Raw genomic sequence first — 55511 nt, forward strand, 5'->3', positions numbered from 1 at the left:
TGAACCGTTCGAACATCAGCGGTTCCCGCCTCTCCGGTTGTACTTCTGATGGACCGCCTGCTTGCTGACCTCGAGCGCTTCGGCGATGGCCTGCCAGGACCAGCCCTGTTCGCGGGCACTGGCGACCTGAATCGCTTCCAGACGCTCGAGCAGCCGACGCAGTGCGAGCACCGCGCGCAGCCCGACCCTGGGGTCGGGACTGCCGGCGGCGGCCGCCAGGTTGGTTGCTTCTGTCATGCCGTCAATTTTGATTGACGCCCGGGGCTCGTGTCAACAAAAATTGACGCTTGTTCGCCCAGGGAAAACACGAACACCCCCGCACTCGGGCGGGGGTGTTCGGGAAAAGTGCCGCTATTAGCCGGTCCAGGCGCCCGAGGCGTGGAACTGCTCCAGGATGGTGGTCGGCTCGGCCAGGCTCATCCCCTGCGCGGCAACCCAGGAATCGTCGAAGTAGGTGCCCGCGTAGCGATCTCCGCCGTCACAGATCAGCGTCACGATGCTGCCCGCGCGGCCCGCGGCGAGCATCTCACCGATCAGCGCCCACACACCCCACAGATTGGTGCCGGTGGACCCGCCGACCCGGCGACCGAGAGCGACGCTGGCATGCCGGGCAGCCGCGATGGAGGCGGCGTCGGGCACGTGGATCATCCGATCGACGACCTGCCCGATGAACGACGGCTCGACCCGCGGGCGGCCGATTCCCTCGATGCGCGAGGACATTCCGGTCTGGTAATCCACGTCGGCGGTCTCGTAGCCGCCGTAGAACGCGGAGTTCTCCGGATCCACCACGGCCAGCTTGGTGGCATGCCGGCGATAGCGGATGTAGCGGCCGATGGTGGCGCTGGTACCGCCCGTGCCCGCGCCGACCACGACCCACTCCGGGATCGGGCACGGCTCCAATTCCATTTGCTGGAAGATGGATTCGGCGATGTTGTTGTTGCCGCGCCAGTCGGTGGCGCGTTCGGCGTTGGTGAACTGGTCCATGTAGTGGCCGTCGCATTCGCGGGCCAGCCGCGCCGCCTCGGTGTACATCTCCGGCGGGCGCTGCACGAAATGGCAACGGCCACCCTGCGCTTCGATCAGCGCGATCTTCTGCGGCGAAGTGCTCGCGGGCATCACCGCGACGAAATCCAGGCCGAGCAGCTTCGCGAAATACGCCTCGCTGACGGCGGTCGACCCCGAGGACGCCTCCACCACGGTGGTGCCCTCGGTGACCCAGCCGTTGCAGATCGCGTACAGGAACAGCGAGCGCGCCAGGCGATGCTTCAAACTGCCTGTGATGTGGGTGGATTCGTCCTTCAGATACAGCTGGATGTTCCACTCCAGCGGCAGCGGATAGCGCAGCAGGTGGGTGTCGGCGCTGCGCTGGGTGTCGGCGTCGATGAGCCGGACCGCGTTGTCCACCCAGTCCCGCGGGGCGCTCTGATCACAGAACCTCACTTGCCGGTCTCCGTCTCACCCCGCAGCCGGGCATGCAACTGCGCCTTGTCCGCTCGGCGCTTGGCATCCACCACCGCGATGTCCTCGTTGACCCGGGTGCGCAGCTTCTTGAACAGCGTCAGCGACAGCGGCATCGCGATGATCAGGGCGAACAGCGCCGCCACCACAATCGGGATCTCGACCCGCACCAGCTTGGCCACCAGCACGATCACGGCCGCGATCACCACGACCAGGCCCAGCCTGGCCAGGGTGTACAGCGCCAGATTGCGGACCAGCCGCCTGTTCACCCGTTCGGGTTGCTGCGTGGATGCCGGATCTGACTGAGTTGCGTCGCTCACGTCAGCCAGCGTATGCGAAGCTGTTGCCCGCCCTCGGTCCCCACCCATCGCCGAGGTCGGGCGCTTATCCGTTTTGTCCATTACTTCGCCTTTACCAAACGTAGGTGGTTCGCGTACCTAGGGGTTGGAGTGCAACGATGGCGCCATCTGATGAGGGAACTGTCGAGAACGGAGAGGTTTGCTATGAGTGCGATCACCGTCGGCGGCCAGGACACCCTGCTGACACCGGGGCAAGTTGCTGCCATGTTCCACGTCGATCCCAAGACCGTCACCCGCTGGGCCCACGCCGGGCGCCTCGGCTCGCTGCGCACACCGGGCGGTCATCGCCGGTTCCGCGAGTCCGAGGTGCTGCAGCTACTGCGTTCGCTGACCACCGAGGCCTCGGTCCGCTGATTACCCGGGTGCCCGGGGCTGTCAATGCCCGCACCCGGCCTTATCCAACAATTTCGTGTCTGCGGTGGGCATCGGGCACGCCCGCGGCTAACCTTCTAACCAGGAGGTAAGCACGTGACGTACCTGTTGGCGCTCATCGCAGTCGTAGCAATCGCGGTGCTGTGCTGGAAAGCTTTCGGTCCGGAACGGATGGGCGAGCCGGCCCCGCGCACACCCAAGTCGAAGCGAATTCTCGGGCCGGACGATGACCCGGATTTCCTCTGGCGGTTGTCCAAGCAGCGGCGGGACGGGGACGGTTCCTCGGAGCGCTGATACACCCACCGATGTCCGGCTACCCACGTGCTCACGCACGCGCGTAGCCGGACATCGGCGTTTCTAGGCCAGTGCGCGGGTGATGTCCGGGCGCTCGGTCGGGTGCTCGAAGTAGTGGCGGACCAGGTGGTAGGCCAGCAGTGGATGGGTCGCCAGCTGTTTGTCGGTCACGGTGATGACCGCGGCGCCCTGCGAATTCCGAAGCACCCAGCGGGTCGTACGGCCGACCCGGGCGGGTAGCACCGCATCCGGGTCCCGCACCTCGATACCGAAATTGTTCGTCCACGAACCGTTGCCGATCGGATTTCCCGAGCCCGAATCGGCGAGATAAGGGCGGACCTGCACGATCTCGTCCCACGGAACCGCGAACTGCGGCCCGACGATCCGGGTCGGGGTGAGCCGCAGACCGGGCTCCGCGTCCCGCGGTTCCGCCAGCACCGCGTAGCCGAGAAACAGGAAGATCGCGGCGATCACCCCGAAGCAGAACGCGCCACCGACCGGCCCCCACTCCTGGTTGACGACCGCCACCACCCCGCCCGCACCCACCAGTCCCAAGCAAAGCGTGCCGATCAACACGAACAGCACACCCGCCCACCGTGACGTGCGCCGAAACGGCACCAGCAACCCGGACTCCACCACCCCGTCCGCTTCCACCTCGACAACCCGAATCCCACTGCTGCCCTTGGCCACATTGCTCCGCGTCCACTGCTCGTCCCGGCGCCACTCCCCCGGCCACGGCAGCAGATCCACGCGATGTCCCACCCCACTCACGCCCCGATCGTCGCACACCGCACCGGGTTTCGCGCCGCACGCAAACCGGCCCAGGCGAATCCGCCTGGGCCGGTCGTCGTTCGAAGCGTTAGTTGAGTCCGGCGTAGCTGTGCAGACCCGAGATCACCATGTTGATGATGAAGAGGTTGAAGAGCATGGCGACGAAGCCGGCGACGTTGATCCAGGCGGCTTTGGTGTCGCGCCAGCCGGAGGTGGCGCGGGCGTGCAGGTAGGCGGCGTAGAGGACCCAGGCGATGAAGGAGCAGGTTTCCTTGGGGTCCCAGCCCCAGAAGCGGCCCCAGGCGGCTTCGGCCCAGATGGCGCCGAGGATGACGCCGGCGCCGAAGAGGGGGAAGCCGAGGATGGTGGTTTTGTAGGCCAGGCGGTCCAGGGTGCGGGCGTCGGGGAGGCGGCGGGCGATGAGGCCGAGGAGGTTGCTGGATTCCTCGCCTTCGGGCTGGCGCAGACGGAAGAGGAACAGCAGGCTGGCGACGCCGGAGAGCAGGAAGATGCCGCTGCCGATGCTGACCACGGTGACGTGGATGGGAAGCCAGAACGATTGCAGGGCCGGGACGACGGGGGCGGCTTCGGCGTAGAGGACCTGGCCCGCGATGAACATCAGGACGAGGTTCGGCACCAGCAGGAAGACCCACATCGAACGGAACTTGCGCTCGTTCAGGAAGGCGACGCCGACGACCATCGCGGCGGCCGTGGCCATCACGACGAACTCGTACATGTTGCCGAGCGGGAAACGGTGGGTCGCGAAGCCGCGCAACACGATCGAACCGACGTGCAGCACGATGCCGACCATCAGCACCGAGAACGCCATATTGCCGAAGCGTTCCGGCCAGGCCGGCTTCGGCGCCTCCTCGATGCGACCGGGCGTGCCGGGTGCGAGCGAACCACCGCCCGCGGCGACCAGTTCGCGCTCGGACAGCTTCTTCTGCGCCGCCGAATACTGCACGATCAGTAGCGCGAGCACGAGCACATAGACAACCCACGCCGATTTGAAGGCGAGGTTGCTGTACCCGGCGAGCGTCTCGTCGATCGGCATGGTCACTCTCCCGAGGTCTTGGTGGGGTCAAGCAGACGCGCGCGCAGGCGATCGAATTCGCCACCCCAACCGGCTTGGTCGGTTCTGGCGAGCCCGCCCATCTCTACTACGGCGCGTCGTTGGTCAACGGTACCGGCATCATCGGCCGACGGGTAGACCCGCACCCAGATCCGCCGCCGCTTCACCAGCAGCGACACCAGCAACCCGGCCATCATGGCCAGCGCGCTCACCAGCACCCACTGCTGCGCCGGGTCGTGCGAGACCTGCAGGTTCACGAACTCCTTGGCACCGTCGAAAGTCACCTTGGTGCCGTTGGGCAGGGTCGCGGACTCACCGGGGCGCAGGTTGGTGCGCGCCTCCTTGGTGAGCCGGTTCTGCGCGATCATCTCCCGGTCCAGCGCGAACAGGGACTGCGGGCGGCCGGTGTCCAGGCCGGTGTCGCCGCGATAGATGTCGACGGCGACGGCCGGGTCGTCCATCCGCGGGAACGCGGAGGTGAGCAGGCTGCCGTGGAACAGGGCGGTCGGCGCGAACAGCCCGTCGATGGCGATCTGGTTCTTGCGGCGCTCTTCCTCGGTCGGATAGAGGTCGCCGGGCGGGTCGATGCGCAGCACGCCGCTGGACAGGAAGGTCTGGGCGTCGTCGGGCTTCCACTGGATGGTCTCGGTGCGGGTCTGCCCGTTCGGGAAGGTGACGGTGAACGTCGGCGCGAACCCGTGGCCCTGCAGGTACAGCCGGTCGCCCGCGACGCGCAGCGGATGGTTCACCTGGATCGCGGTGTCGCGCCAGGTGTTGGACTCCAGGTCCGCGCCGGCCTGGTACTGGATGTTCGAGGTGAACATCTCGGCCTGGCCGTTGTCCAGGTAGTCGGCCTTGAAATCCTTGACCCGCACGCAGATCGGCGTCATGCCGGTGCCGTCGTTGACGTTGCCGGCCTTGAACGAGTCGAACACCGCGGGCGAGGTGGTGCAGAAACCGGGGCCGTTGTCGGCGATCACGATGACGCTGCCCTCGTAGCCGAACAGCTTGCCGACCGCGATGGCGATGAGCAGCCCGACCAGCGCCAGGTGGAAGACGAGGTTGCCGAGTTCGCGGGTGTAACCCTTCTCCGCCGACAGCGTGATCTCGCCGTCGCGCTGTCCGGGCCGGATCTCGGTGCGCCAGCCGCGCAACTGCGCGCGCGCCTGCTCGATGACCTGCTCGGGCGTGCGCTGCACCGTCTCACTGTGGTGATGCGGCAGCCGGCCCAGATTGCGCGGCGCTTTCACCGGCGCGGTGCGCAGCGCCTTGTAGTGGTCGAAGCAGCGCGGCAGGATGCAGCCCACCAGCGAGAGGAACAGCAGCACATAGACCGCGGTGAACCAGAAGCTGGAGAACACGTCGAACAGTTCGAAGCGGTCCATCCACGGACCCAGCGTCGGACGGGCGGCGATGTACTCGGCGACCTTGCCCTCGTTCAGGTTCCGCTGCGGCAGCAGTGCGCCGGGGATCGCGGCCAGCGCCAGCAGGAACAGCAGCACCAGCGCGGTCCGCATGCTGGTCAGCCCGCGCCAGGCGTTGCGCACCAGCGCCCAGGCCCGGCCCGGCAGGGACTGCCGCGGCGGCTTCGGAGCGGCGGCCGTGGGGGTTTCGGTCATGGTCATATCGGCAGGGTCACCTCGGAGACGAACGCATCACGCACCCAGGCGACGAACTGGTCCCACGCCCCCGTGACCAGCGCGACGCCCACGGCGACGAGCAGCAGTCCCCCGATGATCTGAATGGTGCGCGAGTTGCGGCGCAACCAGCCCACTCCGCGCAGCGCGCTCGCCGACCCGAAAGCCAGGATCACGAACGGCAATCCGAGCCCAAGGCAGTAGGCGACGATGAGCGCCACGCCCCGGACCGCGGTCGTGCCGTCGGTGCCCGCGGACACCGCCATCACCCCGGACAGCGTCGGCCCGAGACACGGCGTCCAGCCCAGCGCGAACACCGCGCCCAGCAGCGGTGCGCCCGCGATGCTGGTCAGCCGGCGCGGCTCCATCCGGGTGTCGCGCTGCAGCGCGGGAATCAGCCCGATGAACGCCAGGCCCATCACGATCGTCACCACGCCGCCGATGCGCTGCAGCAGTTCACGATTCACGTTCAAGGTCTGGATGACACCGAAGACCGTCGCGGTGGCGAGCACGAAGACCACCGTGAACCCGGCCACGAAAAGCCCTGCGGCACCGGCGACCCGGATACGTCCCGCCCGCATCGCCTGCTTCGAGGTATCGACGGCGACCGAACCGGACTGCGCGCCGGCGCCTTTGGCCTGCGCCACGGTGACCGGCGGAGCCTCGGCCCCGACCAGCCCCGCCAGATACGACAGGTACCCCGGCACCAGCGGCACCACACACGGCGACGCGAACGACACCAGCCCCGCCAGCACGCACGCCCCGAGCGCGAGGAACAGCGGGCCGTCGGCGGCGGTCTGCTGGAAGGAGTCGCCGACGCTCGCGAGCACGGTCATCCGGTCACCCCCGCGAGCATTTTCGTGCATTTTTCGCCCGAAACCGCGCTCGGTACGCCGGATTCCGCGAAAAGTGCACGACTATGCCAGCCGATCACGCGTTCGCCTCCGCGGCGAGCTTGTCGACGACCGGCTGCAAGTCGTCGGCGGTGAGGGCGCGCAGGAACACCGCGGCGACGCGGTGCTGCTTGTCCAGGATCAGCGTGGTCGGGATGACGCTGGTCGGGAAGTTGCCGCCCAGGGCGAGCAGGGTGCGCATGGACGGGTCGTAGATCGACGGGTAGCCGACCTTGTTGGCCGTCATGAAGTCCTGCGCCTTGTCCTGCTGCGGGTCACGGACGTTGATGCCGAGGAAGGCGACGCCCTTGTCCTTGCTGGCCTCGTAGACCTTTTCGAGCGCGGGTACTTCGGCGCGGCACGGCCCGCACCACTGCCCCCAGAGGTTGATCACCACGACCTTGCCCGCGAAATCGCTGACGGACACCGGTTTCCCGGTCATCAGGTCGGGCCCGGAGAGGGCGCCGATGGTGCCGCGGGTGTCCGGCGGATCGTAGGCGATGGCGGTCTTGCCGCCGGGTGAGACGAATTCGAAGGTGCCGCCGGTTGCCACCGCGTCGGTGCCGGTCGAGCAACCGGCGAGCACGGCGATCACGGCCACACCCGCCAGCAACACCGATCCGGCCCGCCGCAGTGCGGTCATGCGCCGTGCACCGTGGGATCCGAGCCGCCCGCGGGCTCGGAGTAGACGATGTCGACCAGGGTGTCGCCCTGGTAGACCAGCGAGGTCAGCGAGGCCAGCGAGCACTGGCGCTGGCGCGGATCGTGCCAGAGGCGCTGGCCCTGCAGGAACCGGCGCAGCGTCCACACCGGCAGCTGGTGCGAGACCAGCACGGCCTCGTGCCCGGCCGCCTCGACGCGGGCCTTGTTGACCGCGGCCAGCATGCGGTGCGCGATCTGCAGGTACGGCTCGCCCCAGGAGGGCGTGAACGGGTCGCGCAGCTTCCACCAGTGCCGGGGCTTGCGCAGCGCGCCGTCGCCGACCGAGACCCGCAGGCCCTCGAAGGTGTTGCCCGCCTCGAGCAGGTTCTCGTCGGTGCGCACGATCAGTTTGTGTGCCGCGGCGATGGGCGCGGCGGTTTCCTGCGCGCGCTGCAGCGGGGAGGCGATGACCAGGGCGATGTCGTGGTCGGACAGCGAGCGCGCGACTGCGCCGGCCTGCGCGCGACCGGCCACCGACAGGGCGAAGCCGGGCAGGCGGCCGTAGAGGATGCCGCGCGGATTGTGCACCTCGCCGTGGCGCAGCACGTGCACGATGGTCTCGACGCTGTCGTCGACCGGCGCGAGGTCCTCGGCTTCCGGGGCGGTCGGCCGCGGGCGAGCGACAGTGCCGGACACCGGAGGGTGCACAGCCTGCGGCTCGACAGCGTTCTGCGGGCCGTCCGGCGCTTCGCCGGCCTGCGCGACCGCGTCCGCGACATCGACGCCCTCGATCAGCGCCACCGCGGCGGCCTCGGCGGAAACCCCCGTGACCGCCTCGGACACCGGGTCGGCCAGCGCGGCGACATCGTCCGCGCTGGAGCTGGCCTCGGCCTCGCTGAACGGTGCGTCCGGGCTCGGGGCGTCCCCGGTGGCGAACTCGGCGGCCGCCCGGGCTTCGTCGGCGACGGCCAGGTCCGCGGCGGCGGCGTACACGACCGCGGCGGCGACGGCTTCGGCCTCGACATCGGCGGCGGCCAGGCCGGCGTCCAGCGCGGCCGCGGCGGCCTGCACGGCAGCCGGGTCACCGCTGGAATCGATGATCGGTGCGGCGGACTCGGGGGCGAAGCTGGTTAGCTCGCGCTTGTCGGCGCCGGGCTGTTCGAGATCGGAACTCACGCGCGGAATCCTTCGGGGGTTGCGGCCGCGGCCGCGGAAGCGGCGGCGGGCAGAGCGGCGGCAATACGGTCGAATGCGTCCTCGTCGAGCGCCGCGGAGACGAACCAGGCTTCGAACGCGCTCGGCGGCGCGTACACGCCGCCGTCGAGCAGGGCGTGGAAGAAGGCGGGGAAACGCCAGGTCTGGCTGGCTTTGGCGGCGGCGTAGTCGGTCACCGGGCGATCGGCGAAGAACACGCTCACCATATTGCCCGCGAACTGCACCTGATGCTCGACGCCCGCCGTGGTCAGGGCTTTACCGAGCAGGCCGCCGAGGCGCTCGGCGTTGCGGTCGAGGGCGGCGTAGACCGCGTCGTCGGCCGCGCGCAGCGAGGCCATGCCCGCGGCGACGGCGACGGGATTACCGGACAGGGTGCCCGCCTGGTAGACCGGGCCGAGCGGGGCCAGGTGGTTCATGATCTCGGCGCGACCGCCGAACGCGGCGGCGGGCAGGCCACCGCTCATCACCTTGCCGAAGGTGTAGAGATCGCCCGCGACACCGTCGAGACCGAACCAGCCCGCGCGGCTGACCCGGAAACCGGTCATCACCTCGTCCATGACGAGCAGCGCGCCGTGCTCGCTGGTGAGCCGGCGCAGCCCCGCGTTGAAGCCGGGCACCGGCGCGACCGCGCCCATGTTGCCCGCGGCGGCCTCGGTGATCACACACGCGATCTCGCCTGGGTGCGCGGCGAACGCGGCGGCCACGGCCTCGAGATCGTTGTAGGGCAGCACCAGGGTGTCACCCGCCTGCGCGCCGGTGACGCCGGGCGAGGTGGGCAGGCCGAGCGTGGCGACGCCGGAACCGGCGTCGGCGAGCAGCGCGTCGACGTGGCCGTGGTAGCAGCCGGCGAACTTGATGATCTTGGAGCGACCGGTGTAACCGCGGGCCAGCCGCACCGCGCTCATCGTCGCCTCGGTGCCGGAGTTGACCAGCCGGACCCGCTCGACCGGCGCGACCCGCTCGGCGATCAGCTCGGCCAGCTCGATCTCACCCTCGGTCGGCGCGCCGAAGGACAGGCCGCCGACAGCCGCGCGTTGCACCGCTTCCACGACCGCCGGATGCGCGTGGCCCAGGATCATCGGACCCCAGGAGCAGACCAGGTCGACATAGTCGTTGCCATCGACGTCGGTCAGCGTGCAACCCTTGGCCGAGGCGATGAATCGGGGCGTGCCGCCCACGGATTTGAAGGCCCGCACGGGCGAGTTGACGCCGCCGGGAATGACCGAGCCAGCTCGTTCGAAAAGCTGAGCGGAAACCGGAACGGATGTCGGACTCACGCGCGGAGAAGAACTCACGGCCTCCAGTCTCTCAGCTGTCCCGCGACCGGTCGACGACAGGGTGTAGTCGAGGTGACGCACCCCACCCGGCGCCCGGCAACACGCCGATTCGGGTTTCCCCGGATATCGATCGCTGGCAGGTTGCTGATGCGTAACCTCGACCCGGTCGCATCATCCGCAATCGGTCGGGAGGGTTCTATGCGGGTCGCCATCACCAGGACAGTCGCCATTACCGCGCTCTGTGCCGCGGCCGTGGCTATCGGTAGCGGGACCGCCACCGCGATGGATCCGGTGCTGCAGCCCGATCAGAGCCGGGCCGGGGTGCGGCTGAGCCACGACGAGACCGTCGCGGTGGCCGCCGGGCCGATGCCGGCGCTGATCACCATGGTCGTGCCGCTGACCAAGATCGGGGCCGGGCTGCACCCGGAAACCGAGATCTATCGCGACCAGAACGGCGGGGTGTACGCCTCGCTGCGGCAGGTCATCGCCGAATCGGCCGAGCACCCCGACGGTTCGGTCACCTTGCTGGTGAACGCGCCGGGGAGCCGCGGCGGCCGGGTGCTGGACATCTACCAGCACTGGACCGGCTAGCTAGGTGTACATGCAGGGCACCGACGCGGAAATGGTGTGCAGAAAGCACATTCCGTTGTTGTAGATCCCGGCCGAACCGGTCTCCGGCACGAAAATCTCTTCCGCCTCGGCGGCCGGTTCCAGGGGAAGGCCTTGCGCGGAGGCGGGCGCGGCCGCCAGCCCCAGGGCGGCGGCGGCCACCAGCGCCACGCCGAATTTCGCAACCAGAGTATTCACGAACAACACCTTTCATCGAAAAGGCCTGGGCGACAGTCGATCACCCACGACCTGGAGCAAAACTACCGCCCCGGCGGGCGGTTGTATGCCCCTCATTTCGATGTCAGCGGCGGCGCGCGCGCCCGACCGCGTCGATGCCGACGAGACCGGCGACGAGCAGCAAGAACGTGGCCAGCAGCAGCCAGGGCGCGACATAGCGGGTGGCCTCGAAGCCGGGCAGGTCACCGGCGGCCGCGAACGAGGTGGTGGCCAGCCCGCGGGACCAGCTCGCCACCGCGCCCAGCACGCACAGCACCGCCAGCACCAGTTCGCCGATCGCGATACCCAGCTTCAACGATCCGCTCCGTTCTCTTCGGTCGGCAGCACCGCGGCGAGCGCGGCGCGCAACGCGCGGTGGTCCTTGGCCCAAGCCTGCACCACGCTACCGTCGTCCAGCCGCAGGCCGATGCCGGTGCGTCGCCGCGGCACCCCGCTCAATTCGCCGAGGGCGCGCGCCGATTCCCACTCTTCGTCGTACTTGGCGTCCGGACGCGGCGGCAGCAGATCGGCGATCCGGGACAGCGGCAGCACCTCGGTCCCCGACCGCAGCACGTCGCCGGTGAGTTCGACGCTGACGTGGCGGCGGGCCGCGAACACCTGCAGCGCGACGAAGCCGGCGATCAGCACGGCACAGAAGATCAGGGCGAACCAGTGCACGGCACTACCCGTGCCGAATTCGAGAAGCAGGACGGCGGCACACAGCACCGGCCCGTAGGCCACCGCACGCCAGTTCGCGCCCGGTTCGGCGAAGGACACCTGCTCGACGGGCTCGACAGTCACGCCGAGCCCCCTTGACGCCACACGGAGAAACTCAGCCGGCCATCCCGGGCAGCAGCAGCAGCGCGACGGTGACCAATCCCAGCAGGATCAGCAGGCTCAGCACGATCAAATCTCGTCGAATGCTTTGCGGCTGTTGGATCACCACTCGCATCGATGCCTCCGATCCCCCGGAACCAACGTCTCACCGCCGGATTCCGGTTCCCATGTCCACTGTGACAACCCTCACCATACATGCCCGTACCGGACGGTAGCTAAACCCCCCGGTCGGTAATCGGTTGGCAGCGTGCGCCGCTCACCGCCGGCGATGGGCCACGAAATAGGCGGTCGAATCCTTGCGGTGCATCAGGTAGATCGCGCCACCGCCGAGCACGCCCTGCACGATCGTCGCGGCGCCGGCCAGCAGCGCGGCCAGGCCGTCGATCGAGCCGATCGCGATCATCGTGCCCAGCGCGCTGAACACCAGCCAGGCGCCGACCACGGTCAGCACCGTGCGCGACCACAGCTTGCCCCGCGCCATGAAATGCGCGAACAGCAGCACCAGGCCCGCGATCGTCAGACCGAGCAGCACCGCGAACACCAGCGCCACCGGCACCAGCTTGTCGGCCTGCTCCTGGGTGAAGGCCGGATCGCTGGTCCGCGCCTGCTCGAGCAGATCCGTGGCGAGCTCGTGGCGCTGGCCCCACACCGAGGGGATCGACACGAACAGCAGCAGCACACCGAAAGCGGCCACGCCCCACCACAGTTGACGGGCGGTGCGAATGTCTTCGGGCATGGCCGGTAGGGGCTCCGGGCCCGGAGGCGGGCCCGGCATCGGGCCGGGTAGGTGATGGGTCACGACAACCAGTGTGCGGCTTCGGCAGCCCAGTAGGTGAGCACGATGTCGGCGCCCGCACGGCGGATGCCCGTCAGCGACTCCAGGACGGCGCCGCGACGGTCGATCCAGCCGCGTTCGGCGGCGGCGGTGATCATCGCGTACTCACCGGAGATCTGATACGCCGCGACCGGCACCGTGGAGCGGTCGGCGACGTCACGCAGGATGTCCAGATACGACATGGCCGGCTTCACCATGACGATGTCGGCGCCCTCGGCCAGATCGAGCTCCAGCTCCCGGATCGCCTCGCGGCGGTTCGCCGGGTCCTGCTGATAGCTGCGGCGGTCGCCCTCCAGCGAGGAGGACACGGCCTCCCGGAACGGGCCGTAGAACGCCGAGGCGTACTTCGCGGCGTAGGCCAGGATGCCGGTGTCGGTGCGCCCGACCGCGTCCAGCCCGCGCCGGATCGCGCCGACCTGGCCGTCCATCATGCCGCTGGTGCCCAGCAGATCGGCGCCCGCGTCGGCCTGCGACAACGCCATGTCGACATAGCGGTGCAGGGTGGCGTCGTTGTCCACCGAACCGTCGACGCCGAGCACACCGCAGTGGCCGTGATCGGTGAATTCGTCCAGACAGGTGTCGGCCATGATCACCGTGGAGCCGCCGACCTCGTCCGCGAGCGCCCGCAGGCCCCGGTTCAGGATCCCGTCCGGGTCGCTGGCGTGACTGCCGGTGGCGTCCTTGTCCTGGGAACGCGGCACCCCGAACAGCATGATGCCGCCGACGCCCGCGGTGACCGCCTCGACCGCCGCTTTCCGCAGCGAATCCATGGAATGCTGCTGGACACCCGGCATGGAGCTGATCTCCCGCGGTTCGTCCAGCCCGTCGGCCACGAACATCGGCAACACTAATTGCCTTGGCTCCAGGGTGGTTTCGGCGACGAGCCGGCGCATAGCGGGGGTGCGGCGCAACCGTCGCGGGCGGTCCATTCCGGTCATGACCTCAATATATGCCCGCTCATTCGCCGCCGGTCGGCCGGGTGAGGACGGAGGACGCCGAGCGGAAATCACGCCGTTTGAACTCGGTCGCGCCGCCGTTATCATGTCGAGAGGTGGGGGGACGATCCTTCATGAAATCTGTTCTCACCGTGGACAACTCCACGGCGGTCCGCCGGGCTGGGAGCAGTGCCGCGCAAGAGATACGGGGAGAAGCGATGGCGAAGTTCGGGGTGGGTGTGGTGGCGCGGGTTGTGGTGACGGCGGCGTTGGCCGCGGGGGTTTCGACGGTGGCGGCGGGGCCGGCTACCGCGAAGTCCGACGATTGGGGGGCGATCGCGTATTCGCCGTCGAGTGGGGAGACCGGGTGGGGGCGGAATTACAGCACGAAGAAGCGGGCCGAGCGGGCGGCGCTGGAGACGTGCAAGAAGTCCGATTGCAAGGTGCTGCTGAATTTCGTCAACAAGTGCGGGGCGGCGGCGCGGGCGAAGGACGGAAGCTGGTCGCTCGGGCGCGGGTCCACCAACGCGGAGGCGAACGCGAACGCGGTGCGGGCGGCGACGGGGCGCAACCCACAGATCAAGGAGTCGATCTGTAACGATTGAGCCTCACGCGAAAAGCATTGCTGCCAGGCGTTTTTGTCGGTGGGGAGGAGTAAAATCGGCAGTGTGTTCGAGGGGATCCACAAGGGTCCCCGATCGCGAGGGGAGAACGCAATTGCCCGCGAAGACAACGATTATCGAGGCCCCGTACATCCCGCTGGAGAAGCGGCCGCTGCCGGCGGGGCGCCCGCGTAAGTGGTACGTCCGGCACAACCGCAGGCTCAAGGCGATGCGGCTGACCATCGCGCTGCTGGATTCGGGCACCTATCTGCCCGATCAGGCGACCAACGAAAAGATCCGGCGCACGGCCGATCTCATCGGAATTCGTCCGCCATCGGACACTACTTGCCGGTTGGTGCGTACCCTGATGCGATACAGCCGCTGACCCCACAGGCTCGGACCGGTGCGACGCCCGGCCCGAGGGCGAAACGCTCACAGCGTAGTGAGCGTTTCGTTCCACGGTGGTAGCCGATCGCCGCGGCTATCGGCTGCTGCTGCGCCGGCTCTTCTTGCGCGGCGGCGGCAGCAGGCCCTCGGCGCGCAAGCGCGCGGCGTGTTCCGCCAAAGCCTCGACCAGCGGGCCGACCTGAGCCGTCTCCGGCTGCACATCCACGCGCAGGCCGAATTCGATGGCCGTCTCGGCGGTCTTCGGGCCGATGCAGGCGACGATGGTGCGGGCGTGCGGCTTACCCGCGATGCCGACCAGGTTGCGCACCGTCGAGGACGAGGTGAACAGGACCGCGTCGAAGCCGCCGGTCTTGATCATCTCGCGGGTCTCGGCGGGCGGCGGCGAGGCACGCACCGTGCGGTAGGCGGTGACGTCGTCGATCTCCCAGCCGCGGTCGCGCAGACCCTCGGCCAGGGTCTCGGTGGCGATGTCCGCACGCGGCAGCAGCACCCGGTTGACCGGGTCGAAAACGTCGTCGTAGGGCGGGAAATCGGCCAGCAGGCCCTCCGAGGACTGCTCACCCGAGGGCACCAGCTCCGGATTGATGCCGAAGGAACGCACCTTCTCCGCGGTGGCCTCCCCCACGCAGGCGATCTTCACGCCGCTGAAAGCGCGCGCGTCCAGACCGAACTCGGCGAACTTCTCCCACACCGCGCGCACCGCGTTGGTGGAGGTGAACACCACCCACTGGTAGCGGCCGTCGACCAGGCCCTTCACCGCACGTTCCATCTGGGCCGGGCTGCGCGGCGGCTCGACCGCGATGGTCGGCACCTCCATCGGAATGGCGCCGTGGGTGACGAGCCGTTCGCTCATCTCGGCGGCCTGATCCTTGGTGCGCGGCACCAGCACGGTCCAGCCGTACAGCGCACGCGATTCCCACCACGACATCTTGGAGCGGGCCGCGACGACCTTGCCGATGGTGACGATCAGCGGGCCGACCAGTTCCGAGGCGGCGCTGTTCAGCGTGGCCAGGGTGGCCTCGATGGTGCGCTGCTGGCGGGTGGTGCCGCGCACGGTGACCGCGACCGGGGTCTGGGAGGCCATGCCGTGTTCCACCAGGGCGCTGGCGGTCTCGGCCAGGTGGCCGGAGGTGGCGTGCAGCACCAGCGGGCCGGGGGCGGCGGCCAGCGCCGCCCAGTCGACCTCGCCGCGCACGTCGGCCTCGGTGTGCCCGGAGCCGAGCGCGATGCCGGCGTAGCTGGGCACGGCCGAGGCGTTGGGCAGGCCCGGCAGCACCTCGAACACCATGTGCGACCGGGTGACGGCGTTGACCTCGGTGATCACCGAGTCGGCGGTCAGCGGGTCGCCGGCCACCACGCGGACCACGTCGTGGCCGTTGCGGGCCTCGGCGATCAGCGTCTTGGCGACCTCGGCGGGCTCGCCGAGGGCGGGCCGCACGTCGACCGGGCGGGTGCCGTCCTCGTTCTCCTCGACCGCGCTGCCGATCAGGGCGAGCACGCCCTTGTCGACATCGGGGTCGGTGAAGGCCAGCGTCGCGCGCCCGAGCACCTCGCGCGCCCGCACGGTCAGCAACGCCGGGTCACCGGGCCCCGACCCCACGAAGAGGATCCGACCTGGTTGCTTCTTGGTAGCGCGGCTCATTGGCTGTTCTCCATTGGGCTCGGGTTGGCGAAGTCAGAGGAACCGGTTTCCGGTTCGGGTGTGCTGAGCAGCGCACGAGCGCCGAGCTCCAGCAATTCACGGGCAAGCTCACGGCCGAGTTCTTCGGCCTTCTCGGGCGAGCCGACGATCGAGGCCCGCAGCACATCGGATCCGTCGATGGCCGCCGCGCACGCGCGTAGCGACAGTTCGTCGTAGATCCGGCCGTCCTCGTCGATCGACTCGACGACCTCGGCGAGCGCGCCGATCGGGGCCGTGCACCCGGCCTCGAGTTCGGCCAGCAGGCTCCGCTCGGCGGTGATGGCCGCCCGGCTGGTGGCATCGTCGAGCCGGGACAGCGCCTCGACCAGCGCGGTGTCGTCGCTGCGGCATTCGACCGCGAGCGCGCCCTGGGCGGGCGCGGGCAGCATCTGCACCGGTTCCAGCGCCTCGGTGACCGCGTCGGTGCGCTGGATCCGGGCCAGGCCGGCGCGGGCGACGACGACCGCGTCCAGTTCGCCCTCGGCGACCTTGCGCAGCCGGGTGTCGAGATTGCCGCGCAGCGGCACGATGTTCAGGCCGAGGCCAAGGGCCCGCAACTGCGCGGCGCGGCGCGGCGCGGAGGTGCCGACCACGGAACCCGCGGGCAGTTCACCGAGCACCAGCCCGTCGCGGGCCACCAGCGCGTCGCGCGGATCCTCGCGGGGCGGGATCGCGGCGATGACGAAACGTGCGTCCGGCGCGGTCGGCAGATCCTTGTAGGAGTGCACGGCGATGTCGATGGTGCCGGCGGCGAGCTCGTCGCGCAGCGCGGAGGTGAAGACACCGACACCGATCTTGGCGACCGGGTCCGACGACAGATCGCCGGGTGTCTTCACCACGACGAGCTCGGCGTCGTGCCCGGCCGCGAGTAGCGCGTCGCGCACGGTGCCCGATTGGGTCAGCGCCAGCAGGCTGCCGCGGGTGCCGATACGCCAGGTGCCGCGAGCAGTCACGTTGTCCTCGATTGTCTGGGCTTGCGTCATGGGGTGGCCTCCTCGTCACCGAGGTGCCCCGCGGTGAAATCGTCGGCCAGGTTCGACTCCCCGACCCGCGCGGAAATCTCCATCGGCGCCGCAACCGCTTGTGCCGCGCCGGGTTTGAGCTCGAACAGTTCACGCAGCGCTTCGGCGTAGCTGTCGCCACCGGGGGTCGAGGCCAATTGCTTGACCCGCACCGTCGGCGCGTGCAGCAGCTTGTCGACGACGCGGCGCACGGTGCGCGCCACCTCGTCGCGTTCCGGATCGGCCAGCGAGGGCAGCCGGGAATCCAGCCGCAGCAGTTCGGCTTCCACCACCTCGGCCGCGCGCTGGCGCAGCGCCGCGACGGTCGGGGTGACCTCGGCCATCCGCTGGCCCGCGAGGTAGCGGGCGAGTTCGTCGGCCACGATGGTGCGCGCGGCGGCGGTGTCGTCGGCCGCGGCGCCCGCGGCCGGATCCCGCTGCAGCGTCTCGATATCGATGACCGCGACCCCGGGTAGCCCGGCCACCGCGTGCTCGACATCGCGGGGCAGGCCCAGGTCGCAGAACACCAGCGGGCGGGTGGAGGCGGCGGCGCGATCGCGATCGGCCAGCGCGCGATGGGTGTCGGCCAGCGTCACCACGGCGCCGACCGCGCCGGTACAGGTGATCACGACGTCGGCGGCGGACATGGCCTCGGTGAGCCGGGACAACTCCAGCGCGCTGGACTCGACGCCGTAGGTGCCCGCCGTCTCGGCCAGGCGCTTGGCCCGATCGATGGTGCGGTTGACGACGATGATCCGCCCGATGCCGGCCCGCGAAAGATGGGCGACCGCAAGGCTTCCCATCGCGCCCGCGCCCACCACGACCGCGGTGCGGCCGGCGATCGAACCCAGCACCTGCTGCGCCCGTTCCAGCGCCACCGACACCACGGAGGCGCCGGCGCGGTCGATCCCGGTCTCCGAGTGCACCCGCTTGCCGACCCGCAGCGCGTGCTGGGACAACTCGTGCAGCGTGCGGCCGACGGCCTGCTGCGCGTCGGCGGAGGCGTAGGCGCTGCGGATCTGGCTGAGCACCTGCTGCTCGCCGATCACCATCGAGTCCAGGCCGCTGGCCACCGCGAACAGGTGCTCGGCGGCGGCTTCGCTGTAGCGGACGTAGGCGTGCTTGGTCAGATCCGGCAGCGGCATGCCGGAGTGGCGGGTGAGCAGCTCACCGACCTCGGCGAGGCCACCGTGGAAGGCGTCGACCACCGCGTAGACCTCCACGCGGTTGCAGGTCGAGACGATCATCGCCTCCGACACGTGGCTGGACTCGAGCATTCGTTCGATCAGCTTGGGCCGGTCGGTATCGGTGATCGCGACCTTCTCGAGCACCGAAACCGGCGCACTGCGGTGCGAGATACCAACGAGAAGAACACTCATGCCTTCGCCTCGCTAGCGCTCAGCTGCGGCATGCGCGTTGCACGCTGGCACATGGTTCGTTCGCTGCGCTCACTCACGGGGTAACCACCGATCCCTTGCTGCTGCTTGGCTCCGTTGCCGGCTGATGCGAGGACTTCGTGTGCTCGAGGGCCCGGTGCGCGGCAGGCGGCACGCGGCGGGCGATGCGGCCCGATCCGGCGTGCGCCACGGGCAGCTGCTCGACAGGCTCGGTGTTGCGGGTGCGTTCGAAGGAGAGCATCTGCATCTCCACGGCGAGATCGACCCGGCGGACCTCCACCGTCTCCGGCGCCATCAGCACCGACGGGGAGAAGCTGAGAATGGACTGCAAACCGGCCGCGACCAGCAGATCGCAGACATCCTGGGCGGCGGCGTCGGGCACGGTGATGACCGCGATGGTCGGATCGAGCTGCGCGACGGCCCCGGCCAGTTCCGCGACGTCGCGGACCTTCAGCCCGGCCACGGGCAGCCCGACCACCGCGGGGTCGTGGTCGAAGACCCCGACCACGGTGAAGCCACGCCGCTTGAACCCGCCGTAGCCCACCAGGGCCCGGCCCAGGTTACCGGCGCCGACGAGCACTACGCGATGTCCTCCGGAGAGTCCGAGCACATCCTCGATCCTGGTGCGCAACTTCGCGACGTCATAGCCGACACCCCGTACGCCGTTGGGTCCGAGGAAGGAGAGATCCTTGCGCAACTTGGCGGAATTGACACCCGCCGCGACAGCGAGTTCCTCACTCGATACGATGAGTACTCCGTCGTCGGCCAGCATGGCGAGGACCCGGAGATAGGTAGCCAAGCGCGCCACGGTGGCCTGCGGGATGTCCTTGGTGGACGTCGGCTTCTGCAGAGCCCTGCCGGAGGCGCCACCCGGCGCCTCATGCTGCTCTGTCACGTGTTCGCACTCCTCGGTTCCGGACTGCTCGAGGTCCGGTTTCGCTCGGCCTATGGCCCGCAGGCGGGTGGTGCCATGGTCGAAGTGTCGGATTTCAGGGGGCGGTTCCGCAGCCTCGGCCAGCGGTTCGCGTGCTATCACCGTAACTGCTTGTGCAGCCCTTCACAAAGTCGGTGAAATTGGCCTCATTTTCCCTTACGACCAGGCAAGCGTCCGAAAAGGACACGAGCAGCTCCGGCTCAGCGCGTCAAATCGGCTCGCAGCCGGGTTTCGTCGACGTCGAAATAGCTGTGCTCGCGGCCGTCGAGCAACACCACGGGAAGCCGGTCGCCGTACTCCGCGCGCAGGCCAGGGTCGGTAGCGGCGGCCTCGTCGACGTCCACGGTCTGCGGTTCGATGCCGAATTCGGCGCAGACTCGGCGCAGCTGTTCGAGAGCCACGCCACACAGTCCGCAGCCGGCGCGGGTCAGCAATGTCACCGAATGTGTGGGATTGGTCATGGCGTTCATTAAATCCCCTGCGTACCTTCCTGTCGTTGTCGCCGTGGCCGGTTAGGGTGGACCTGTTCGTGCGACGGGCGGAGGTACTGGTGCCGGAACGTGAGAAGGTCGAAAAGGCCGGATTCATCGCGGGGCGCTTCGGCGAATTCCCGGTGAGATGGAATCAAGGTCGTCTCGGTCAGAGCCTGCACGATCAGCTCACCAGATTCCCGCGCAGCCCGTTCGGGCCGAGCGAGGAAGAGGTCCGGGCCAATCTGGCCGGTGAGGCCAGCGCCGACGCCGCCCTCTCGCTGCACGATGCCGAGCTCGAGGCGGACAGCACCGGTTTCGAGGTACCGCGCGATCTGACCGCAGCCGCGTTCTTCGACGTGGACAACACCATGGTGCAGGGCGCCTCCATCGTGCACTTCGCGCGCGGGCTGGCCGCTCGCAAATACTTCAAGACCTCCGACCTGGTCGACGTCGCCTGGAAGCAGGTGAAGTTCCGGGTCACCGGCAAGGAGAACAGCGCCGACATGGTCTCGGGGCGGGAGAAGGCGCTGGCGTTCATCGCGGGCCGCTCCACCGCCGAACTCGCCGCGCTCGGCGAGGAGATCTACGACGAGATCATCGCCGACAAGATCTGGCCGGGTACCCGGGCGCTGGCGCAGATGCACCTGGACGCGGGTCAGCAGGTCTGGCTGGTCACCGCGACGCCGGTGGAGCTGGCCCAGGTCATCGCCAAGCGGCTGGGCCTGACGGGCGCGCTGGGCACGGTCGCGGAAAGCGTCGACGGTAAGTTCACCGGCCGCCTGGTCGGCGACATCCTGCACGGCCTCGGCAAGGCGCACGCGGTACGCACCCTGGCGATCCGGGAGGGCCTGAACCTGAAGCGCTGCTCGGCCTACTCCGACAGCCACAACGACGTCCCGATGCTGTCGCTGGTCGGCACCGCCGTCGCGATCAACCCCGATTCCGACTTACGCGAGGTCGCCAAGAATCGCGGCTGGGAAATCCGCGACTTCCGCACCGGCCGCAAGGCCGCCAAGATCGGCGTGCCCACGGCGCTGGCACTGGGTGCGGCGGGCGGGGCGGTCGCCGCCGCCGTCACCCGCCGCCGCGACCACTAACCGGTGAACGGGTTGCGGCGCTTGGTGAGCAGCTTGTAAAGCGTGCCCTGGATGGTCTCGCGGACCTGGTCGGTGACCTCGAACATGGTCATCGGGTCGTCCGCGGCCTCCGCGTCGTAGCCCGTGGTGGGAATCGGCTCGCCGAATTCGATGTACCACTTGGACGGCAGCGGAATGGCGCCGAGCGGGCCCAGGTGCGGGAACAACGGCGTCACCGGGAAGTACGGCAGGCCGAGCAGGCGGGCCAGCGGCTTCAGATCGGCGATCTTCGGGTAGATCTCCTCCGAGCCGACGATCGAGACCGGGATGATCGGCGCGCCCGTGCGCACGGCCGCCGCGACGAAACCGCCGCGCCCGAAACGCTGCAGCTTGTAGCGGTCGCCGTAGTGCTTGCCGATGCCCTTGAAGCCCTCCGGGAAGACGCCGGTCAATTCCCCGGCGCGCAACAGCCTTTCGGCGTCTTCGCGGCAGGCCAGGGTGTGCCCGGCCTTGCGGGCCAGCACGCCGAGCATGGGCAGTTCGAAGATCAGGTCGGCGGCCAGCAGGCGCAGCGCCCGCTGCTTGACGTGATGATCGTGGATGGCCAATTGCAGCATCAGGCCGTCCAGCGGCACGGTGCCCGCGTGGTTGGCGACCAGCAGCGCGCCACCCACCTCGGGGATGTTCTCGATCCCGTTGACCTGCACCCGGAACCACAGATCCGACATCGGCCGCAGCGCCGGCAGGATCACCGATTCCAGCAGGTGCTCGTCGAAGCCGAACTCGTCGACCTGGTAATCGCCGGTCAGCCGGCGGCGCGCGAAGTCCGCGGTGCGGCTGATCCCGGTGCCGAGAGCGCCGCGCAGCAGATCCGAAAGCGACTGCGGCTCCGGCGGTTCCGCGGCGGCCAGCCGATCGGTCAGCGAAGTCACCTGGCTCGGCGCCGATGCTCCCGGTTCGGGCCAGCGCCGGGCCGTCGCGCGCGGGCGGGCCTCGACGTTCGAATCGTGGAGTGGGATGACTTTCGCTACGTGGTTCATGACTGTGCTCCCGTACCGGCCCCGAGCAGGCCGAGCAGTTTCTTTTCTGCGGCATCGATCCACGCGGGATCGAAGACGGGTCGCGACGCTGCGCCCCCAATGAAGTCGTCGAAGGCCTGCACCGTGGTCCAGCGCGGAACGAAATCCAATTCCGTCCGCATCCGGGTGGTGTCCAGGCCACAACCGAAATGGAAATAATCGAGCTGTTCACCGCTGAATTCCCGCATCACCGGGCCCATCAGCGCGCGCCCCGCGGTGCGGAACAGCACGAACGGCAGCGGCAGCTCCAGCCGGCCCGCCCGCCGTACCGCCTGCGACAGCGCGAGCGCGCCGTCACCAGCGATGTTGAAGGTGCCGCCGGGCGCCGACTTCGCCGCCTGCGCGAGCGCGGCGACGGCGTCTTCCTCGTGCAGCAACTGCATGCGGGCATCGCGCCCGAAAACCGTAGGCGCCACCGGCACCCGTAAATATTGCACCGCCCGCCCGGCCAGCCGCGGGCCGACAATCGGCGCGAAACGCAGAATCGAGGTGGAAATATCGGGGCGGCGGCGCGCGAGACCGCGCACGAATCCTTCGATTTCGATCACATCGTGAGCGAACCCACCCCGCGGCGGGGTACGCGCGCTCATTTCCTCGGTGAATTTCGCCGGGTCCTTGGCGCTGCAGCCATAGACCGCGGCGGTGGACCGCACCACCACCCGGCGCACCGAGGGCGCCTTCTGGCAGACGGCGAGCAGCTGCATGGCGCCGAGCACGTTGAGATCCTTCATCACCGCGCGGGTACCACCGGCCGGCGGCCGGGTCAGCATCGCGGCGTGCACCACGGTGTCCACCTCGTTGCCGTCGATCACCTTGCGGATCAACGGGTTTCGGATGTCGGCGCGAATCAGCTCGGCGCGGCCCATGCGGCGCTGCAACTCGCGGCTCGGCGTCATGGTGTCCACGGCGAGGATGCGTTCGATCGATGGATCCTGCGCGAGCTTGGCCACCACACTGCCGCCGAAGAAGCGACTGGCACCCGTCACGAGCACCACCTTGGGCGAATTGCCGTCTCGTACTTCAGATCCCACTGTGCCGGATCCCACCTACCAGGCCCCCCAGTTGAATTGTGTGCGGTTCCAGCGTAACCGCTGCCGTCCGAGACACCCATACGATTTACCTGCTGATAACGATGATTTCTGTCACCGATCACAAAGCAGAAGGCCCGTCACCGCGAGGGTGACGGGCCTTTCGCCTACAAGCGCTGGCAGAGGCGCCGAGCCGGGTGGATTAGACCCGGCGGTCGATCACTTGCCGAGTTTGCGCCGCTGAACACGCGTGCGGCGAAGCAGCTTGCGGTGCTTCTTCTTCGACATGCGCTTGCGGCGCTTCTTGATCACAGAACCCATAGGGTTTCCTCGCGTTCTCTTTAGTCTTCGGCGCGCACGTCTATGACGTACACCTTCTTCAGCGCCCGCGCCGCCAGCAGACACCGGACACCACGAAGCGGTGCCGCCGGCAGGCGAACACGAACCGACTGTTCATCCTACCGGGACACCCTCCCAGCTATGAAACCGCCTTCTACCTGGACACCGTCAACGGGAGAAACCCGCGTCAACCGGCGTCGAAGTAGGAGGTCTCCAAATAGTCGTGCACCGCCTTGGCGTGCACTCGGAAGGACCGGCCCACCCGCACCGCGGGTAGTTCACCCGAGTGCACCAGACGGTAGACCGTCATTTTCGAAACACGCATCAAGTTGGCCACCTCGGCGACCGTCAGGAACTGCGTGCCGCCACCGAGCAGGGGTTGCCCCGTGCTCGATCTGCTGCTCGAAGGACCTGACGAACCGGGCGACGAGCTCGAGCTGTTCGCAGATATCTTGTTAGACATCATTGCATCACTGACCTCCGGCACGTCCGCGCCACCGGCTTCCCCACCGGCGGAACAGACACGCACGTGCTCCTTGAAGCTTAACGGTGCCAGTGGGATTACTGCGACGGGTGTGAGAAATCAGCGTCACACGCTGGGGGTCCGCAGGACACCAAGTGGACGCGTGGCGTTAATTCGGGACGCTGCCGTCGCCTGATCCCTGCTCGGCCGAGCGATTCTTGGCCGCGTGCAGGGCCTCCAGGAAGGCCGAGCGGACGCCGCCGCGCTCCAGCTCACGCAGGGCGGCGGCGGTGGTACCGGCCGGGGAGGTGACCGCGGCCCGCAGCTCCTCCGCGCTCTGCCCGGATTCGTCGAGCAGCGCGGCCGAACCGATCATGGTCTGCACCACCAGCTGGGTGGCGACCGAGCGGGACAGGCCGAGGCCGACGCCGGCGTCCACCATGGCCTCCACGACCAGGAAGAAGTAGGCCGGGCCGGAACCCGAGACCGCGGTGACCGCGTCCATCTGCGACTCGGTGACGGTGGCGACCTTGCCGACCGAGGCCAGCACGTCGGTCACCAGCTCCAGCTGCTCGGCGCGCGCGTAGCGCCCCGGAGCCAGCACGCTCATGCCCTGGCCGACCAGCATCGGGGTATTGGGCATCACCCGCACCACGGGGAACCCGGCGGGCAGCTTGGCCTCCAGGCGTGCGGTCGGCACGCCCGCCGCCAGCGACACCAGCACCTGGTCGTTGTCGCCGTCGTTGAGATCGGCCTTGCCCAGCTGGGTCAGCACGCTGTCCACGTCACCCGGCTTGACGGCGATCACCAGCAGGTCCGCCCCGACCGCCGCGTCCGCCACCGAGTGCGTGACCCGCACGCCGAACCGGCTCGCGATCAGTTCGGCCCGATCCAGGTGCGTCTCCACGACCACCAGGTCCTTGCCGGCCCGTCCGGACTCGAGCAATCCGGCGATCAACGCCTCCCCGATCCGGCCTCCACCGATCACCGCAATGCGCATAGCCGCCTCTCCGCGTATTCAGTCCCGGGAACGGCTCGGTCAGCCCGTTCCCGTCGAGTTCGTACGGGAGCAGATGTTACGGAGCGCGGCGGCGGCCTGATACCGCGAGGTCGTCCAGCACGGTAGTCAGCGCGGCAGCGGCATCAGGGCGAGCTGGCGGCTCTGCGCGACCACGGCTCCGGTGGCGTCCAGGATCAGCTGATCCTCGTCGAACATGCGGCCGCCCACCTCGTGGCTGGAGGCGATGATGCGCAGCCAGCCGGGCGCAGGGCGGCGGCGCAGGTAGGTGGTCATCTGGACGGTCGGGGCCCAGCCGAAGTGGCCCAGGTTCATCGGCACCGGCGGGCTCATGTCGGCGGCCATCATGGCGAAGTACATCGAGACGTCCGGATCGGCCTGGTCGCCGTCGAACGGGCGCATCCACAGCCGCAGCCGCGGCTCGCCCTTTTCGCCGGCCAGGAAGCGCGCCCACTCGCGGTCGATGAAGACCTCCGCGCCCTGCCCGACGTGCACGATGCTGCCCATCGGGGATTCGGCGTCGTAGCCGATCGCGTCGGCCGGCGGGGCCGCGGGCATGTCGCTGTACTCGTAAGCGTAGAGCGGATCGATGTCGTCGAGGTGGCCGAAGGTGAACGCGGTGCGCACACAAGTGCGCCCGTTCTGGATCAGCTCGGCGTCGGCCAGGCAGATCTGGCGGCCGGTCTTGCGCAGCGACACCCGGTATTCGACCGCGCCCGGTTCCGGGGCGCCGAGGAAGTCCGAGCTGGCCGAGATCGGGGACATCTCGGCCAGGCCCGGGTCGGTGGCGCGCAGGAAACTCGTGGCCGCGGCGGCGCTGCCGGCGACCATGGTGCCGCCGTGCACCTTCTTGCCGATGGTCCAGGTGCGCTCGATGACGCCCGCGTAGTGGCCGGGCGTCTCGAGTTCGGTCAGGGCGCACACCCGGCTGAACGGGGCGTCCACGTCAGCGGTCAGCTCCGGCATCGTCACTCCTGTCGTCCGTCGGCCGCGGCACGAACCACGACCAGGCTTTCGTACAGCGTAGAACGAAGCGTCCCGGCGGCCGCATCCCGGATCGGCATAGGGCCTCAGATCAGGTCGGCGCGCGGTGTGGTGGCGGCGGCGGCCGGAGCCAGGCCGTTCAGGTGGACGCGGGCGAAGGCCAGGGTGCGGCGCAGCATCGCGGCGCGCTCGGCGGTGGTGCGGGCGTTCTGGGTGTTGATCTCGGCGACCGCGTGCCCGGCGAAGCCCGTACGCACCAGCTGCGCGCAGACCTCGGCGCAAGGTTGGGTGCCGTCACCGGGGACCAGGTGCTCGTCGTGCGCAGCGCCGCGGCCGTCGGCCAGGTGCAGATGGGCCAGCCCGGAACCCATCCGGGCGGCCAGCTCGAGCGGGTCGGCGCCCGCGGTGGCGGTGTGCGAGAGATCGAGGGTGTAGTGCCGGAAGCCGGTGTCGGTCGGATCGTAGGACGGGCTGAAAGCCGTTAGGCCCCAGCCGGGTCCGCCGCGGCGCTCCAGCCGCTCGGCGGCCTTCGCGCCCCGGCCGAACAGGGTGTCGGCCCGCATCGGGAACATGTTCTCCACCGCGACGATGACGGGGCTGTGCTCCTCCAGCTCGCCGACCTGCTCGGCGAAACCCTCGGCGTAGCGCCGCTGCCAGCGGAACGGTGGATGCACCACCACGCTGCTCGCACCCAGCGCCTCGGCGGTGTGCACGCTGCGCTCCAGCTTCGCGATCGGGTCCGCACCCCAAACCCGTTGCGAGATCAGCAGACACGGCGCGTGCACCGCCAGCACCGGCATGTCGTACTTGCGCACATAGGACTGCACCGTGGCCAGGCTCTGACTGGCAGGCTCGGCCCAGACCATCAATTCCACACCGTCGTAACCGATTTCGGCGGCGTACCGGAACGCCGCCTCGGTGTTCTGCGGGTACACCGAGGCCGTGGACAGGCCTACCTTGATGCCACGGCCCGGCGGCCCGTGCTCGCCCACCGACCCAGACCCCGACTGCTCGGTCTCGCGCGCGTCGCCCGGCACGTCGCTCGCTCTCGTGTCGTCCGCCTGTCCGATGTGCCCCACAGCGACTCCCTATTACTCAGTTCGTACTGAGGAGAAAGGCTAGCGGTCCCAATGTGACGAAGATGCCCACCACCACGGCGATCACCGTGCTGAGGATGTCGTCGGTCCGGCGCAGAATCCGCACCAGCGCCACCAACCCGAGGATCACGATCATCGCCAGTGCCAGCGCGACCCACGGGAGCATCTCCCACATCCGCTCGAAACCCTTGAACAGCAACATCCCGGCGACTGCCGCGCCGGCGCTCTGACTGCCCAGGATGACCCACTGGCGGCGGTTCGCCTCGTGCTCGGTCCGGCGCGTGGTCCGGGATCCGCGCGTGAGGCGGCCGACCAGCCCGCCGGTGTGCTCCTGCTCCTCGTCATCGTGATCGTCGTCGTCGACGTCGCGTTCGGACCGGCGGGCGAAACGGGCCCGGCCGGCGGCCAGGCGCGCGGCGAAGCCACCGGTGTGCTCCTCGTCGTCCTCGTCCTCGTCGAACGGGTCGTGCACATCGGTGTAGCCGTCGTCCGGATCGATCTCGGCCTTGCGCTTGGCCCGGCCCCGCAGGCCCCGGCCACCGCTCGCCCGCTCGGCGTCCCGGCGTTCGGCGCGTTCGACGCCGTCCCGCAGGAGATCACCGGCCACCGTGGAACCCGAGACCAGCTGCTGGTCCTGGCTGGCCAGGGACCACGCGGAGGTAGGCAGGGCACCCGATTCGGGGGCGTCGTCCGACTGCGGTTTGTGTCTTCGAGCCGACCACGCCGGCAGTCCGTTGTCGCGGCGCGTCGCCCGGCGCTGCTCGGCGGGCGGGCCCAGCGGCAGCGGCGCGGAATCGTCGTCGTGCGGCGACCAACCGCCGGTGTCGACCTCCTCCTCCGGCGACCAGGCTCCGGTGTCGATCTCCTCGGCTTCGGCCTCGGCGCGGCGCCGGGCGGCCCGGCCGTTGCGCGGAAGCGGTTCGAGCCGGGGCGGCGGTTCGGCGGCGGGCCGGCCCAGATCGCGCAGCGGCGGGCCGACATCGGTGGCCTCGTCATCGGGCTCGGCGCGCCGACGGCGGCCGGTCCGGCCGGAACCGGGCGGCGGCAGCGGATCGGCGGCGGGCGCCTCCGGCGGCATGTAGGCGTACGGGTTTGCGGGCTGGGCGTAGGGATCCGCGGGCTGGGCGTACGGGTCCGCGGGGCGGCCGTAGGGAGCGGCGGCGGGGGCGTACGGATCCTGCGCGTAGGAATCCGGGGCGGGGGCGTACCGGTTCTGGCTGTACGGATCGGGCTCGGCGGGCGCGCTGTGCCGCGACGGGGGCGGCATCTCGCGGCCCGGCATGACCAGATTCGAGCGGCCGGGAGCCGGGTAGTCGGGTACCGGCGACTGGTAGTCCTGCTGGTAGCCGGGAGCCTGGTATTCCGCGGCGGGCGGCTGGTATTCGGTGGCCGGATCGCCGTACCCCGAGAGCGGATCGTAGCGCGAGATCGGCCCGGAAATCGGTGAGTAGCTGGGCATTTCCGGCTGCGGCACCGGCGGCGCGTAGGAAACCGGTTCCGGTGCGACGGGATCGAACTGCGGCGCCTCGTAGCCGGCGGGCGCGTAGGGCGCGGGGTCGTAGGCGGATGGCTCGAAGGGCGCCGGGTCGTAAGCCGGGGATTCGTAGGCCGCGGGCTCGTAGGCCGGGGATTCGTAAGCGGCCGGTTCGGCCGCCTCGGGTTCCGGGTCGGGCGCCGCGTGGCTGCCCCGGCCGCCGACGACCGGCAGGTCACCGCTGAGCTCGGCCACCGAGATGCCGCGACCGCTGCGCCGCCGCCGCCCACCGCCGCCGGAACCGGAGCCCTGGCCGTTGCGCGCGAGCAGCTCCGCGACAGATAGCTGTTTGGACTCATCGGTCATGAAGACACCACTTCAGTCGAATCCGGCGCCGCGAGGGTGCCCGACGGGACGACGGCGCCCGCCGAGGGCAGTTGCGTCGCCTTGGGTCCGCCGTTCATATCGGTATCCAGTTTGCGCAGGATCAGTCCTTCTCGCAGCGCCCACGGACAAATCTCCAGGGATTCCAGCGATAGTGCACGCATACTCGCCTCCGCGACCAATGCGCCAGCCACCAATTGCCGTGACCGATCGGAACTTACGCCTTCCAATTCTGCCCGGTCCGCCGCCGTCATCCGCGAGATGAACGCAATCAGTTGGCGCAGACCTGAAGCGGTGAGTGTACGTCGAACCCGCACTCCCGCGGCAGAGGGTGCGGCTCCGGTCAGCCGGGCCAGCGATCGAAAAGTCTTGGACGTGCCCACCGCGAGGTCTGGATGTCCCACCTCGAGCAGCTTTTTCGAGGGCGCGACCAGTTCGGCGTCGAGCCAGTCGCGCAGCACCGCGATGCGGCGTTTCCCGGGCGGGTCCTCGCGCAGCCAATCCCTGGTCAGGCGTCCGGCGCCGAGTTGCAGCGAGAGCGAGACGTCGGGTTCCTCGTCGCCGCCGTTGCTCATCTCGAGCGAGCCGCCGCCGATGTCGAGGTTCAGGATCCGCCCGGCGCTCCAGCCGTACCAGCGGCGCACCGCGAGGAAGGTGTTGCGGGCCTCGTCGACACCGGCCAGGACCTGCAGTTCGACGCCGGTCGCGGCGCGCACCCGGGCCAGCACCTCGTCGGAGTTCTTGGCTTCGCGCAGCGCGGAGGTGGCGAAGGGCATCAGTTCGACACACCCGGATGTCCGGGCGATGCTGGCGAATTCGGCCACCGTGGCGGTCAGGCGCTCAGCCCCCTGGACGGTGATGCAGCCCGCGTCGTCCATGTTCTCCGACAGGCGCAACGTGGCCTTTGTCGAGCTCATGGGCATCGGGTGGCCACCACGGTGCGCGTCCACCACCAGCAGGTGGACGGTATTGGATCCCACGTCGAGCACTCCGAGCCGCACATGAACACGGTACTGGGTCCGCCCGCGCTCCAGCCGGGCATGGGAGCTGTTAGCGTTCCGGAGTGTGACGGAAGGTGCATCGGCAAACGCTGCTACCCGGCCTCGACCAGCGGGAAAAATGGATCCCAGCCCGGAAGTCGATCTCGATTTCCCACGCGAGTGGATCGAGTTCGTCGATCCGGCAAACGATGAGCATCTGATAGCGGCCGACCTCACCTGGCTGCTGTCGAACTGGACGTGCGTCTTCGGCACCCCGGCGTGTCAGGGCATCATCGCCGACCGCCCCGACGACGGCTGCTGCTCGCACGGCGCCTTCCTCTCCGACGAGGAGGACCAGCAGCGCCTGAAGTCGGCTGTGAAAATGCTCACACCCGCGGACTGGCAGCTGATGGGCGAGGCCACCAACGCGAGCGGCAAGGTCACCAAGAAGGGCTACCTGGAGCTCGACGAGCTCGAGGACGAGCCGGCCTTGCGCACCCGCCGCTTCGAGGGCGCCTGCATCTTCCTGAACCGCCCCGGCTTCGAAGGCGGCGTCGGCTGTTCGCTGCACACCATGGCGCTGCGGCGCGGGCTGGAACCGCACACGGTGAAGCCGGACGTCTGCTGGCAGCTGCCGATCCGGCGCACCCAGGAGTGGGTGGACCGCCCCGACGGCGTGCAGGTGCTGCGCACCTCGATCACCGAGTACGACCGCCGCGGCTGGGGTTCCGGCGGCGAGGACCTGGATTGGTACTGCTCGGGGTCGCCGGACGCGCACGTCGGCAGCAAGCCGGTGTGGCAGTCCTACGGGCCGGAATTGAAGGAACTGCTGGGCGAACCGGCCTACGCGGAGCTGGCCCGGCACTGCAAGCGGCGCGCGGGCCTGGGCCTGATCGCGATTCACCCGGCGACGGTGCACGCGCAGCGCAACGCGGAGTAGGCCTGAAGCCGACGAGTCCCGGTGTTCGGGACGATCGCTCCCGGGCACCCTTCGTTTTGCGAAACACGTACATTTCACACATTCGCTGACCTACTGTGCGCAAACGCCCGCTCCCCTGCGGGCAGCACAGGAGAACAGTCATGAATTCCATGCGTCGCTTCGGCGCCGGGCTCACCGGTCTAGCCGTGGCCTCGGCGGTCGTCGTCCTCGCCGCACCCCAGGCGCACGCCGCGGTCGAATCGATCGCGGTGTCCGGGTCCGGCCACGCGATCAACACCACCTACACCCTGAAGGCCACCGTCGGCGGGGCGGGCTTCGGGTTGCTGGTCTATTGGACCGATAACGGCGAGGACCTCAGCGGGCCGAAAGTCCCCTGGCCGGTGGGTGAATCGTCGATCGACTGGACACCCAAGACCAAGGGCCGTCACATCATCACCTGCGCGCAGGGCGGCAGCACGAAGTCGTTGGTCGTGGACGTCATCGATCCCGCGGATCCGGTCGATCCCGGCCCCGGCCCGGGTACACCCGGGACACCGAATACCGGCAGCGCCGGCAAGATCCTCGGGAACGTCAGCTAGTCCGGCATCGGATCTTCGCGGCGGCCACGTCCGGCCGCAATCTGAAACACATTCACTTCACAGAGCGAGGGAACCTCTTGAAGACACGAATCACCCCGCGCCGGGCCGGAACCGGGCTCACGGCATTCGCGGCCGCGGCCGCGGTCACCGCCCTGGCCGCGCCATCGGCCTACGCGGCGCCCACGGCGGTCTCGGTCTCCGACTCGAAACTGGTCGTCGGCGAGAAATACACGATCAGTGCCGACCTCGGCGGCGCCTCGGCGGGCCTGCTGGTCTACTTCAGCGACAACGGTGAATTCATCGGCGCACCGAAAGTGCCGTGGCCGCCGGGACATTCGAGCATCGAATGGCAGCCGGGCAGTGCCGGGCAGCACGTACTGACCGTCGAGCAGGGCGGGCACACCCGGTCGATCGTGGTCGAGGTGGGCAAGAAGCCCAGCACCGGCACCGGCAGTTCCGGCAGCGGCAGCAAGCGCGGCGGCACCGGCAGTTTCGGCACCGGTAGCGCGGGCAGCAGTTAGCACGGCAGGGGTGGCCGGCGATTCGCCGGTCACCCGGGCCGGCCGGGGAATGTTGCACTATCACAGTGGAATTCCGATCACGCTGCCGGAAATCCGCGCCGAATCGGTCAGTTGTCCAGTATTTGTCGAATCGCACACATTCCGAACGCCGACTTGGTTACCGTCGTCCCGTGCCCGCTCGGGCGGGCAGATCCGGAGAAGCAGCATGCAGGCACCCAGAATTCTTTGCGGCCGAGCAGGTTTCGGGCTGATCGCGCTCGCCTCGGCGCTCACGCTCGCGACGGCGCCGGCCGGCGCCGCGGTCGAGGAGCTGACGGTCTCCGGCCCGGCTCAGCACAAATACATCGGCAGCAACTACACCCTGACAGCCACGCTCGGCGGTGAATCCGCCGATCTCCCAGTGCTTTTCACCGCCAACGGGGAGTATCTCGGGGTATCGGCGCCGGACCCGGCGGGCCGCGCCACCGTCAGCTGGAAGCCGGCCTTCGCCATCGACTACACGGTCATCGCGCAGCAGGGCGAGAGCACCTGGTCGATCGTCGTCGAGGTGCGCCGGCCGCAACCCGACAGCCCGGGCAGCGCGGGCGGCTCCAATCGCGGCCGGCCGCCCAGCGGCAGTTCCTCCGGCGGAAGCAGCTCGGGCAGCGGCCGCTGACCCGCGCGGACACCTGCTCGCCATGCACGCTTCACCTGTTTGCGGTTGGATGGCTGATCATGAAGAAAGCCCTTGCCCTCGCCACCCTTGCCCTCGGTACCACCCTCTCGCTGACCGGCGTCGCGCACGCGGAACCCAACGGTGATCCGGCCAAGTACGCCGACTACACCGCGGAGTTCGTGCCCGCCAACACCCCGGAGGCCCTGGAGGCCGCCAAACAGGGCAAGCACCTGATCATGAGCCCCTACGGGACCAGCCGCACGATCGCCTGCCGCGGCAACAACGCCGACGTGGCGATCTACGAATGCATGCAGGAAGACGAGCTGGGCTGGATCAGCCTGCGCCTGATAGACGTCCCCGGTATCGGCCAGACCTGGACGTACCTGCCGTGACCTGTCCCGTCCTCCCGGGCCGCGCCGGGAGGACGGACACGGCTCACGCCTCGAGTTTGTAGCCCAGCCCGCGCACGGTGACCAGGTGCTCCGGCTTGGCCGGGTCCCCCTCGATCTTGGAGCGCAGCCGCTTGACGTGCACGTCGAGGGTCTTGGTGTCGCCGACGTAATCGGCGCCCCAGACCCGGTCGATGAGCTGACCGCGGGTCAGTACCCGGCCGGAATTGCGCAGCAGGTATTCGAGCAGGTCGAACTCCTTGAGCGGCAGGGTCACCGGCTTGCCGTTGACCAGCACCGTGTGCCGATCCACGTCCATCCGGACCGGGCCCGCCTCCAGCACGCCGGTCTCGCTGCCGCTGTCGAGTTCGTCACCCGCGCCGCGGCGCAGCACCGCGCGGATCCGGGCGATCAGTTCGCGCGCCGAGTACGGCTTGGTGACGTAGTCGTCGGCGCCCAGCTCCAGGCCGACCACCTTGTCGATCTCGCTGTCGCGGGCCGTCACCATGATCACCGGCACGCCGCTGCGGGTGCGCAGCTGCTTGCAGACGTCGGTGCCGCTCATGCCGGGCAGCATCAGATCCAGCAGCACGATATCGGCGCCGGACCGGTCGAACTCGGCGAGCGCGGACGGGCCATCGCCGACCACGGTCACCTCGAAGCCCTCCTTGCGCAGCAAGAACGCGAGCGGATCGGCCAGCGACTCCTCATCCTCGACGATCAGAACACTCGTCATCTGCGTGCCTCCACACCATTGGGTCTGCTCGGTCCCATAGGACGCGGGCTGATTTCTCTCGTGCTCGCCTCGGGCTCTTCGTCGCCGTCGGTCTCGAGGTGAGCGGGGATACGCAAGGTGAACGTCGAACCGGTGCCCAGCTTGCTCCACAGGGTGATCTCACCGTTGTGGTTGGCGGCCACGTGCTTGACGATAGCCAGCCCGAGCCCGGTACCGCCGGTGGCGCGCGAGCGCGCCTTGTCCGAACGGAAGAATCGTTCGAACACCCGTTCCTGGTCTTCCTTGGGAATGCCGATACCGCGATCGGTGACCGCCATCGCGACGTGCTCGCCGCGCAGCGATCTGCTCACCGAGACGTGCGAACCGCGCGGTGAGTAGTTGATCGCGTTCTCGACCAGGTTGGACAGGGCCGTGACCAGCAGGGTCTCGTCGCCGAGCACTTCGAGCCCGCTGGGCCGGTCGGTGCTGACTGTGATGCCGGCGGCTTCGGCGGCGGTGCGCGAGCGGTCGACCGCCTGCATCACCACGGTGTCGACGTCGACCACCTCGAGTTCGGGCAGCTTCTCCGCGCCCTGCAGGCGGGACAGCGCGATCAGCTCGGTCACCATCTTGCCGAGGCGGCGGGATTCACCGAGCACGCGTTCGCCGAAGTGGCGCACGGCCTCCGGATCGTCGACCGATTCCAGCAGGGCCTCGGCCAGCAGGCTCATCGCGCCGACCGGGGTCTTGAGCTCGTGGCTGACGTTCGCTACGAAGTCGCGGCGGGTCGCCTCCATGCGCGCCTGCTCGGAATCGTCGTCGGCGAACAGGACCGTGAAGCTGGTCTCCTCGGGCGAGAGCGGACGGGCGACGCCGCGCACGGCGATCCGGCTGCGGCCCGGAATCGGATGCTTGGCGGTCAGATCGAATTCCGCGTCCTCGCCGCTGGCCAGCACCTTCTCCACGGCGGCCCAGGCCCGCTCGTCGAGCAGCCGGTTGCGCACCAGGCCCAGTTCCTCGGCGCGCGGATTCACCAGCACCACATCGCGGTACTCGTCCACGACGGCGATGCCGCTCTCCGAGGCGAGCACGATCAGATCGAGTACCTGCGACATCGTCAGTCCGGATTCGGCTTGGCGGCGCGCGGCCTGGCGGGCGTTCACGTACGGGATCAGTAGCCCGCCGACTGCCAGGCCCACGACAGCCGCGAGGACTGCCAGCAATACGGCCTGCGGAACACTCACCCTTGAATCGTACGGTCGCCGAGCCACTACCCCGAGCGGGGTGCACGAAGTTTCCCGCAGGTCATAGCCTCTTCGAGGGTCGTTTGCTGCCCGTTCACGAGCTGTTTCCCCGGGACGTCGGCGCGGGCCGATCGGCGTGTCCCGGCCCGCCCTGAGACAAGCATCACCTCCGCGGCGTCAGAGCTCGCCGAGATCCGGCCCGGCCAGCGCGCCGCCGACCTCGTGACCGTGTTTGTGCACCCATTCGCCCAGCGCGAGGATCGGGATCAGCAGGTCCCGGCCCGCCTCGGTGAGTTCGTATTCCACTCGGGGCGGGGCCTCGGCGTAGCGGCGGCGCTCGACCAGGGTGAGCTGTTCCATGCGGCGCAGCGTCTGGGTGAGCATTTTCTGGCTGACGCCGCCGATCGCGGTGCGCAAATGGCCGGGCCGCATCGGGCCGTGCCGCAGGGTGTAGGCGATGACCGGTAGCCAGGAGTTGCCGAGGATGTCGACACCGATCCGGACCGGGCAGTCGGAGATGTAGTCCACCGGGCCGAAATCGACCTCTTCGGGGGTGCTCGGCGCAAAGGGCAGAACTGTCACCACTTCAGCTTGCCAGCTTCGTCGCGCACCCGGAGGTGCCTATCGAACTCCCTAGCGTCGGTGTCGGATTCATCCACAACCAGTCACAAGTGGGAGCAAGCAATGCGAATCGGAATCATCGGCGCCGGGAACATGGCGCGGGCGCTCGGCGGCGGGTGGGTCGCGGCCGGGCACGAGGTCTTGGTCGGCGCCCGGAACGGTTCGGCGGCCGGGGAAGTGGCGGCCGCGATCGGCGCGCGCGCCGGAAGCATCGCGGCGGCGGCGGAATTCGGTGAGGTCGTCCTGCTCGGGCTACCGGTCGACGCGCTGGACGAGGTCTTACGCGCCAACGCCGGGGCGTTGAGCGGCCGCGTCCTGATCGACTGCACCAACGCGTTCGCGCCGGACTTCGCGAACCCGCACGGCCCCACCACCTTCCCGCTGTTCGAGGAAGCGGTGGCCGAGCGCGTCGCCGCGACCGTGCCCGGCGCGCACGTGGTCAAGGCCTTCAATCTGCTGGCCGCCGAGGTCTGGGCGGGACCGGAACGTTCCTTCGAGGGCCGGACCCTGACGGTCCCGCTGTGCGGCGACGACCCCGCGGTCCTGGACCGGGTCGCCGGCCTGGTCGAGGACCTGAAACTGCACCCGGTCCGCGCCGGTGGCCTGGGCCGGGCCCGCTACCTGGAGGCCACCTCGGTGTTCATCGTCGGCCTCTGGTTCGGCGGGCACGACGTGCGCGCGATGTTCCCGCCGCTGGAATCGGCCTTCGCGTTGCCGGACTGAACCGAATCAGTAGGCGGCACTCCAGTATTCGCTGATGGTGACACTGCGAGCCCGCAGGTCCGGGCGCTGCGGATCGTCGGTGACGGTGACCATGCCCCGGGCCAGGTCGATCTTCATGCCGTCGGCGACGAACTGCTGGCTGTTGGCGGTGAAGGTGAAGAAGGTGCCCTCGAGCGGGCCCGGGCGCAGGAACGGCGAGGAGGCCCGCATGACCCGCACCTTCGAGACGGCGTTCTCACAGACGACGATGCGCTCGTTCAAGGCGTCCGGCCGGGTCACCGCGCGATCGGAGATGGTGCCGAGCAGCAGGACCAGGCGTTCGCCGTCGACGCAGCGGGCGAAGGTGTTCACCCAGCCCAGGCGGTCGGCGTCGACCGGCAGCGTGCCGTCGGTGCTGACCGGCGCCGGCGTAGTGCTGGTCGGTGCGGCCGAAAAGGCAACCGGTGCGGCGGCATCGGCGGATTCGGCGGCACCGCAGGACACAGCGAACGCGCTCGCGGCCAGCACGATGGCAAGCCGGAACATTCCCCCCATGGATCTCATGCCCGGAGATTAGCAAAGCGAAGGGACAGGGTCGCCCGGGCGCTGCCCACGCCCGGGCGACCGTCTCCCTACCAGCCCGGGTTGCCCTTGACCGGCAGGTTCACATAGCTCGGCGCACCGGGGTCGAGGAGCAGATGTTGTGGGCGCAAGCCGGTTTCGAGCAGCAGGGGCATCGGCGGCAGGCCCTTGGGGAAGTTGCCCGCGTAGACGTCGACGCGCAGGCGGTGGCCCGGCTGCAGGACGGCGTTCACGCCGGGGATCGAAATATCCAGCGGCGTCGGCGCACCGGGGACGGTGGGCTGGCGGCTGTCCAGCGACAGGTACGGCACCGGGTCGGTGTAGTCGCCGTTGGGCAGCCGGGTGCTGCGGGATTCGTCGATGGCGCGCAGCGAGGCGACCAGCTGGCCCGAGGACAGCACCGTGGAACGGCCGTCCGGCGCGACATCGTTCACCGTCGCCACCCAGTAGCCCTCGGTGGCGTCCTGAACGGTGTTGAGCCGCACCGCGATCGCACCGGCGACGGTGACCGCCTCGGCGACCGGCGCGCTGGTGAAGGTGAGTCCGGCGGTCTCCTGGATGCGGGAATCCTCCGCGCACCCGACGATGATCGCGGGGATCCCGACCAGCTGCTGGGTGGCGTCGCGCGAGCACAGCCCGGTCAGGCCGGGCGCCACGGTCACCCGGTCCACGCCCGGGCTCGGCTCGGTGAACAGCGAACCGTCGTGCGCGCTGACCGCGGTGCCGCTGGGCGCCGCCGACAGATACATCCGGCGATAGGTCGAAACCGGCTGCTGGAACGCGCCTTCGGTGACCCAGCCGCCGCCCTCCTGCTTCATCGTCACCGGGCCGTACTTGTCGATGCCGTTGTCGATGCCCTTGAGCCACTTGTCGAACCAGGCCCGCTGCAGCACGTCCATGCGCGGCGGCAGCCCCGGGCGGCCGGATTCGTTGCCGTTGCTGATGTGGTAACCCTCGCCCATGAGCAGCTGTTTCTGCCCGGGCGGCAGCGGGATTCGGTTGTAGACATCGGTCTGGGAGTTGATGAACACGTCGTGCCAGCCGCCGCTGACGAAAGTCGGCACCTGGATGCTCGCGGCGTCGGTCTCCCAGGATCGCCGGGCCGCGCTGTTCTCGTCGAGCAGTTCGGCCACCTTCGGATCGAGGGCATCGATGCGCGGTGCGGTCAGCACGCTGAAGAACGCGTCCAGGAAGGTGAACGGATCCGCCAATCGGTCGGCGAGCCAGCGGGTATCGAACCGGCCCTGCGCGAGCGCGGTCAGATCGGGCACCAGTTTGCCGCCGTTGACCGCGGCCAGCCACATCGGCATGAACGCCACGCCGATCGCGCCGCCGGGCGCCACGAGATCACGGAACGGGTTGCGGCTGGGCACCACCGGGAAGATCGCTTCGAGCGCGGGCGGGCGCTTGGCCGCGACCTGCAGCTGGTTCAGGCCCGAATAGGAGACGCCGTTCATCCCGATCCGGCCGGTGGACCACGCTTGCCGCGACGCCCAGTCGATCACCTCGACGGTGTCCTGCTGTTCCCGCGCGCGCAGGATGTCCCAAATACCCTGGGAGAAGCCGGTTCCGCGGACGTCGACCACGACCTGGGTGTAGCCGCTCTTGATGAGCTGGCGATCGACGGTGAAGTTGCGGATCAGTCCGCCGCCCAGGGCCTTGGTCAGATCGGTGACACCCGAGAAGGCGGTGCCGGACAGGTCGAAGTCGCGGGCGAACTGCAGCACCGCGTCCGAGAGCCCCGGTATCGAGATCAGGCTGTCGGCGACCATGGAGCCCAATTTCGTGTAGGGCGTCATATTCACGATGGTCGGTGTCGGCTCGGCGATGGGTCGCCCGGCGGCGTCGGCGGGGCGGTACACATTGCTCTTGAGCACGGTGCCGTCACTCATCGTGATCGGCACGTCCCACTCGATGGCGACATTCGGATACTGCTGCGGGCCGTCCTCGGCGGCGGTCCAGGCCAGGCCCGCCGCGCCGCCGTCCGGGCCGGTCGGGATCGGTGCGGCCGAAACCTGCGGCGTCAGTATCGGACTCAGAAGTCCGGCGGCGAATAACACCACCGCGGAACGCAATGCGGTACGCATCGTCGGGAGCGCTCACTTTCATAGGGAGTAACCGCTTCCTAAGTTACCGGCCAGTCGGGTCCGCTGTCCGGGGAACGAAAAAACGCCTCCGCCCGAATGATTCGGACGGAGGCGTTCGGTAGCACAGGTCAGCTCACCAGCCGGGCTTACCACGCACCGGAACGTTGACGAAGCTCGGACGATTCGGGTCCAGCTGCACGTGCTGCGGCTTGAACTCGGTGTCCAGCAGCATCGGCAGCACCGGCACGCCCTTCGGGAAGTTGCCCGCGAAGACATCGACGCGCAGCCGGTGGCCCGGCTTCAGGATGGCCTCGGTGGCCGGCAGCGCGATATCCAGCGTCGTCGCCTCCCCCGGCACCGTCGGCTGCCGGCGATCCAGCGAGGTGAACGGCCGCGGATCGGTGTAGTCACCGTTGGCCGACTTCGCGCTGTTCGCGTCGTCGATCTCGCGCATCGAGGCCATCAGCTGCCCCGAGGACAGCACGGTGGACTGGCCGTCGGGCGCCACATCGTTCACCGTGACGACCCAGTAGCCGTCGGTGGCGTCGTGAACGGTGTTGAGCCGCACCGCGATCGGGCCGGAGACGGCGGTCTCCTCGGCGACCGGCGCGCTGGTGAAGGTCAGGCCGTTGAGCTCGGCGACCCGGGAGTCCTTCGCGCAACCGTCGATGACCGAGAGCGCGCCCGCGCTGCCCTGTGCCGCGTCGTTGGAGCACAGCGTGCTGAGACCCGGTGCGACCGAGAGCCGCTGGGTGTCGGCATTGGCCGCGGCCGTGAGCGAACCGTCGTGCAGCGACTGCGCGGTGCCACTGTTGGCGGCGGACAGGTACATCCGGCGATGCGCCGACTCGACCTCGGCCTCCCGGCTGGCGTTCGAACCGAAACCGAAGCCGTTGGTGGTGATCCAGCCGCCGCCCTGCTGGCGCAGCGTCACCGGACCATAGGAGTCGATGCCGTTGTCGATGCCCTTGAGCCACTTGTCGAACCAGGCGCGCTGCAGCACGTCCAGGCGCGGGGGCAGGCCCGGCTTGCCGTACTCGTTGCCCGAGTTGATGTGGTACGTGTTGCCCATCAGCAGCTGCTTCTGGCCGGGCGGCAGCGGGATCTGGTCGTAGATCTTGGATTCGGAGTAGGTGAACAGGTCGTGCCAGCCACCGGTGACGAAGGTCGGGACCTTGATCTTGCCCGGGTCGCTCCACCAATCCTTGCGGCGGCCTTCGGTATCGGTGAGCAGCGCCTTGGCGCGCGGATCCAGATCTTCGATCCGGGTGGTGGTGTAGACGTTGAGCAGCACGTCCATGAAGGTCAGCGGATCGGCGGCGCGATCGGCGAGCCACTTGGTGTCGAACTGGCCGTTCACGATGGAGGCCACGTCCGGCACCCACTTCAGGCCGTTGATCGCGGCCAGCCACAGCGGGATGAAGTTGAAGCCGAAGCCGGTGCCCGGGGCCAGCACGTCCTGGACCAGGTCGCTACCCGGCACCACCGGGAAGATGGCCTTGAGCGCCGGCGGGTTCTGCTGCGCGGCCTGCACCTGGTTGATGCCGGAGTAGGAGATCCCGTTCATGCCGATCTTGCCGTCGGACCACGACTGCTTGGATGCCCAGTCGATGACCTCGAGGGTGTCCTGCTGTTCGCGCTCGCGCAGCATGTCCCAGGTGCCCTGGGAGAAGCCGGTGCCGCGCACGTCGACGACGAGCTGGCTGTAGCCGCTCTTGATGAGCTGGCGGTCCACCGAGAAGTTGCGCAGTTCGCCGCCGCCGAAGGCCTTGGTCAGGTCGGTGACGCCGGACAGCGGGGTGCCCGACATGTCGATCTGGCGGAACAGCGCGATGAGCGCGTCCGAGAGGCCCGGGACCTGCAGCGCGCTGTCACCGAGGTTGGAGACCAGCTTGGTGTAGGGCGTCAGGTTGACCACGGTCGGCGTCTTGGTGTCGATCGGCCGGCCCGCGGCATCCGCCGGGCGGTACAGATTCGCCTTGAGGACGGTGCCGTCGCTCATGGTGATCGGCACATCCCACTGGATGTTGACGTTGGGGTACTGCTGCTGACCGTCTTCGGTGGCGGTCCACGCGGCACCCGCGGCGCCGCCGTCGGGCCCCACGGACGCGGGCGCGGCCTGCGCCACCGCACCGGCGGTGAGGAAAGGAAGGAGCACAGCGGTGGCAACCGACGCCACCGTGGCCCGCAACGCGTACTTCATCGAACGTGATCCACCTCTCGGACTGATCGAACGCGCGAAGCATACCGAACCTACTCGTCGGTAAGAACATCCGGATATCCGAAAAACTGGTGAATGCCAGTTCACATACACGTCAGGACTCGCAATAGCCCCAGCGTATAGCCGTCAATCCCCCACTTCGACTGTCAGAATCTAGGCTTACCGTAAGCGGCGCGCCAAGCCAAGAGTTAATCGCGCTGGTCCCACATTCTGGCGAGAATTCTCACCCGGAAACGGGCGAAGCGCCGCAGTCGGATCGACTGCGGCGCTTCGGGTCGGGACTGCGGGTTACTTGCCGCCCTGGTTGGCCACGGCGGCGGCGCCGGCGGCGGCCGCCTCCGGGTCCAGGTAGACGGCCGGGCGGACCGGGCGCAGGTTCTCGTCGAGCTCGTAGACCAGCGGGATGCCGGTGGGGATGTTGAGGCCGGCGATGTCGTCGTCGGAGATGCCGTCGAGGTGCTTGACCAGGGCGCGCAGCGAGTTGCCGTGCGCGGCGACCAGAACGGTCTTGCCGGTCAGCAGTTCCTTGGAGATGGTGGACTCCCAGTACGGCACCATCCGCTTGACCACGTCGAGCAGGCATTCGGTCTCCGGGACCTCGATGCCGTCGTAGCGCGGGTCGCCGGCCTGGCTGTACTCGTTGTCCGCGCCGATGGCCGGCGGCGGGGTGTCGTAGCTGCGGCGCCACAGCATGAACTGCTCGTCGCCGTACTGCTCCTTGACCTGGGCCTTGTTCTTGCCTTGCAGATCGCCGTAGTGGCGCTCGTTCAGCCGCCAGTCCCGGACCACCGGAATCCAGTGCCGGTCGGCGGCGTCGAGCGCGTTGTTCGCGGTGCTGATCGCGCGGCGCAGCAGCGAGGTGTAGACCAGGTCCGGCAGCACACCCTGCTCGGCCATCAGCTGACCGGCGCGCTTGCCCTCGGCGATGCCCTTGTCGGTCAGGTGCACGTCCACCCAGCCGGTGAACAGGTTCAGGGCGTTCCATTCGCTCTCGCCGTGGCGCAGCAGCACGAGGGTGTACGTCATGGCCTCATTCTGGCAGGCCGAATTCAGTCGGGCGTGGAGAGGGCGGTGAGCAGTCCGGCGCCGATCAGGGTGGCGCGGTCCTGCAGTTCCGAGGGGACGACCTTCAGGTCCTTGAGGAAACCGATCCGGGCGTGCGCGCCGAGCGCTTCCTGCAGCGGCCGCCACAGCGGCTCCCCCGCCTGCGCGAAACCGCCGCCGACCACCACCAGGTCGACGTCGAGCAACGCCGCCGCGGAGGAAATCGCCTGTCCCAGTGCGATACCCGCGCGGCGCAGCGCGGCCTTGGCGATCCGGTCGCCGTGCAGCGCGTCCTCGGCGAGCTCGATGCCGGTGGTCCCGGTCCAGCCGCGGCCCTGGGCCCAGCGCACCGAAGACGGCCCGCTCGCAACGGCTTCCACGCAACCGACGCCGCCGCACGCGCACGGATCCATCGACCCGGGCACCACGATGTGACCGATATGACCCGCGTTGCCGGTGTGCCCGACCGCCACCATGCCGCCCACGATGATGCCGCCGCCGATCCCCGAGGACACCGTCATGGCGAGCGCGTCCGGCGTCTGGCGGGCCGCGCCGAAATGCCGTTCGGCCAGCGCCAGGCACACCCCGTCGATCGCGAAACGCACCGAGGCCTCGGGAAACAACTCCTTCACCGCGGCCACGATCGGGAAGCCCTCGGACCATTCCGGAATGTTGAGCGGGGAGAGCGAACCGGACGGCGCGTCCACCGGGCCGGCCGCGCCGATGCCGATGATCGGCACGTCGTCATCGCCGGCGACGGACAGCAGTAACTCCTGGCACGCCTCCCACACCCCGGTCGGCGGCACCTGGATCCGGCCGACCTCCTTGGTCATACCGTCGGCACCGACCACGCCGACAGCGATCTTCGTCGCCCCGACATCCAGCGCGAGAATGGTCATCAGGCCCCCACTTCCGACAGCAGCATCGAGACCGCCGCGTTCGCGGCGGCCCGATGGATCATATGGGGCGCGGGCCTACTTGTCGGAGGCGTCCACCAGATGTTCGAAGGCGCGCAGGTTCTTCAGGGATTCACCGCGCGAAACGCGCCACTTCCATTCCTTGCGAATGGATTCCGCGAAGCCCAGCTCCAGCAGCGTGTTGAAGTCGGCGTCGACGGCCTCGAGCACCTGACCGAAAACCCGGTCCAGTTCGTCCTCGGTCACCGCGTGCGTGGCCATCCGGCCGACCAGGTAGATGTCGCCGACCCGGTCCAGGGTGTAGGCCATGCCGTAGAGGCGCCGGTTGCGCCGCAGCAGGAATTTGTAGACGCCCTCGAAGTTCTCGTCCGGCTTGCGGCAGACGAACGATTCCAGGCGCACGCCGTGCTTGCCGACCGTGAGCATCAGGCTGGTCTTGAGCTTGCGCTCCCCCGGCAGGATGACAACGAAGACGTCCTCGCCGGTGCGGCTGTATTCGATTTCCCGATCGCGCAGCGTCTGGTCGATCAGCTGCGCGGTGGCTTGCACCGACATCGGCGTCGTACTCCTGTCGTCGTGGTCGGGTTCAGGCTAGTGCGTGTACCGGATACCCGATTCGAGCGCGCGATCACCCGGAACGCCGTAGAGCCCGTTGAGCAGCACGTCATGGCCCTCGCGATGGGCCAGCGCGGCGTGGAAATCGCCGAGCGCGGCGGAGTAGCTGGCCAGCAGGCCGTCGGCGGTGTGCTCCCAGGAGAAGTTCCCCGCGTGCGTGACCGCGCGGGCGCCCATCCGGCGCAGCCGATCCGGGTCGTCGAGCAGCGTGCCGAGCGCGGCCGCCCAGTCCGGGATGTGATGACTCGGCACCAGCAGGCCGGTCTCGCCGTGGCGCACGGCGGTGCTCAGGCCGCCCACGTCGGCCGCGAGCACCGGGGTGCCGCTGGCCTGCGCTTCGATCGCGACCAGGCCGAAGGATTCGTTGTAGCTGGGCACCGCGACCAGGTCGGCGGCCCGGTAGACCTCGACCAGCCGGTCCGGCGGCTGCGGCGGCAGGAAGGTGACGTGCTCGCTGATGCCGAGGTCGGCGGCCAGGCGGATCAGCGAGTCGGGGCGTTCCAGGCCGGTGCCGGAGGGGCCGCCGACGATCAGCACGCGCAGGTTGCGCTGGGGCTCCGCGGCGAGCACCGCGGCGGCGGCGCGGATCAGCACGTCGGGCGCCTTGAGCGGCTGGATCCGCCCGATGAACGCGACGACCTGCTCGTCGGGGCGCAGGCCGAGGGCGGCCCGGGCGCTGCGCTTGTCGCCGGGACGGTATCGGGCCAGGTCGGCGCCGGGCGGCACGATGTCGATGGCCTGGGCGTCGGCGCCGTAGAGCTCGACCAGCTGCCGGGCCTCTTCGGCGGTGTTAGCGACCAGCCGATCGGCCTCGGAGACGATCTGCTTCTCGCCGATCTCGCGGCTCACGGGTTCGGGGCAGTCGCCCTCGGCGAGCGCGAGGTTCTTGACGGCGGCCAGGGTGTGCGCGGTGTGGACCAGCGGCACTCGCCAGCGGTCCCGCGCCAGCCAGCCGACCTGGCCGGACAGCCAGTAGTGCGAGTGCACGAGGTCGTAGTAGCCGGGCAGGTGCCGGGCTTCCTGGCGCAGCACCTCGGCGGTGAACGGGCACAGCTGGGTGGGCAGCTCGTGCTTGTCCAGGCCCTCGAAGGGGCCCGCCACCACATTGCGCACCAGGACGCCGGGCGCGGCCTCCTGCACGGGCGGCATGTTCGAGGAGGTCGCGCGGGTGAAGATCTCGACTTCGATCCCGCGGCGGGCCAGTTGCAGAGCGGTCTGCAGAACGTAGACGTTCATCCCGCCCGCGTCACCGGTGCCCGGTTGGGCAAGTGGTGAGGTGTGCACCGATAGCACGGCGATCCGATTCGGCCGTAGGTCCGGGCGTTGACTCACATAATCCATAGTGCACGGTGGAATACCCGCTGACGCACCCCGGAGCTGGGCAAGTGACTGCGATCACAGCGTTTTTGTGAGCACAGTCACCCCGCTCAGGATGCCGAATTCGAATGTATGTGCTAATCGCCTAGAGGGCGTCGACGAACGCGCTGATCTCGGCGAGGAACCGCGGCCGGTCCTCCAGGAAGAGACCGTGCTGCGCGTCCTCCCAGAACGAGGTGCGCGCCCGCGGCGCGTGCTCGGCGATATAGCGGCCGTTGGCGATCGGCACCACCGGATCGGCGGTGCCGTGCTGCACGAGCACCGGAATATCCAGGGCGCGAAGGGTTTCGGTGTTGTCGACGGTGCGCACGAACAGCGCCTTGCGCACCGCGGGCGGGGTGGCCAGGCTGCCGCCGAACAGGCGCTGGGCGTCCACGCCCTTGTCCGCGCCGGGACCGGTGTTGGCGTTGCCGAAGGCGGCGAACGCGCGGGTGGCGCGGCCGGCGCTCTCCTCGAAGACGCCGGGAATCGCGGCGTTCATGGCGGTGCCGGTCTCCGCGCCGGGCGCGCGGCCGATATTGGCCATCGAGCCCGTGTAGATCACCCCGGCGACCGCGCCCGCGCCGTAGGCGGTGAGGTAGTCGCTGATCACGATGCCGCCGTAGGACCAGCCCAGCAGCACCGCGTCCCGCTCGATGCCCTCGGCGGCCAGGACGGCGGCGATATCGGCGGCCCAGTTCTTCGGGTCGTCGTAGCCGGCGGCCGGGACGTCGGAGTAGCCGTGGCCGCGCAGGTCGACGGCGATCACGCGATAGCGCTCGGCCAGCTCGTCGGCGGCCGCGCCCCAGCACCGCAGGTTCGCCGACCAGCCGTGCACGAGCACCAGGGGGCGCGCGCCCGCGGGGCCGGTGACCCGGTAGACGAGGGTGGTTCCGTCGGCGCTGACCGCTTCCCTTATAGCCATGGCGTTCAGGCTAGAGCGGGCTCCCGCGGGGGCAAACACGGCGTCAAGATCGCGTCTTCGAGCGTCAGGGCGGCGTCAGGGGCCGCGCCACCGGCACGCGGACCGGCGTACTCCTGACCTAGGCCCCGCATACGGAACGGCGGGGACGACATCGGGAGACACCGTGACCCTGCTCGACATGTTTCCTTCCCTGGGCTCGACCATGACGCCGCGCCTGGCGCCCACGGTGTGGCCGGCCGACACCCACTACGACGCCGAGGGCCGGATCACCGTCGCCGGCGTCGCCCTCGCCGACATCGCGGACCAGTACGGCACCGCCACCTACGTGTTGGCCGAGGATGAGGTGCGCGGGCGCTGCCGGACCTATCGCAAGCACTTCCCGGACGCGGAGATCATCTACGCCGGCAAGGCCCTGCTGACCCGCGCGGTCGCCGAATGGGTGACCGCCGAGGGGCTTTCGCTCGACGTCTGCTCGGCGGGCGAGCTGGCGATCGCGCTGGCCGCCGGTGTCGACCCGGAGCGCATCGTGCTGCACGGCAACGGCAAACCGTTCCACGAGTTGCGGGCCGCGATCCGGGCCGGAGTCGGCCGGATCGTCATCGACTCGCTGAACGAGATACCGCTGATCGCGGCGCTGGCCACCACCCCGCAGCGGGTGCTGCTACGTATCTCGCCGGATATCGACATCGACTCACATCCCGCGGTGCGCACCGGCGTCGCGGACCAGAAATTCGGGTTCCCGGTCGGGAGCGCGCTGGCCGCCGAGGCGGTGGAACGCGTACTGCGCCAGCCGAATCTGCGGCTGGTCGGCCTGCACTGCCACCTCGGTTCGCAGATCCACGATGTCTTCCCCTACAGCGAGGCGGTGCGGCGGCTGGTAGGGGCCATGGCCGCGGTGCGCGACGAGCACGGCCACACACTCACCGAGCTGGATCTCGGCGGCGGGCACGCGGTGGCCTACCGGTGTGGCGACCCCGAATTGGATCTGGCCGAACTCGCCGATGTGCTGGACGACTCGCTCGACGCCGCCTGTGCGCGGCACGGTTTCCCGCGCCCGTCGATCGCGCTGGAACCGGGTCGCGCCATCGTCGCGAAGGCGGGCCTGACGCTGTACCGGGTGCTGTCGGTCAAACGCATCGATCGCGGGCGGACCTTCGTCACCGTGGATGGCGGCATGAGCGACAACCCCCGCGTCGCGCTGTACGGCGCGCGCTACGACGCCGTGCTCGCCAGTCGGCACCCGATCGGGCCGGAGCAGACGGTCAGCATCGCGGGACGCTACTGCGAGGCGGGCGACATCCTGGCCGCCGACGTGCGGTTGCCCGCGGACCTGCACCCCGGCGAGGTGCTCGCGATGCCCGTCACCGGCGCCTATCACCACAGCCTGGCCTCGAGCTACAACGGCGTCGGCCGCCCGCCGATCGTCGCGGTCCGGGACGGCCGCTGCCGGGAGCTGCTGCGCCGCGAAACTCCAGCCGACCTGCTCAGCCGGGACCTGGGATAACACCGTGCGACGGTGATCCCGACGACATCGCGGGGCCCGGCAAACAGTTGGCACCTAGGATCGATGGCCATGAGCACTCGCAACGCGGTAGTCACCGGAGCTAGCTCGGGCATCGGCGAGGCCACCGCCCGCGAACTCGCCAAGCAGGGATATCACGTCTATGTCGGCGCCCGCCGGCTCGATCGGTTGCAGCGCGTGGCCGACGAGATCGGCGGTACCGCACTGGAACTCGATGTCACCTCCGAGGAGTCGGTGCGCGCCTTCTGCGCCGCGGTCCCGGAGGTCGCGGTGCTGGTGAACAACGCGGGCGGCGCGAAAGGCCTGGCCACGGTGGCCGAGGCCGATCTGGACGACTGGCGCTGGATGTGGGAGACCAACGTGCTCGGCACGCTGCGGGTCACCAAGGCCCTGCTGCCGAAGCTGATCGATTCCGGTGACGGCCTGATCGTCACCATCACCTCGGTGGCCGCGCTCTCGGTCTACGACAACGGTTCCGGCTACACCTCCGCCAAGCACGCGCAGGGGGTGCTGCATCGGACACTGCGCGGGGAACTCCTCGGAAAGCCGGTGCGGCTCACCGAGATCGCGCCCGGCGCGGTGGAAACCGAGTTCTCGCTGGTGCGCTTCGACGGTGACGAAGAGCGCGCCGCCAAGGTCTACGAGGGCATCGATCCGCTCGTCGCGGCCGACATCGCCGAGATCGTCGGATTCGTGGCCTCGCGGCCCGCGCACGTGAACCTCGATCAGATCATCGTCAAGCCGCGCGATCAGGCCGAAGCCGGCCGGTTCGCCCGCCGCGGCTGAGCGGCAGCGGTTATCGCGGCGCGGCCGGGGCGACCGGAGTAGCCGAGACCTGCGCGGGCTTGCCCTGCACCGCCGACATCGTCTTCCACTGGTCCCACGGAATGGTCCAGTCGTAGACGTCGCCGTCGGCCGCCGAGAGCGGGATCGAGGTGCCGGTGACCTCGACCGGGTCGCCGTAGAGCGCGGTCACGAAGTATTCCTGCGCGTTCGCGGTGGACAGGTTGATGCAGCCGTTGGTGACGTTCGAATTGCCCTGCGCACCCGCCGATTCCGGGTTGGCGTGGATGAATTCGCCGTTGTTGGAGATGCGGACGGCCCAGTGCTCGTCGATGTTGGTGTAGAACGGCGGGTTCGACATCTTCACCAGCTCGTGCTTCTCGCTCACCACGTGGGTGCCCGAGCGGGTCACGTTGCGCGGCTCGTTGCCCTCGCCGTAGCTGGCCGGGAAGTCCATCACGACCTGCCCGTCGCGCACCACCTGCATGCGGTGGCTGGGCGCGTTGGCCTTGACGATCTGGCTGCGGCCGATGGTGAAGTCGGAGGTGAGATCGGAGTCGCCGTAGAGCCCGTCCCCCATCTCGACGCCGTAGAGCTTGGCCGTCACGTTGACGGTGGTGCCGGGCTGCCAGTAGTTCTTCGGCCGCCAGTGCAGGCGGGAGCCGCCGTTGTCGTCCGGGAACCAGGCCCACGCGCCTTCGGTCTGCGGGTTGGTGGTGACGGTGATGGCCTTCTCCACCTCGGCCTTGTTCGAGATGTGGCCGCGGAACTGCAGGATGATCGGCGCGCCGATGCCGACCTCCTGGCCGTCGGCGATCTGGAAGGTGGCGCCCGCGGTGGCCTTCGGGGCCAGCGTGTGGAAGGTGCCCTCGATCGGGACCGGCTGGTTGTCGGTGCCGCGCGCGGTGCCGGTCCAGGTGTAGGCGGCGTCGTAGCCGAGCGCCTCGGTGATCTTGTAAGTGTGCTTGTCCGGGCTGAATTCGCCCTTGACCTGCTTACCGGCGGCATTGCTCAGCGCAACCTGATCGATGACGCCGTTGCTGACCTCGACCGAGATCGGAGCGGTGGGGTTCACGTCGTCCGCGTCGTTGCCGGGGGTGATCGTCACCTCCGCGACCGGGCCGTTGTCCTTGGCCTGGTCGGGCTGGTCGGTGCCGCAGCCGGCCACGAGGGCGACCACGGTTAGCAGAAGCATCGACAAGACGCCGACCGGTCTACGGATCACTGGACGGTTGTTCACCGCTTCGAATTTACGCGCGACCAACAGTTCGGTCGGCTATCGAACGGGTTCGATGCCCGTTATGCCTGGTTAGAGAGTCAAGCCGACGGTCACCGGTTCCGGCTCCAGACCGATACCGAAAACGTCCTCGACACCGGCGCGCACTGTGCGCGCCAAGTCCACCAGATCGGCCGCGGTCGCGGCCCCCCGGTTTGTCAGCGCGAGCGTGTGTTTAGTGGACAGCCGGGCCGGTGCGCCGACGCCCGGGAAACCCTTGCCGAAACCGGCCCGCTCGATCAGCCAGCCCGCGGAGAATTTCACGCCACCGGGCGCGGGATAGGTCGGGATCGTGACATCGCCCACATGGGCGGTGATGAGCGCGCGCACGGCGTCGACGCGCGCCTGCGGTACCACGGGATTGGTGAAGAACGACCCCGCGCTCCAGGTGTCGTGATCGGCCGGATCGAGCACCATGCCCTTGCCCGCGCGCAACCCCAGCACAGCCGCGCGCACCTCGGCGGCGGGACGGGTGCCGCCGTCGGTGACCCGCAGGGTGGTCGCCAGCTCCCCGTAGCGCAGCGGCGCGCTGGTGCCGGACGGATCCAGGGCGAATTCGACGGCGAGCACCACCGCGTCCGCGCTGTGCTTGAGCTTGCTGGTGCGATAGGCCAAACCGAGTTCCGCGGGCTCGGCCCAGCGGATCTCGCCGCTGGCGCGATCCAGCAACTGCACCCTGCGCAGTAGGTGCTCGATCTCCACGCCGTAGGCGCCGACGTTCTGCACCGGGGTCGCGCCCGCGGAACCCGGGATGCCGGAAAGACATTCGAGGCCGCCGAAACCGGCCTCGACCGACGCGGCGACGACAGCGTCCCAGTTCGCGCCCGCGTCGGCGAGCACGTGGTCGGTGCCGAACTCGACCCCGGAGTTCGCGATCTTCACGACCACACCGTCGAACCCGGCGTCGCTGATCAGCAGATTGGAGCCGCCAGCCACCAGCAGCACCGGAACGCCCTTGCCGTCCAGCGCGCGCACCGTGTCCACCAGCGCCTCGGTCGAAGCGCATTCGGCGACCGTGGCCGGACCGCCGACCCGCAGCGTGGTCAGGTCCGCGAGCCGCACCGATTCGCGCAATTCCGCGCCGGTTCCGGCCAGCAGATCACGCAGCTCGTCCGTGGATACCACCCGTGAAGTTCGCACGCCTGAGACGGTATCCGATTGGCGTTGTTCGCTACGCCCTCCGTGGTTACGCTGCGCTACCTCCTCCGGGCGCTGAGCTCACAACGCGGTAGCGTGTTCGTCCATGGCTACACCCTTGGCGTACACGGCTCGCTACACACACCCGGCCGCCGCCGTCCGCGCGGCGATCGCCGATGAGCAGTACTGGAAAGATCGCATCGCCGAGGTCGGCGGGGACAACGCGCGCCTGAACTCCTTCAGCGCCACCGGTGATCAGGTGCGCGTGGACATGGTGCAGGCCATCGCCGCCGATCTGCTGCCGCCCGCGATCACCGCGGTCCGCCCCGGCGATCTGATCATTCCGCGGGTGGAGAGCTGGACCGGCGAGTCGGCGACCTTCGAGGCCACCGTCGAGGGCGCGCCCGCCCAGGTGCGCGGCACCATCACGCTGGCCGACACGGCCACCGGCGCGACCGCGACCGTGGCGGGCGATATCGAGGTGAAGGTCCCGCTCTTCGGCGGCAAGATCGAGAAGGCGATCCAGGAGCACCTCACCGAGCTGCTGCGGTCCGAAGAGGAATTCACCAACACCTGGATCAGCTCGCACAAGGGCTGATCCGGAGCCGTCGTTGTGCGCCCGGCCCAACGGCGGCCGGGCCGGCTTGTGACATGCGCGCCGAGCGACAGCCTGGCAATCGATCCCGGTAACGTGTGCGGGCATGGCACGTCGATTGGACTACTCCGCTCGGTACCCGCTGCACACCACCAAAGAGCTCTACGAGGCGCTGTCGACTCGGGAGTACTGGGAGGCGCGGGTCGCGGAAATGCGGAAGTACACCCCCGGCAACGAGGTCGTCAGCCTCGACGTGAGCGATTCGGGCATCGAGGTCCTGCTGCACCACACGCTGCCGCGGGAGATGCTGCCCGAGATCGCCCAGGCCGTGATGCGCAAGGACATGATCATCACCCGCAAGGAGAGCTGGGGCCCGTTCGACGCCGAGGAAACCGTCGGCAAGTTCTCGGCGTCCATCCCGGCCGGGCCCGGCAGCCTCAGCGGCGCGATTCGCCTGTTCCCCACCGAAACCGGGTGCACCATGCGGTTCTCGCCCGAGGCGAAGGTGTTCATTCCGATGGTCGGTCCGCGGCTGGAGCAGTTGATGCTGGTGAACCTCATCGACCTGTTCCGCGCCGAAGCCGAAGAGACGGTGAAGTGGCTGGAAGCTCGCAACCCCACCAGCTGAACCGGCCGCTCGGCACCATCACCCGGGGCACCACCGGGGTCAATCGGCTGCGACGCAGTGATCGCTGGCTGGTTCACGACGAACTGGTCACCGCGCGGCTGCTGGCCGCCGCGGATCCGCTGGTGGTCGACCTCGGTTACGGCGCGAGCCCGTGGACGACGCTCGAACTCGCCGCCCGGCTGCGGACCGTCCGCCCGGCGGTGCGGGTGGTCGGTCTGGAGATCGATCCGGCCCGTGTCGTCCCCGGCCGCGACGGGGTCAGCTTCGCTCGCGGCGGCTTCGAATTGGCCGGTCTGCGACCGGTTCTGGTGCGCGCGTTCAACGTGCTGCGCCAATACCCGGAGTCCGCGGTGCCGGACGCCTGGGCGCGGATCCTGTCCGGCCTGGCCCCGGACGGCCTGCTCGTCGACGGCACCTGCGACGAACTCGGCCGCCGCTGCGCCTGGATCCTGCTGGACCACTCCGGCCCCCGGTCCCTCACCCTCGCCTGGGACCCGTTCACCGTCGACAAACCCTCCGACATCGCCGAGCGACTCCCGAAAGCCCTGATCCACCACAACATCCCCGGCGAACCCATCCACACCCTGCTCACCGCCGCCGACCGCGCCTGGGCCCGAGCCGCACCCCTGGCCCCCTTCGGCCCCCGCATCCGCTGGCGCCAGGCCGCGAAATACCTCCGCGAGGACGGCTTCCCGGTCCGCGAATACCGCCGCCGCATGCGCGACTGCGTCCTCTCGGTGCCCTGGTCGGCGGTAGCACCGAAAGCGGTTGCGACAGTTTAGGTGCGCTGGAACCTCGACCCGAGGCGGCCGGAGAGGGCGGCCATGGGGAGGATCGAGTGGGGTTCGAAGGGCTGGCGCCAGAGGCCGCTGTGGGCGGCGCCCTGGGCGAAGAGGCCTTCGGGGTTGGCGGTGTCGGTGGCGCTGGGGGCGCAGAGGTCGGCGACGAGTTTGGCGGCGAGCAGGGTGCGGGCGGTGTCGGGGGCGAAGATTTCGATGCCGAAGTGCTGAGCGCCGCGGTAGGCGGCGGCCAGGCGGGGCTGGGCGGTGAGGGCGCGGGTGTGGATCAGGGGGGCGACGGCGCAGGAGACGGTGCGGCCGGCGGCGTGGGCCAGGACGCCGCGCCAGCGCTGGATGCGGTGCGCCAGCACGTGGTTCGGGCCCTGGGCGGGCAGCATGGTGTCGGCGACGCTCCAGAGTTCACCCGCCTCGTCGGTCAGGTGGGTGGCGTAATTCGGTTGGTAGAGCGCGGATCTGGTGAGGACGCGCAGCAGGTCCTGGGCGAAGCGGCGCGCACCGCGCGCGTGCAGGCGCTGATGCGCGTCGGCGACAACGGATTCCGGCACGGCGTAGCAGTCGGTCGCGGACCCGAGCACGGCCAGCGCGGCGTCGGGGCGCTGGGCCAGCACGTCCTCGGCGAGAACATCGATGGCGGCGGCCAGGCGCACCCCGCCGGGCCCGAACCGGTTGGCGTAGCCGCCGAAGACCGGGCGCGGCCCGTCCGCGAGATGCGCACGCAGCCACACCATCAGCGCCGGGAACTGGGTGGTGATGTCGGCCCCGGGTCCGCCGTCGAACGGGCGCGGGCCGGGACTGATCGGATAGCGCAGCACCCCGGCTCCGGCCCGCGCCAGCTCCTCGAGCTCTTTCCAGCGCGCCGGCCCGGGCCGGGCGACGGCCAGCACGTCCGCACCCCAGTGCAGCAGCGGCCGCAGCGGCACCAGCTCCCCCGCCCCCGCGATGACGACGCGAAACCCGGGGAGCGGCAACCATTCCGGATGATCGATAACCCGTTCGACGGCGGCGGCGAAGCCGGGTTCGACGATCCCCCGCTGCCGCCACTCGGTGAGCTGCCTGCGCAGCGCCTCCTCGGCCAGGATCGCGCCGCGATAAGGAATCTCCAGGCGCGCGGGCGGTTTCGCGCTGCCGCCGATGTGGCCGGTGTCGAGCGTCGAGCGCTGCGGCACCGCGCCGGCATCGAAGCTGTCGAGCGGCGCCGCCACGTATTCGGTGACGAACCGCAACAGCCCGCGCGCCGAGGTCAATCCGTCGGCGGCGATACCGGCGGCGTGCGCGGGCGAACACGCGCCGAGCGCGGTCATGGCCCGGAAGCTGGTGCGGTAGCGACGATTCCACTCGCGGCAGGTCTCCACCGATTGCGCCAGGTCGGCGTCTTGACCGCGGACCGCGTCGGCGACCACCGCGGTGGCGAACATGTCACCGACTCGCTCGGGTGCGCCGGACGGGAAGACGAGATCCCACCTACCCTGGCCCATCGTCCCCATGATCAGCCACCCTGCCACGATCGAGCGTCCAGCGCAGGAGGATGGCGGCGGACGGGTTTTCCGTGCGATTTCACAAACGGGTCAGCGCGCGATGGATGCGGCCCGCCGCCCGCGGCGGTAGTCGCACGGCGGCGGAATGGATCTCGTCGCGGCCGCAGCGGCCGATGGCGACGGCGTCACCGATGACCTCGTCCAGCGCGGTCTGACCGATATCGGCCTCGGCCAGGTCCAGCACGGTGCGCACCGGCGTGGTCACCAGGAACGGCCCGGCGGATTCGACGTCGGCGCCGATGAGCGAGCGGCGCAGCACCACGAGCCGGGGTGTCACCGGCGGGCGGCCGGCGCCCACGGACAGGTGCAGGAAGCGCGGGCGCAGACTGCCGAGACCGTGCAGTTCGGCGGCGCTCTGATGGGAGACGGCGGCGGCGCCGTCGAACCAGGCGGCCCACATGGCGTACTCGTCGAGCGGCCCGTCCGGCCACTCGGCCAGTCGCAGCAGGCCGACCCCGGCGCGGACCACCGTGCCGTCGCCGAGCCCGGCGCGTACTCGCGTTTCACATCCGGTGCGCAGGACCTGCCGGGTCGTGAAGAAACCGGCGTGCCGGGCGGCCAACCGCCGTAATACACGCCACCCATGAGCCACGGATTCGGGTGCGCGGCCCGCCGCTTCGCCAGCCATGGCACCCAGGCTACGCTGGAATCTTGTGTCACATATCACAATCGACGGCGCGTTGACCGTCCTGACCGGCGGCGGACGCAGTCAACTCCTCAGCGCGTCCACAGAGCGGACTCAAAAACGTCGGGAAGAATCGGCCGCATGAACACAGCCCAGCCCTCCCCTCGGGTCAGCCGGCGCACCCTGACGATCGCGCTCGCCGTGGTCGTGGCGCTCTTGGTTTCCCTGCTGATCGGCGGCGAAGCCTACGCCCGCCACCGGATCGCCAACTGCGTCTCGGCGCAGTTCGAGCAGGAGATGGGCTCCAAGATCGATGTCGGCTTCGGTGTGAAACCGCTGCTGATCACCTATCTGGACGACAAGATCGGCAAGGTCACCGTCGACAGCGACGACACCAAGTTCGGCCCCGCCGTCGGCATGGTGGTGCACGCCGAGTTCCACGACCTCGAGATGGTCGACGGGGGCCGCGGCGGCGGCACCATCGGCAGCTCCTCGGCCGACGTCACCTGGAGCAACGCCGGCATCGAGGAGACCCTGGCCGGTCTCGTCACCGGTGTGAGCTCGTCGAAGTCCAGCGGCGTGCTGACCCTGAAGGTGCTCGGCGGCCTGGCCGAGCTCGAGGTCAAGCCGGTCGTGAAAAACGGTGTGGTGCAGGTGG

At 69.3% G+C, this 55511-nt stretch carries 61 protein-coding genes and 2 pseudogenes (2 of these 63 only partly in view); 18 read left to right on the plus strand and 45 right to left on the minus strand.

The window, feature by feature from the left end:
* The 4 genes from AB0H76_RS21425 to AB0H76_RS21440 form a co-directional block, all read right to left on the minus strand.
* A protein-coding gene (locus AB0H76_RS21425; RefSeq protein ID WP_357326685.1) for a Clp protease N-terminal domain-containing protein crosses the window boundary here: on the minus strand, positions 1–16 show its 5' portion. 587 nt of this gene lie to the left of the window's left edge; 16 of the gene's 603 nt are visible here — the first part of the coding sequence; it begins with the start codon at positions 14–16; its stop codon lies beyond the left edge, outside the window.
* On the minus strand, positions 16–237 hold the full coding sequence (locus AB0H76_RS21430; protein ID WP_357326688.1) for a helix-turn-helix domain-containing protein: 222 nt from the start codon (positions 235–237) through the stop codon (positions 16–18). The genes AB0H76_RS21425 and AB0H76_RS21430 overlap by 1 nt, the downstream gene beginning before the upstream one ends.
* 117 nt (positions 238–354) lie before the next feature.
* Positions 355–1440: a PLP-dependent cysteine synthase family protein gene (locus AB0H76_RS21435; protein WP_357326691.1), complete on the minus strand. Its 1086-nt coding sequence runs from the start codon at positions 1438–1440 to the stop codon at positions 355–357.
* Positions 1437–1778 (minus strand): DUF4229 domain-containing protein, encoded by a 342-nt coding sequence (locus tag AB0H76_RS21440; protein WP_357326694.1) that lies wholly within the window; start codon positions 1776–1778, stop codon positions 1437–1439. The genes AB0H76_RS21435 and AB0H76_RS21440 overlap by 4 nt, the downstream gene beginning before the upstream one ends.
* 183 nt (positions 1779–1961) lie before the next feature.
* Between AB0H76_RS21440 and AB0H76_RS21445 the strand changes: the two genes are divergently transcribed.
* The gene (locus AB0H76_RS21445; RefSeq protein WP_209886541.1) at positions 1962–2171 is read left to right on the plus strand and encodes a BldC family transcriptional regulator; all 210 of its coding nucleotides are present in this window, start codon (positions 1962–1964) and stop codon (positions 2169–2171) included.
* 114 nt (positions 2172–2285) lie between these two features.
* Positions 2286–2483 carry a hypothetical protein gene (locus AB0H76_RS21450; RefSeq protein ID WP_357326697.1) on the plus strand — a complete coding sequence of 66 codons (198 nt, stop codon included), beginning with the start codon at positions 2286–2288 and terminating at the stop codon, positions 2481–2483.
* Positions 2484–2546: 63 nt separating this feature from the next.
* Here AB0H76_RS21450 and AB0H76_RS21455 read toward each other — a convergent pair whose 3' ends face one another.
* From AB0H76_RS21455 to hemL, 7 genes are all read right to left on the minus strand, one after another.
* Positions 2547–3254 carry a hypothetical protein gene (locus AB0H76_RS21455; RefSeq protein ID WP_357326700.1) on the minus strand — a complete coding sequence of 236 codons (708 nt, stop codon included), beginning with the start codon at positions 3252–3254 and terminating at the stop codon, positions 2547–2549.
* An 88-nt stretch (positions 3255–3342) separates the two neighbouring features.
* Positions 3343–4308, minus strand: coding sequence for a c-type cytochrome biogenesis protein CcsB (gene ccsB / locus AB0H76_RS21460; protein ID WP_357326703.1), 966 nt, complete (start codon positions 4306–4308; stop codon positions 3343–3345).
* Between the two features lie 2 nt (positions 4309–4310).
* Positions 4311–5951: a cytochrome c biogenesis protein ResB gene (locus tag AB0H76_RS21465; protein ID WP_357326706.1), complete on the minus strand. Its 1641-nt coding sequence runs from the start codon at positions 5949–5951 to the stop codon at positions 4311–4313.
* Positions 5948–6799: a cytochrome c biogenesis CcdA family protein gene (locus AB0H76_RS21470; protein ID WP_357326708.1), complete on the minus strand. Its 852-nt coding sequence runs from the start codon at positions 6797–6799 to the stop codon at positions 5948–5950. The genes AB0H76_RS21465 and AB0H76_RS21470 overlap by 4 nt, the downstream gene beginning before the upstream one ends.
* Before the next feature lie 94 nt (positions 6800–6893).
* Positions 6894–7499: a TlpA disulfide reductase family protein gene (locus tag AB0H76_RS21475; RefSeq protein ID WP_357326711.1), complete on the minus strand. Its 606-nt coding sequence runs from the start codon at positions 7497–7499 to the stop codon at positions 6894–6896.
* Entirely contained in the window at positions 7496–8113 is a 618-nt protein-coding gene (locus tag AB0H76_RS21480; protein WP_357329788.1) for a histidine phosphatase family protein, read from the minus strand. The genes AB0H76_RS21475 and AB0H76_RS21480 overlap by 4 nt, the downstream gene beginning before the upstream one ends.
* Positions 8114–8670: 557 nt before the next feature.
* Positions 8671–9990, minus strand: coding sequence for a glutamate-1-semialdehyde 2,1-aminomutase (gene hemL / locus AB0H76_RS21485; RefSeq protein ID WP_357326714.1), 1320 nt, complete (start codon positions 9988–9990; stop codon positions 8671–8673).
* Positions 9991–10188: 198 nt separating this feature from the next.
* On the opposite strand from hemL, the gene AB0H76_RS21490 reads away from it, so the two are divergent.
* A complete protein-coding gene (locus tag AB0H76_RS21490) occupies positions 10189–10581 on the plus strand; it encodes a hypothetical protein (protein ID WP_357326716.1) in 393 nt (130 codons plus the stop codon).
* On the opposite strand, the gene AB0H76_RS21495 is transcribed toward AB0H76_RS21490, so the two are convergent.
* From AB0H76_RS21495 to hemB, 5 genes are all read right to left on the minus strand, one after another.
* A complete protein-coding gene (locus AB0H76_RS21495; RefSeq protein WP_357326719.1) occupies positions 10582–10797 on the minus strand; it encodes a hypothetical protein in 216 nt (71 codons plus the stop codon).
* A 103-nt stretch (positions 10798–10900) separates the two neighbouring features.
* Positions 10901–11131 (minus strand): hypothetical protein, encoded by a 231-nt coding sequence (locus tag AB0H76_RS21500; RefSeq protein WP_357326722.1) that lies wholly within the window; start codon positions 11129–11131, stop codon positions 10901–10903.
* On the minus strand, positions 11128–11616 hold the full coding sequence (locus AB0H76_RS21505) for a hypothetical protein (protein WP_357326725.1): 489 nt from the start codon (positions 11614–11616) through the stop codon (positions 11128–11130). Before AB0H76_RS21505 ends, AB0H76_RS21500 begins: the two co-directional genes overlap by 4 nt.
* Before the next feature lie 292 nt (positions 11617–11908).
* A complete protein-coding gene (locus AB0H76_RS21510; protein ID WP_357326728.1) occupies positions 11909–12451 on the minus strand; it encodes a hypothetical protein in 543 nt (180 codons plus the stop codon).
* The gene (gene hemB, locus AB0H76_RS21515; RefSeq protein ID WP_357326731.1) at positions 12448–13425 is read right to left on the minus strand and encodes a porphobilinogen synthase; all 978 of its coding nucleotides are present in this window, start codon (positions 13423–13425) and stop codon (positions 12448–12450) included. The genes AB0H76_RS21510 and hemB overlap by 4 nt, the downstream gene beginning before the upstream one ends.
* A 215-nt stretch (positions 13426–13640) precedes the next feature.
* Here hemB and AB0H76_RS21520 point away from each other — a divergent pair, with 215 nt between their 5' ends.
* Together AB0H76_RS21520 and AB0H76_RS21525 are read left to right on the plus strand one after the other, a co-directional pair.
* Positions 13641–14027: a DUF4189 domain-containing protein gene (locus tag AB0H76_RS21520; RefSeq protein WP_357326734.1), complete on the plus strand. Its 387-nt coding sequence runs from the start codon at positions 13641–13643 to the stop codon at positions 14025–14027.
* Positions 14028–14139: 112 nt separating this feature from the next.
* Positions 14140–14409 (plus strand): hypothetical protein, encoded by a 270-nt coding sequence (locus AB0H76_RS21525; RefSeq protein ID WP_357326737.1) that lies wholly within the window; start codon positions 14140–14142, stop codon positions 14407–14409.
* Positions 14410–14505: 96 nt separating this feature from the next.
* On the opposite strand, the gene AB0H76_RS21530 is transcribed toward AB0H76_RS21525, so the two are convergent.
* The 5 genes from AB0H76_RS21530 to AB0H76_RS21550 form a co-directional block, all read right to left on the minus strand.
* Complete coding sequence (locus AB0H76_RS21530; RefSeq protein ID WP_194816133.1) at positions 14506–16074, minus strand: bifunctional uroporphyrinogen-III C-methyltransferase/uroporphyrinogen-III synthase; 1569 nt, start codon at positions 16072–16074, stop codon at positions 14506–14508.
* Positions 16071–17096, minus strand: a complete 1026-nt coding sequence (gene hemC / locus AB0H76_RS21535; protein WP_357326740.1) for a hydroxymethylbilane synthase — start codon at positions 17094–17096, stop codon at positions 16071–16073. Before hemC ends, AB0H76_RS21530 begins: the two co-directional genes overlap by 4 nt.
* The gene (locus AB0H76_RS21540) at positions 17093–18493 is read right to left on the minus strand and encodes a glutamyl-tRNA reductase (protein ID WP_357326742.1); all 1401 of its coding nucleotides are present in this window, start codon (positions 18491–18493) and stop codon (positions 17093–17095) included. Before AB0H76_RS21540 ends, hemC begins: the two co-directional genes overlap by 4 nt.
* A 73-nt stretch (positions 18494–18566) precedes the next feature.
* On the minus strand, positions 18567–19361 hold the full coding sequence (locus AB0H76_RS21545; protein ID WP_357329790.1) for a redox-sensing transcriptional repressor Rex: 795 nt from the start codon (positions 19359–19361) through the stop codon (positions 18567–18569).
* Between the two features lie 284 nt (positions 19362–19645).
* Positions 19646–19906, minus strand: coding sequence for a glutaredoxin family protein (locus tag AB0H76_RS21550; protein ID WP_357326745.1), 261 nt, complete (start codon positions 19904–19906; stop codon positions 19646–19648).
* A 185-nt stretch (positions 19907–20091) separates the two neighbouring features.
* Here AB0H76_RS21550 and AB0H76_RS21555 point away from each other — a divergent pair, with 185 nt between their 5' ends.
* Positions 20092–21015, plus strand: a complete 924-nt coding sequence (locus AB0H76_RS21555; protein WP_357329792.1) for an HAD-IB family hydrolase — start codon at positions 20092–20094, stop codon at positions 21013–21015.
* Here the strand turns inward: AB0H76_RS21555 and AB0H76_RS21560 are convergent.
* The 9 genes and pseudogenes from AB0H76_RS21560 to AB0H76_RS21600 form a co-directional block, all read right to left on the minus strand.
* Positions 21012–22034 (minus strand): lysophospholipid acyltransferase family protein, encoded by a 1023-nt coding sequence (locus AB0H76_RS21560; protein ID WP_357326747.1) that lies wholly within the window; start codon positions 22032–22034, stop codon positions 21012–21014. The genes AB0H76_RS21555 and AB0H76_RS21560 overlap by 4 nt on opposite strands.
* Positions 22031–23065, minus strand: coding sequence for an NAD-dependent epimerase/dehydratase family protein (locus AB0H76_RS21565; RefSeq protein WP_357329793.1), 1035 nt, complete (start codon positions 23063–23065; stop codon positions 22031–22033). The genes AB0H76_RS21560 and AB0H76_RS21565 overlap by 4 nt, the downstream gene beginning before the upstream one ends.
* Positions 23066–23320: 255 nt before the next feature.
* Positions 23321–23422: an AURKAIP1/COX24 domain-containing protein gene (locus AB0H76_RS21570; protein WP_003402602.1), complete on the minus strand. Its 102-nt coding sequence runs from the start codon at positions 23420–23422 to the stop codon at positions 23321–23323.
* Between the two features lie 205 nt (positions 23423–23627).
* On the minus strand, positions 23628–23816 hold the full coding sequence (locus tag AB0H76_RS21575; protein WP_040696222.1) for a helix-turn-helix domain-containing protein: 189 nt from the start codon (positions 23814–23816) through the stop codon (positions 23628–23630).
* Positions 23817–24072: 256 nt separating this feature from the next.
* On the minus strand, positions 24073–24903 hold the full coding sequence (proC, locus tag AB0H76_RS21580) for a pyrroline-5-carboxylate reductase (RefSeq protein WP_357326750.1): 831 nt from the start codon (positions 24901–24903) through the stop codon (positions 24073–24075).
* Positions 24904–25029: 126 nt separating this feature from the next.
* Positions 25030–25887, minus strand: a complete 858-nt coding sequence (locus AB0H76_RS21585; protein WP_357326753.1) for a thioesterase family protein — start codon at positions 25885–25887, stop codon at positions 25030–25032.
* Between the two features lie 104 nt (positions 25888–25991).
* Positions 25992–26897 (minus strand): sugar phosphate isomerase/epimerase, encoded by a 906-nt coding sequence (locus AB0H76_RS21590; RefSeq protein ID WP_357329795.1) that lies wholly within the window; start codon positions 26895–26897, stop codon positions 25992–25994.
* A gap of 103 nt (positions 26898–27000) precedes the next feature.
* Positions 27001–27213, minus strand: a pseudogene (locus AB0H76_RS21595) (hypothetical protein); the annotation flags it as partial.
* Positions 27214–28838: 1625 nt separating this feature from the next.
* The gene (locus AB0H76_RS21600) at positions 28839–29861 is read right to left on the minus strand and encodes a Ppx/GppA phosphatase family protein (RefSeq protein WP_357326756.1); all 1023 of its coding nucleotides are present in this window, start codon (positions 29859–29861) and stop codon (positions 28839–28841) included.
* A gap of 118 nt (positions 29862–29979) precedes the next feature.
* On the opposite strand from AB0H76_RS21600, the gene AB0H76_RS21605 reads away from it, so the two are divergent.
* The 5 genes from AB0H76_RS21605 (at position 29980) to AB0H76_RS21625 (ending at position 32926) form a co-directional block, all read left to right on the plus strand.
* Entirely contained in the window at positions 29980–30780 is an 801-nt protein-coding gene (locus tag AB0H76_RS21605; protein ID WP_357326759.1) for a hypothetical protein, read from the plus strand.
* A gap of 140 nt (positions 30781–30920) precedes the next feature.
* Positions 30921–31358: a hypothetical protein gene (locus AB0H76_RS21610; protein ID WP_357326762.1), complete on the plus strand. Its 438-nt coding sequence runs from the start codon at positions 30921–30923 to the stop codon at positions 31356–31358.
* Positions 31359–31435: 77 nt separating this feature from the next.
* Positions 31436–31879, plus strand: a complete 444-nt coding sequence (locus AB0H76_RS21615; protein WP_357326765.1) for a hypothetical protein — start codon at positions 31436–31438, stop codon at positions 31877–31879.
* A gap of 205 nt (positions 31880–32084) precedes the next feature.
* On the plus strand, positions 32085–32534 hold the full coding sequence (locus AB0H76_RS21620) for a hypothetical protein (RefSeq protein ID WP_357326768.1): 450 nt from the start codon (positions 32085–32087) through the stop codon (positions 32532–32534).
* Positions 32535–32593: 59 nt separating this feature from the next.
* Complete coding sequence (locus AB0H76_RS21625) at positions 32594–32926, plus strand: hypothetical protein (protein ID WP_357326771.1); 333 nt, start codon at positions 32594–32596, stop codon at positions 32924–32926.
* A gap of 43 nt (positions 32927–32969) precedes the next feature.
* Here AB0H76_RS21625 and AB0H76_RS21630 read toward each other — a convergent pair whose 3' ends face one another.
* The 3 genes from AB0H76_RS21630 to AB0H76_RS21640 form a co-directional block, all read right to left on the minus strand.
* Positions 32970–33659, minus strand: coding sequence for a response regulator transcription factor (locus AB0H76_RS21630; protein ID WP_357326774.1), 690 nt, complete (start codon positions 33657–33659; stop codon positions 32970–32972).
* The gene (locus AB0H76_RS21635; protein WP_357326777.1) at positions 33656–34882 is read right to left on the minus strand and encodes an ATP-binding protein; all 1227 of its coding nucleotides are present in this window, start codon (positions 34880–34882) and stop codon (positions 33656–33658) included. The genes AB0H76_RS21630 and AB0H76_RS21635 overlap by 4 nt, the downstream gene beginning before the upstream one ends.
* Before the next feature lie 177 nt (positions 34883–35059).
* Positions 35060–35464, minus strand: coding sequence for a helix-turn-helix domain-containing protein (locus tag AB0H76_RS21640; RefSeq protein ID WP_357326779.1), 405 nt, complete (start codon positions 35462–35464; stop codon positions 35060–35062).
* A gap of 102 nt (positions 35465–35566) precedes the next feature.
* Between AB0H76_RS21640 and AB0H76_RS21645 the strand changes: the two genes are divergently transcribed.
* On the plus strand, positions 35567–36226 hold the full coding sequence (locus tag AB0H76_RS21645) for an NAD(P)-binding domain-containing protein (protein ID WP_357326782.1): 660 nt from the start codon (positions 35567–35569) through the stop codon (positions 36224–36226).
* A 6-nt stretch (positions 36227–36232) separates the two neighbouring features.
* On the opposite strand, the gene AB0H76_RS21650 is transcribed toward AB0H76_RS21645, so the two are convergent.
* From AB0H76_RS21650 to AB0H76_RS21685, 8 genes and pseudogenes are all read right to left on the minus strand, one after another.
* Positions 36233–36769, minus strand: coding sequence for a hypothetical protein (locus AB0H76_RS21650; protein ID WP_357326785.1), 537 nt, complete (start codon positions 36767–36769; stop codon positions 36233–36235).
* A 68-nt stretch (positions 36770–36837) separates the two neighbouring features.
* The gene (locus AB0H76_RS21655; RefSeq protein ID WP_357326788.1) at positions 36838–38874 is read right to left on the minus strand and encodes a CocE/NonD family hydrolase; all 2037 of its coding nucleotides are present in this window, start codon (positions 38872–38874) and stop codon (positions 36838–36840) included.
* Between the two features lie 133 nt (positions 38875–39007).
* Positions 39008–41077, minus strand: coding sequence for a CocE/NonD family hydrolase (locus tag AB0H76_RS21660; protein ID WP_357326791.1), 2070 nt, complete (start codon positions 41075–41077; stop codon positions 39008–39010).
* Between the two features lie 306 nt (positions 41078–41383).
* A complete protein-coding gene (locus AB0H76_RS21665; protein ID WP_357326793.1) occupies positions 41384–42121 on the minus strand; it encodes a phosphoglyceromutase in 738 nt (245 codons plus the stop codon).
* Positions 42122–42144: 23 nt separating this feature from the next.
* Positions 42145–43038 (minus strand): ROK family protein, encoded by an 894-nt coding sequence (locus AB0H76_RS21670; protein WP_357326795.1) that lies wholly within the window; start codon positions 43036–43038, stop codon positions 42145–42147.
* 75 nt (positions 43039–43113) lie between these two features.
* Positions 43114–43611, minus strand: a complete 498-nt coding sequence (locus AB0H76_RS21675; protein WP_357326797.1) for a YbjN domain-containing protein — start codon at positions 43609–43611, stop codon at positions 43114–43116.
* Positions 43612–43782: 171 nt separating this feature from the next.
* Positions 43783–45012, minus strand: a pseudogene (mshA, locus tag AB0H76_RS21680) (D-inositol-3-phosphate glycosyltransferase); the annotation flags it as partial.
* 121 nt (positions 45013–45133) lie between these two features.
* Entirely contained in the window at positions 45134–45952 is an 819-nt protein-coding gene (locus AB0H76_RS21685; RefSeq protein WP_357326799.1) for an alpha/beta hydrolase, read from the minus strand.
* Positions 45953–46115: 163 nt separating this feature from the next.
* Here AB0H76_RS21685 and lysA point away from each other — a divergent pair, with 163 nt between their 5' ends.
* Positions 46116–47456, plus strand: a complete 1341-nt coding sequence (gene lysA / locus AB0H76_RS21690; protein ID WP_357326800.1) for a diaminopimelate decarboxylase — start codon at positions 46116–46118, stop codon at positions 47454–47456.
* Between the two features lie 69 nt (positions 47457–47525).
* Positions 47526–48260 (plus strand): SDR family NAD(P)-dependent oxidoreductase, encoded by a 735-nt coding sequence (locus tag AB0H76_RS21695; protein ID WP_357326802.1) that lies wholly within the window; start codon positions 47526–47528, stop codon positions 48258–48260.
* Positions 48261–48270: 10 nt separating this feature from the next.
* Here the strand turns inward: AB0H76_RS21695 and AB0H76_RS21700 are convergent, their stop codons facing one another.
* Together AB0H76_RS21700 and AB0H76_RS21705 are read right to left on the minus strand one after the other, a co-directional pair.
* Complete coding sequence (locus tag AB0H76_RS21700) at positions 48271–49452, minus strand: Ig-like domain-containing protein (protein WP_357326804.1); 1182 nt, start codon at positions 49450–49452, stop codon at positions 48271–48273.
* A 114-nt stretch (positions 49453–49566) separates the two neighbouring features.
* Entirely contained in the window at positions 49567–50658 is a 1092-nt protein-coding gene (locus tag AB0H76_RS21705; protein WP_357329797.1) for a UDP-N-acetylmuramate dehydrogenase, read from the minus strand.
* A 118-nt stretch (positions 50659–50776) separates the two neighbouring features.
* On the opposite strand from AB0H76_RS21705, the gene AB0H76_RS21710 reads away from it, so the two are divergent.
* The 3 genes from AB0H76_RS21710 to AB0H76_RS21720 all read left to right on the plus strand — a co-directional run bounded on the left by AB0H76_RS21710 (position 50777) and on the right by AB0H76_RS21720 (position 52675).
* A complete protein-coding gene (locus tag AB0H76_RS21710; protein ID WP_357326806.1) occupies positions 50777–51268 on the plus strand; it encodes a DUF2505 domain-containing protein in 492 nt (163 codons plus the stop codon).
* Positions 51269–51371: 103 nt separating this feature from the next.
* Positions 51372–51893 (plus strand): DUF2505 domain-containing protein, encoded by a 522-nt coding sequence (locus AB0H76_RS21715; protein ID WP_357326808.1) that lies wholly within the window; start codon positions 51372–51374, stop codon positions 51891–51893.
* Positions 51863–52675 (plus strand): class I SAM-dependent methyltransferase, encoded by an 813-nt coding sequence (locus tag AB0H76_RS21720; protein WP_357326810.1) that lies wholly within the window; start codon positions 51863–51865, stop codon positions 52673–52675. The genes AB0H76_RS21715 and AB0H76_RS21720 overlap by 31 nt, the downstream gene beginning before the upstream one ends.
* Here the strand turns inward: AB0H76_RS21720 and AB0H76_RS21725 are convergent.
* A complete protein-coding gene (locus tag AB0H76_RS21725; protein WP_357326812.1) occupies positions 52672–54168 on the minus strand; it encodes a hypothetical protein in 1497 nt (498 codons plus the stop codon). The genes AB0H76_RS21720 and AB0H76_RS21725 overlap by 4 nt on opposite strands.
* A gap of 79 nt (positions 54169–54247) precedes the next feature.
* A complete protein-coding gene (locus AB0H76_RS21730) occupies positions 54248–54856 on the minus strand; it encodes a hypothetical protein (RefSeq protein ID WP_357326814.1) in 609 nt (202 codons plus the stop codon).
* Between the two features lie 138 nt (positions 54857–54994).
* Here AB0H76_RS21730 and AB0H76_RS21735 point away from each other — a divergent pair, with 138 nt between their 5' ends.
* Positions 54995–55511, plus strand: the 5' portion of a protein-coding gene (locus AB0H76_RS21735) for a DUF2993 domain-containing protein (protein ID WP_357326816.1). 209 nt of this gene lie beyond the right edge of the window; 517 of the gene's 726 nt are visible here — the first part of the coding sequence; it begins with the start codon at positions 54995–54997; its stop codon lies off the right edge, out of view.

Origin of the sequence: Nocardia sp. NPDC050712 (assembly GCF_040654295.1) — a bacterium.
In the GTDB taxonomy this organism is placed as follows: Bacteria; Actinomycetota; Actinomycetes; order Mycobacteriales; family Mycobacteriaceae; genus Nocardia.

Excerpts from the sequence above, each read along its gene's own strand:
- AB0H76_RS21660 (WP_357326791.1), bottom strand. The coding sequence starts at position 41,077 with ATGAAGTACGCGTTGCGGGCCACGGTGGCGTCGGTTGCCACCGCTGTG.
- AB0H76_RS21585 (WP_357326753.1), bottom strand. The coding sequence starts at position 25,887 with ATGCCGGAGCTGACCGCTGACGTGGACGCCCCGTTCAGCCGGGTGTGC.
- AB0H76_RS21490 (WP_357326716.1), top strand. The coding sequence starts at position 10,189 with ATGCGGGTCGCCATCACCAGGACAGTCGCCATTACCGCGCTCTGTGCC.
- AB0H76_RS21700 (WP_357326804.1), bottom strand. The coding sequence starts at position 49,452 with ATGCTTCTGCTAACCGTGGTCGCCCTCGTGGCCGGCTGCGGCACCGAC.
- AB0H76_RS21630 (WP_357326774.1), bottom strand. The coding sequence starts at position 33,659 with ATGACGAGTGTTCTGATCGTCGAGGATGAGGAGTCGCTGGCCGATCCG.
- proC (WP_357326750.1), bottom strand. The coding sequence starts at position 24,903 with ATGCGCATTGCGGTGATCGGTGGAGGCCGGATCGGGGAGGCGTTGATC.
- AB0H76_RS21675 (WP_357326797.1), bottom strand. The coding sequence starts at position 43,611 with ATGTCGGTGCAAGCCACCGCGCAGCTGATCGACCAGACGCTGCGCGAT.
- AB0H76_RS21530 (WP_194816133.1), bottom strand. The coding sequence starts at position 16,074 with ATGAGCCGCGCTACCAAGAAGCAACCAGGTCGGATCCTCTTCGTGGGG.
- hemB (WP_357326731.1), bottom strand. The coding sequence starts at position 13,425 with ATGACCGGAATGGACCGCCCGCGACGGTTGCGCCGCACCCCCGCTATG.
- AB0H76_RS21645 (WP_357326782.1), top strand. The coding sequence starts at position 35,567 with ATGCGAATCGGAATCATCGGCGCCGGGAACATGGCGCGGGCGCTCGGC.
- AB0H76_RS21605 (WP_357326759.1), top strand. The coding sequence starts at position 29,980 with ATGGATCCCAGCCCGGAAGTCGATCTCGATTTCCCACGCGAGTGGATC.
- hemC (WP_357326740.1), bottom strand. The coding sequence starts at position 17,096 with ATGACGCAAGCCCAGACAATCGAGGACAACGTGACTGCTCGCGGCACC.
- AB0H76_RS21695 (WP_357326802.1), top strand. The coding sequence starts at position 47,526 with ATGAGCACTCGCAACGCGGTAGTCACCGGAGCTAGCTCGGGCATCGGC.
- AB0H76_RS21540 (WP_357326742.1), bottom strand. The coding sequence starts at position 18,493 with ATGAGTGTTCTTCTCGTTGGTATCTCGCACCGCAGTGCGCCGGTTTCG.
- AB0H76_RS21475 (WP_357326711.1), bottom strand. The coding sequence starts at position 7,499 with ATGACCGCACTGCGGCGGGCCGGATCGGTGTTGCTGGCGGGTGTGGCC.
- AB0H76_RS21445 (WP_209886541.1), top strand. The coding sequence starts at position 1,962 with ATGAGTGCGATCACCGTCGGCGGCCAGGACACCCTGCTGACACCGGGG.
- AB0H76_RS21710 (WP_357326806.1), top strand. The coding sequence starts at position 50,777 with ATGGCTACACCCTTGGCGTACACGGCTCGCTACACACACCCGGCCGCC.
- AB0H76_RS21550 (WP_357326745.1), bottom strand. The coding sequence starts at position 19,906 with ATGACCAATCCCACACATTCGGTGACATTGCTGACCCGCGCCGGCTGC.
- AB0H76_RS21730 (WP_357326814.1), bottom strand. The coding sequence starts at position 54,856 with ATGGCTGGCGAAGCGGCGGGCCGCGCACCCGAATCCGTGGCTCATGGG.
- AB0H76_RS21470 (WP_357326708.1), bottom strand. The coding sequence starts at position 6,799 with ATGACCGTGCTCGCGAGCGTCGGCGACTCCTTCCAGCAGACCGCCGCC.
- AB0H76_RS21725 (WP_357326812.1), bottom strand. The coding sequence starts at position 54,168 with ATGGGCCAGGGTAGGTGGGATCTCGTCTTCCCGTCCGGCGCACCCGAG.
- AB0H76_RS21620 (WP_357326768.1), top strand. The coding sequence starts at position 32,085 with ATGCAGGCACCCAGAATTCTTTGCGGCCGAGCAGGTTTCGGGCTGATC.
- AB0H76_RS21685 (WP_357326799.1), bottom strand. The coding sequence starts at position 45,952 with ATGGCTATAAGGGAAGCGGTCAGCGCCGACGGAACCACCCTCGTCTAC.
- AB0H76_RS21670 (WP_357326795.1), bottom strand. The coding sequence starts at position 43,038 with ATGACCATTCTCGCGCTGGATGTCGGGGCGACGAAGATCGCTGTCGGC.
- AB0H76_RS21570 (WP_003402602.1), bottom strand. The coding sequence starts at position 23,422 with ATGGGTTCTGTGATCAAGAAGCGCCGCAAGCGCATGTCGAAGAAGAAG.
- ccsB (WP_357326703.1), bottom strand. The coding sequence starts at position 4,308 with ATGCCGATCGACGAGACGCTCGCCGGGTACAGCAACCTCGCCTTCAAA.
- AB0H76_RS21650 (WP_357326785.1), bottom strand. The coding sequence starts at position 36,769 with ATGAGATCCATGGGGGGAATGTTCCGGCTTGCCATCGTGCTGGCCGCG.
- AB0H76_RS21655 (WP_357326788.1), bottom strand. The coding sequence starts at position 38,874 with ATGCGTACCGCATTGCGTTCCGCGGTGGTGTTATTCGCCGCCGGACTT.
- AB0H76_RS21665 (WP_357326793.1), bottom strand. The coding sequence starts at position 42,121 with ATGACGTACACCCTCGTGCTGCTGCGCCACGGCGAGAGCGAATGGAAC.
- AB0H76_RS21465 (WP_357326706.1), bottom strand. The coding sequence starts at position 5,951 with ATGACCATGACCGAAACCCCCACGGCCGCCGCTCCGAAGCCGCCGCGG.
- AB0H76_RS21625 (WP_357326771.1), top strand. The coding sequence starts at position 32,594 with ATGAAGAAAGCCCTTGCCCTCGCCACCCTTGCCCTCGGTACCACCCTC.
- AB0H76_RS21430 (WP_357326688.1), bottom strand. The coding sequence starts at position 237 with ATGACAGAAGCAACCAACCTGGCGGCCGCCGCCGGCAGTCCCGACCCC.
- AB0H76_RS21715 (WP_357326808.1), top strand. The coding sequence starts at position 51,372 with ATGGCACGTCGATTGGACTACTCCGCTCGGTACCCGCTGCACACCACC.
- AB0H76_RS21520 (WP_357326734.1), top strand. The coding sequence starts at position 13,641 with ATGGCGAAGTTCGGGGTGGGTGTGGTGGCGCGGGTTGTGGTGACGGCG.
- AB0H76_RS21560 (WP_357326747.1), bottom strand. The coding sequence starts at position 22,034 with ATGAACCACGTAGCGAAAGTCATCCCACTCCACGATTCGAACGTCGAG.
- AB0H76_RS21610 (WP_357326762.1), top strand. The coding sequence starts at position 30,921 with ATGAATTCCATGCGTCGCTTCGGCGCCGGGCTCACCGGTCTAGCCGTG.